This is a genomic window from Nostoc sp. PCC 9305 (assembly GCF_963920915.1).
Lineage (GTDB): Bacteria > Cyanobacteriota > Cyanobacteriia > Cyanobacteriales > Nostocaceae > Nostoc.
This window is the reverse complement of sequence record NZ_CAWUDN010000047.1, coordinates 1-57671: the sequence shown is the minus strand read 5'-3', so window position 1 is coordinate 57671 and position 57671 is coordinate 1. Positions and strand designations below refer to the sequence as shown.

The 57671-nt window shown below is 43.5% G+C and carries 42 protein-coding genes, 1 tRNA gene and 1 pseudogene (1 of these 44 running past the window's edge); 21 read left to right on the top strand and 23 right to left on the bottom strand.

Annotated elements, in window-relative coordinates:
* Together ACM0OX_RS18700 and ACM0OX_RS18695 are read right to left on the bottom strand one after the other, a co-directional pair.
* Window positions 1–3128: part of an AAA-like domain-containing protein coding region (locus tag ACM0OX_RS18700; protein WP_414516560.1), annotated on the bottom strand (this coding region is incomplete at its 3' end). Its footprint begins 65 nt before the window's first position; the window shows 3128 of its 3193 annotated nt.
* On the bottom strand, window positions 3121–4656 hold the full coding sequence (locus tag ACM0OX_RS18695; protein WP_414516559.1) for an AAA-like domain-containing protein: 1536 nt from the start codon (window positions 4654–4656) through the stop codon (window positions 3121–3123). The genes ACM0OX_RS18695 and ACM0OX_RS18700, both read right to left, overlap by 8 nt.
* 250 nt (window positions 4657–4906) lie before the next feature.
* On the opposite strand from ACM0OX_RS18695, the gene ACM0OX_RS18690 reads away from it, so the two are divergent.
* The gene (locus tag ACM0OX_RS18690; protein ID WP_414516558.1) at window positions 4907–5161 is read left to right on the top strand and encodes a hypothetical protein; all 255 of its coding nucleotides are present in this window, start codon (window positions 4907–4909) and stop codon (window positions 5159–5161) included.
* Window positions 5162–5459: 298 nt separating this feature from the next.
* Here the strand turns inward: ACM0OX_RS18690 and ACM0OX_RS18685 are convergent, their stop codons facing one another.
* Window positions 5460–6059 (bottom strand): hypothetical protein, encoded by a 600-nt coding sequence (locus tag ACM0OX_RS18685; RefSeq protein WP_414516557.1) that lies wholly within the window; start codon window positions 6057–6059, stop codon window positions 5460–5462.
* A gap of 333 nt (window positions 6060–6392) precedes the next feature.
* Here ACM0OX_RS18685 and ACM0OX_RS18680 point away from each other — a divergent pair, with 333 nt between their 5' ends.
* Window positions 6393–7310, top strand: coding sequence for a lysylphosphatidylglycerol synthase domain-containing protein (locus tag ACM0OX_RS18680; protein ID WP_414516556.1), 918 nt, complete (start codon window positions 6393–6395; stop codon window positions 7308–7310).
* A 15-nt stretch (window positions 7311–7325) separates the two neighbouring features.
* On the opposite strand, the gene ACM0OX_RS18675 is transcribed toward ACM0OX_RS18680, so the two are convergent.
* The 7 genes from ACM0OX_RS18675 to ACM0OX_RS18645 form a co-directional block, all read right to left on the bottom strand.
* On the bottom strand, window positions 7326–8648 hold the full coding sequence (locus ACM0OX_RS18675) for a hypothetical protein (RefSeq protein ID WP_414516555.1): 1323 nt from the start codon (window positions 8646–8648) through the stop codon (window positions 7326–7328).
* Between the two features lie 651 nt (window positions 8649–9299).
* Entirely contained in the window at window positions 9300–10478 is a 1179-nt protein-coding gene (devC, locus tag ACM0OX_RS18670; protein ID WP_414516554.1) for an ABC transporter permease DevC, read from the bottom strand.
* Between the two features lie 42 nt (window positions 10479–10520).
* A complete protein-coding gene (locus ACM0OX_RS18665; RefSeq protein WP_414516553.1) occupies window positions 10521–11717 on the bottom strand; it encodes an ABC exporter membrane fusion protein in 1197 nt (398 codons plus the stop codon).
* A 147-nt stretch (window positions 11718–11864) separates the two neighbouring features.
* Window positions 11865–12929: a TauD/TfdA family dioxygenase gene (locus ACM0OX_RS18660; RefSeq protein WP_414516552.1), complete on the bottom strand. Its 1065-nt coding sequence runs from the start codon at window positions 12927–12929 to the stop codon at window positions 11865–11867.
* Between the two features lie 517 nt (window positions 12930–13446).
* Entirely contained in the window at window positions 13447–14511 is a 1065-nt protein-coding gene (locus ACM0OX_RS18655; protein ID WP_414516551.1) for a TauD/TfdA family dioxygenase, read from the bottom strand.
* Between the two features lie 189 nt (window positions 14512–14700).
* Window positions 14701–23337 (bottom strand): SDR family NAD(P)-dependent oxidoreductase, encoded by an 8637-nt coding sequence (locus ACM0OX_RS18650; RefSeq protein WP_414516550.1) that lies wholly within the window; start codon window positions 23335–23337, stop codon window positions 14701–14703.
* Window positions 23338–23897: 560 nt separating this feature from the next.
* Complete coding sequence (locus ACM0OX_RS18645; RefSeq protein ID WP_414516549.1) at window positions 23898–24215, bottom strand: hypothetical protein; 318 nt, start codon at window positions 24213–24215, stop codon at window positions 23898–23900.
* Between the two features lie 4 nt (window positions 24216–24219).
* On the opposite strand from ACM0OX_RS18645, the gene ACM0OX_RS18640 reads away from it, so the two are divergent.
* The 5 genes from ACM0OX_RS18640 (at window position 24220) to ACM0OX_RS18620 (ending at window position 27919) form a co-directional block, all read left to right on the top strand.
* Entirely contained in the window at window positions 24220–24609 is a 390-nt protein-coding gene (locus ACM0OX_RS18640) for a hypothetical protein (RefSeq protein WP_414516548.1), read from the top strand.
* Between the two features lie 910 nt (window positions 24610–25519).
* The gene (ndhL, locus tag ACM0OX_RS18635) at window positions 25520–25732 is read left to right on the top strand and encodes an NAD(P)H-quinone oxidoreductase subunit L (protein ID WP_181930688.1); all 213 of its coding nucleotides are present in this window, start codon (window positions 25520–25522) and stop codon (window positions 25730–25732) included.
* Between the two features lie 24 nt (window positions 25733–25756).
* Complete coding sequence (locus tag ACM0OX_RS18630; RefSeq protein WP_094347180.1) at window positions 25757–26068, top strand: DUF3007 family protein; 312 nt, start codon at window positions 25757–25759, stop codon at window positions 26066–26068.
* Window positions 26069–26183: 115 nt separating this feature from the next.
* Window positions 26184–27011, top strand: coding sequence for a tryptophan synthase subunit alpha (trpA, locus tag ACM0OX_RS18625; protein ID WP_414516547.1), 828 nt, complete (start codon window positions 26184–26186; stop codon window positions 27009–27011).
* Window positions 27012–27247: 236 nt separating this feature from the next.
* On the top strand, window positions 27248–27919 hold the full coding sequence (locus ACM0OX_RS18620; RefSeq protein ID WP_414516546.1) for a heterocyst differentiation related protein: 672 nt from the start codon (window positions 27248–27250) through the stop codon (window positions 27917–27919).
* Between the two features lie 170 nt (window positions 27920–28089).
* On the opposite strand, the gene ACM0OX_RS18615 is transcribed toward ACM0OX_RS18620, so the two are convergent.
* A complete protein-coding gene (locus ACM0OX_RS18615) occupies window positions 28090–30018 on the bottom strand; it encodes a protein kinase domain-containing protein (protein ID WP_414516545.1) in 1929 nt (642 codons plus the stop codon).
* Window positions 30019–30181: 163 nt separating this feature from the next.
* Here ACM0OX_RS18615 and ACM0OX_RS18610 point away from each other — a divergent pair, with 163 nt between their 5' ends.
* On the top strand, window positions 30182–30670 hold the full coding sequence (locus ACM0OX_RS18610; protein ID WP_289797387.1) for a hypothetical protein: 489 nt from the start codon (window positions 30182–30184) through the stop codon (window positions 30668–30670).
* A 59-nt stretch (window positions 30671–30729) separates the two neighbouring features.
* Here ACM0OX_RS18610 and ACM0OX_RS18605 read toward each other — a convergent pair whose 3' ends face one another.
* The 3 genes and pseudogenes from ACM0OX_RS18605 to ACM0OX_RS18595 all read right to left on the bottom strand — a co-directional run bounded on the left by ACM0OX_RS18605 (window position 30730) and on the right by ACM0OX_RS18595 (window position 31618).
* Window positions 30730–30936, bottom strand: a complete 207-nt coding sequence (locus ACM0OX_RS18605; protein ID WP_414516544.1) for a hypothetical protein — start codon at window positions 30934–30936, stop codon at window positions 30730–30732.
* A gap of 15 nt (window positions 30937–30951) precedes the next feature.
* Window positions 30952–31020, bottom strand: a pseudogene (locus ACM0OX_RS18600) (HNH endonuclease); the annotation flags it as partial.
* Between the two features lie 238 nt (window positions 31021–31258).
* Complete coding sequence (locus ACM0OX_RS18595; RefSeq protein WP_414516543.1) at window positions 31259–31618, bottom strand: hypothetical protein; 360 nt, start codon at window positions 31616–31618, stop codon at window positions 31259–31261.
* Window positions 31619–31834: 216 nt separating this feature from the next.
* Here ACM0OX_RS18595 and ACM0OX_RS18590 point away from each other — a divergent pair, with 216 nt between their 5' ends.
* Window positions 31835–32830 (top strand): YgfZ/GcvT domain-containing protein, encoded by a 996-nt coding sequence (locus ACM0OX_RS18590; protein WP_414516542.1) that lies wholly within the window; start codon window positions 31835–31837, stop codon window positions 32828–32830.
* Between the two features lie 5 nt (window positions 32831–32835).
* Here the strand turns inward: ACM0OX_RS18590 and ACM0OX_RS18585 are convergent, their stop codons facing one another.
* The 4 genes from ACM0OX_RS18585 to ACM0OX_RS18570 form a co-directional block, all read right to left on the bottom strand.
* A complete protein-coding gene (locus tag ACM0OX_RS18585) occupies window positions 32836–33795 on the bottom strand; it encodes a DUF5331 domain-containing protein (protein ID WP_414516541.1) in 960 nt (319 codons plus the stop codon).
* Window positions 33796–33844: 49 nt separating this feature from the next.
* A complete protein-coding gene (locus ACM0OX_RS18580; RefSeq protein ID WP_414516562.1) occupies window positions 33845–34180 on the bottom strand; it encodes a (2Fe-2S) ferredoxin domain-containing protein in 336 nt (111 codons plus the stop codon).
* Between the two features lie 618 nt (window positions 34181–34798).
* A complete protein-coding gene (locus ACM0OX_RS18575) occupies window positions 34799–35773 on the bottom strand; it encodes a cysteine synthase A (protein WP_414516540.1) in 975 nt (324 codons plus the stop codon).
* Between the two features lie 148 nt (window positions 35774–35921).
* Window positions 35922–36842, bottom strand: a complete 921-nt coding sequence (locus ACM0OX_RS18570; RefSeq protein ID WP_414516539.1) for a hypothetical protein — start codon at window positions 36840–36842, stop codon at window positions 35922–35924.
* 485 nt (window positions 36843–37327) lie between these two features.
* Here ACM0OX_RS18570 and mnmA point away from each other — a divergent pair, with 485 nt between their 5' ends.
* From mnmA to ACM0OX_RS18555, 3 genes are all read left to right on the top strand, one after another.
* The gene (gene mnmA / locus ACM0OX_RS18565) at window positions 37328–38383 is read left to right on the top strand and encodes a tRNA 2-thiouridine(34) synthase MnmA (protein ID WP_414516561.1); all 1056 of its coding nucleotides are present in this window, start codon (window positions 37328–37330) and stop codon (window positions 38381–38383) included.
* A gap of 197 nt (window positions 38384–38580) precedes the next feature.
* On the top strand, window positions 38581–39726 hold the full coding sequence (locus tag ACM0OX_RS18560; protein ID WP_414516538.1) for an ImmA/IrrE family metallo-endopeptidase: 1146 nt from the start codon (window positions 38581–38583) through the stop codon (window positions 39724–39726).
* Window positions 39716–40309 (top strand): hypothetical protein, encoded by a 594-nt coding sequence (locus ACM0OX_RS18555; protein WP_414516537.1) that lies wholly within the window; start codon window positions 39716–39718, stop codon window positions 40307–40309. Before ACM0OX_RS18560 ends, ACM0OX_RS18555 begins: the two co-directional genes overlap by 11 nt.
* Before the next feature lie 2 nt (window positions 40310–40311).
* Here ACM0OX_RS18555 and ACM0OX_RS18550 read toward each other — a convergent pair whose 3' ends face one another.
* The gene (locus ACM0OX_RS18550; protein WP_414516536.1) at window positions 40312–40965 is read right to left on the bottom strand and encodes a Uma2 family endonuclease; all 654 of its coding nucleotides are present in this window, start codon (window positions 40963–40965) and stop codon (window positions 40312–40314) included.
* 193 nt (window positions 40966–41158) lie between these two features.
* On the opposite strand from ACM0OX_RS18550, the gene sat reads away from it, so the two are divergent.
* Complete coding sequence (sat, locus tag ACM0OX_RS18545) at window positions 41159–42337, top strand: sulfate adenylyltransferase (RefSeq protein WP_414516535.1); 1179 nt, start codon at window positions 41159–41161, stop codon at window positions 42335–42337.
* 253 nt (window positions 42338–42590) lie between these two features.
* Complete coding sequence (locus ACM0OX_RS18540) at window positions 42591–44747, top strand: caspase family protein (protein ID WP_414516534.1); 2157 nt, start codon at window positions 42591–42593, stop codon at window positions 44745–44747.
* 18 nt (window positions 44748–44765) lie between these two features.
* Here ACM0OX_RS18540 and hisC read toward each other — a convergent pair whose 3' ends face one another.
* Window positions 44766–45815: a histidinol-phosphate transaminase gene (gene hisC, locus ACM0OX_RS18535; RefSeq protein ID WP_414516533.1), complete on the bottom strand. Its 1050-nt coding sequence runs from the start codon at window positions 45813–45815 to the stop codon at window positions 44766–44768.
* A gap of 161 nt (window positions 45816–45976) precedes the next feature.
* Here hisC and ACM0OX_RS18530 point away from each other — a divergent pair, with 161 nt between their 5' ends.
* The gene (locus ACM0OX_RS18530; protein WP_414516532.1) at window positions 45977–46756 is read left to right on the top strand and encodes a methyltransferase domain-containing protein; all 780 of its coding nucleotides are present in this window, start codon (window positions 45977–45979) and stop codon (window positions 46754–46756) included.
* Between the two features lie 41 nt (window positions 46757–46797).
* On the opposite strand, the gene ACM0OX_RS18525 is transcribed toward ACM0OX_RS18530, so the two are convergent.
* Both ACM0OX_RS18525 and ACM0OX_RS18520 read right to left on the bottom strand, forming a co-directional pair.
* Window positions 46798–46869: transfer RNA gene (locus ACM0OX_RS18525), tRNA-Val, on the bottom strand.
* A 475-nt stretch (window positions 46870–47344) separates the two neighbouring features.
* Window positions 47345–47833, bottom strand: a complete 489-nt coding sequence (locus ACM0OX_RS18520; RefSeq protein ID WP_094347241.1) for a DUF1499 domain-containing protein — start codon at window positions 47831–47833, stop codon at window positions 47345–47347.
* Between the two features lie 450 nt (window positions 47834–48283).
* Here ACM0OX_RS18520 and ACM0OX_RS18515 point away from each other — a divergent pair, with 450 nt between their 5' ends.
* From ACM0OX_RS18515 to opcA, 5 genes are all read left to right on the top strand, one after another.
* Window positions 48284–48547 carry a hypothetical protein gene (locus ACM0OX_RS18515; RefSeq protein ID WP_322674816.1) on the top strand — a complete coding sequence of 88 codons (264 nt, stop codon included), beginning with the start codon at window positions 48284–48286 and terminating at the stop codon, window positions 48545–48547.
* Window positions 48548–49005: 458 nt separating this feature from the next.
* Window positions 49006–50055: a class 1 fructose-bisphosphatase gene (gene fbp, locus ACM0OX_RS18510; protein ID WP_094347243.1), complete on the top strand. Its 1050-nt coding sequence runs from the start codon at window positions 49006–49008 to the stop codon at window positions 50053–50055.
* A 313-nt stretch (window positions 50056–50368) separates the two neighbouring features.
* Window positions 50369–51514 (top strand): transaldolase, encoded by a 1146-nt coding sequence (gene tal, locus ACM0OX_RS18505; RefSeq protein WP_414516531.1) that lies wholly within the window; start codon window positions 50369–50371, stop codon window positions 51512–51514.
* Window positions 51515–51641: 127 nt separating this feature from the next.
* Window positions 51642–53171, top strand: coding sequence for a glucose-6-phosphate dehydrogenase (gene zwf, locus ACM0OX_RS18500; protein ID WP_414516530.1), 1530 nt, complete (start codon window positions 51642–51644; stop codon window positions 53169–53171).
* 166 nt (window positions 53172–53337) lie between these two features.
* The gene (gene opcA, locus ACM0OX_RS18495; protein WP_414516529.1) at window positions 53338–54714 is read left to right on the top strand and encodes a glucose-6-phosphate dehydrogenase assembly protein OpcA; all 1377 of its coding nucleotides are present in this window, start codon (window positions 53338–53340) and stop codon (window positions 54712–54714) included.
* 566 nt (window positions 54715–55280) lie between these two features.
* Here the strand turns inward: opcA and ACM0OX_RS18490 are convergent.
* Window positions 55281–55916: a glutathione S-transferase family protein gene (locus ACM0OX_RS18490; protein WP_414516528.1), complete on the bottom strand. Its 636-nt coding sequence runs from the start codon at window positions 55914–55916 to the stop codon at window positions 55281–55283.
* 237 nt (window positions 55917–56153) lie between these two features.
* Between ACM0OX_RS18490 and ACM0OX_RS18485 the strand changes: the two genes are divergently transcribed.
* Window positions 56154–57572, top strand: a complete 1419-nt coding sequence (locus tag ACM0OX_RS18485) for a cobyrinate a,c-diamide synthase (protein WP_414516527.1) — start codon at window positions 56154–56156, stop codon at window positions 57570–57572.
* The last annotated feature ends 99 nt before the right edge of the window (window positions 57573–57671 follow it).

Genomic DNA, 57671 nt, shown 5'->3' with positions numbered 1-57671 from the left:
GAGGCAATGGTTTCACCGTCGGGGCTAAATGCCACGCCCAAAATCGAACTGCTATGACCTTGGAGAGTTTGTAAGAGTTGCCCGTTGCGATTCCACAGCTTTACCGTCTTGTCAGCACTGGCAGAGGCAATGGTTTTACCGTCGAGGCTAAATGCCACGTCCCTAAGTGAATCGCCATGACCTTGGAGAGTTTGTAAGAGTTGCCCGTTGCGATTCCACAACTTCACCATGTTATCCCAACTGGCAGAGGCAATGGTTTCACCGTCGGGGCTAAATGCCACGCTATTAGCCGCATTGCTGCTCACTTGGAGAGTTTGTAAGAGTTGCCCGTTGCGATTCCACAACTTCACCGTCTTGTCAGCACTGGCAGAGGCAATGGTTTCACCGTCGGGGCTAAATGCCACGCCCAAAACCGAATCGCTATGACCTTGGAGAGTTTGTAAGAGTTGCCCGTTGCGATTCCACAGCTTAACCGTGTTGTCATCACTGGCAGAGGCAATGGTTTCACCGTCGGGGCTAAATGCCACGCTCCAAACCCAATCGCTATGACCTTGGAGAGTTTGTAAGAGTTGCCCGTTGCGATTCCACAACTTCACCGTCTTGTCAGCACTGGCAGAGGCAATGGTTTCACCGTCGGGGCTAAATGCCACGCCCAAAACCGAATCGCTATGACCTTGGAGAGTTTGTAAGAGTTGCCCGTTGCGATTCCACAGCTTAACCGTGTTGTCATCACTGGCAGAGGCAATGGTTTCACCGTCGGGGCTAAATGCCACGTCCCTAACTGAATAGGTAATAATTTGACCGTCGGAACCCACGTCCCTATCCGAATCGCTATTACCTTGGAGAGTTTGTAAGAGTTGCCCGTTGCGATTCCATAGTTTCACCGTGTTGTCATCACTGGCAGAGGCAATGGTTTTACCGTCGGGGCTAAATGCCACGTCCCTAAATGAATCGCTATCACCTTGGAGAGTTTGTAAGAGTTGCCCGTTGCGATTCCACAGTTTCACCGTCTTATCACCACTGGCAGAGGCAATAGTTTCACCGTCGGGGCTAAATGCCACGCCCAAAATCGAACTGCTATGACCTTGAAGAGTTTGTAAGAGTTGCCCGTTGAGATTCCACAACTTCACCGTCTTGTCATCACTGGCAGAGGCAATGGTTTCACCGTCGGGGCTAAATGCCACGCCCAAAACCGAACTGCTATGACCTTGGAGAGTTTGTAAGAATTGCCCGTTGCGGTTCCACAACTTCACCGTCTTGTCATCACTTGCAGAGGCAATGGTTTCACCGTCAGGGCTAAATGCCACGCTAGAAACCCTACTGCTATGATCTTCTAGTCTGTTACGTTCTTTGACTCCATAAATTACTTGCTGGAGTGTGGCTACGGCCAAAACGCGGGTATCTGGTTCTACATTTTTATTTAATGTTTTGAGTTGTTTACCTACCCTCAAGCCTTCTACCAAAGCATCAAGTTCTAAATTTGCTGCCATCAGGTTTTGTGATTTTAAGCTTTGGGCGAGAATTTCGGTATTTATCCGACTTTTATCCGCATCTGCTTTAGCGGCAGTTACTTCCTGTTCTTTTACCTTTGCAAAATCTCGTTGCTTTTCAGCCTCTACCTGTCTGTCCTTAGCTAATTGTTCAGCAGTTTTTGTTTTATCAAGCGCGTTTGCTAACTTTTTTCCCCTTTCTTCAGCTAATTGTTGTGCAGACTTTGCTTGCTTCTCTTCTCTTTTAGCTCTTTCACTTTGCTGATTAGCAATGCGCCTTTGCTTTTCTGCCTCCTGGCGCTGTTCCTCTGCTTTTTTCTGCTGTGTTCGCACTTTTTTAGCTTCTTGAGTTGCGTTATTGCGTTGAGTTTCTGCTTCTAGACGCTGTTGTTCTTCTCTATCGCGGGCATCTTGGACAATCAGACGTTGGTCATTCACATACACAGCCACTCCCGTCATTAAAAGTGAAAATACTAGCAGTACCGCCGCCACATAAGGTAGTGCAGGTTTAAACTGTTCCCACCTATCCCGCAAGTTAAAGGGCAAATGTTTATTAATCCATTTGTAATCAAACACTTGCCGATAGATTTCATTCCGCACCCGCAAAACATTATTTTCCCGCCGCACCACCCCCGATAGCTTCAAGTGAGATTTAGCTAAAGACTGTTCCTCATCCACAATCGCCCGCTTACCCCAGCGAATCTGGCGGTAAATCGTCAAAACCTCCGGGTCTGGTGAGCGTTTGGTGAGCATATCGCGGACAAACTGCAAGTTATTGTCTTGCTCACTCATTGCGCCAAAAAATGTGCTGTTAACTATTTTGTCTATATACCTATTCTCCAAAGACGCGATGAATCGCGTCTCTACAAATCCGTGGCTCTTTGCTAACAAGGCACCACAGAGACGCTGCGTTAAATATGGGTGTCCGCCTGTCCACTTCAACACCTGGCGTAATACCTGGTTGGCTTCATTGCTGGGTAATTGCAATCCGTCAGCTAGAGGTAAAGCTTCCTCAAAGGTAAAATCAGTTAAATCTACACGCTGTCCAATATTAAAAGGTGTGCGCTTGGCATCGCGGATTAAATCGCCGGGAGTCGCTACGCCCATTAAGACAAAAGAAAGCTGCTCAAATTCAGGATTAGTCGCACGAGCAACATAGAGATAACGAATGGCGATAAAAAAATCATCCGTAAAATCCAGGCTGAGGGTAGAGTCAATTTCATCGACAAAAATCACAACTTGCCCCTCAACCTCAGCCAGCAAAACCTTCTCAAAAAACTGTGTCAGCCGTTGCGATACTCCCAGATGTTTGTGTTCTTGCCACCAACTCACCACATTTGTATCAAACATAAGTTGGTCTTCCAGTTCGACCAAAAAGCCTAAATACCACTGTTCGGCTGTGACATTTTCCCCCAATTTTTGGAGGTCAACAATTACTGAGCTAATCCCCTCCTCTCTTAATGTTTCTGCCGTGCGTACCATCAGGCTAGACTTGCCCATTTGGCGCGGCGTTAGCACATAAGCGAAAGTTGCCGACCGACATAAACCGAGCAATTCCTTATCAGCTTGGCGGGGAATGTAAATGCCACCGCCAGCTTGCACAGTCCCGCCAACAGTGTAAATGTTTGGATTAGCCACGCAGATGCTCCCGGAAATAATCAGTGTAAAGTTGACAACGGGGAAACACTACACGCCCTTCCCGGCGCACTAAACCTGCACCCCGCAAGCGAAAAAACATGCGCTCATCTACACAGGTGTTCTGGTGAATTATTTGGAACATACCCTGAACCAACTCCTGTTTGTTATGCAACCGGAAGAGGTGGTTACGCAAATGATTGCCAAAGGGGCCATTATCTGCGATCGCATTGGCAAATAATTCGGTAGGATAGAGGCGATCGCTAGCAACTGAGTAAAGTGCAAGCCTTACTAAATAAGGATGTCCACCGAGCAACGCTATTAATTGCTTTTCTTCGCTGGCGTTGAAGGGTGAACCATGACGGCGGTTTAAATCAGCAACCTGTGCTGCTGTAAAATCTTCCAAATCAATTACTAGCCCAACATTAAAGGGGGATTGGTTGAGATTATCAATTAGCTGGTAGGGTTCGGTGGAAGTAACCAGCGCTAAATCCAATTGCTTCCAGATGGGAGTGGTGGCGCGGCTATTGTGCCAGCTTCGCAGCATTCCAAAGAAATCAGAGCGAAAATCTGTATCAAAGACCCTTTCAACTTCATCCATCGCTAAAACAATGGGGTTGCCAAACTCCTTCAGCAAATAGCGGCCGACATAGCGAGTGCAACGCTGACTATTGCCCAAAGGCATATTCCAATACTCATCAACTTTATCTGTCATTTCCAGTTCATCGGTTAACCAAGTACAGAACTGGCGAAAGAAAAGGTCAGCATTAGTTAAGGCGGCTTTATCAAACAATTGGAAATCCAGCAAAGCAACCCGCTTACCTGCATTCACAGCAGTATGAATTGTGCGGATTAACAGCGAACTTTTGCCCATTTGCCGGGGGCCTTTAATTGTAATTGTCACACCCTGCCGCTCAATAGTCTGCAAGGTAAGTGCATCAGATGAGCGTTCCACGTAAAAAGCAGATTGCGATTCCATTGTTCCTTCCGGCATTTCCAGCGAGACGGGCTGTGCTGAAGGAAAGGGATGGGGTAGGGGTGATGGCTGACTCTTCTGGAGTAAATCTGCTTTCGATTTTTCTTCACTGATAGCCAATGCACCGCCAGAGACAGCTTGCAACAACTCTGCAATCAGGCGTGGCGTATCTTCTGCATCTTTCCAGAACGCCCAATTAATCCCATTTAAGTAAGCACTCAAGGGATACAAGAACGGTTCTTGATACGCCAGACGCACCGGGAGAATTATCGGGCGTCCTGATTGTGATTTTGCCAAGTGGTGTGCTGTCTCTATTTCTGCCACCACCATCTCGCTGCTGGTTGACAAGGCTGAAAGAAAAGTAATCAGAAAATCAGCTTGGCGGATTTCTGCTTCAATACATTCAGCCCAGCGTGTGCCGACAGACATGGTTTGGTCGATAAAAACTTTGTGCTGCTGCGATAGCGCCTGGAAGACTTGTAGCGCTACCGGTTCATCGGGGCTAGCATTACGCTTGTAGCTGATGAAGATGCGTTTAGTCTGTGAGTTTAACATTACTATTTGTCTTCCTTCAGCTTTTTGAGTGGAAAAGCTTTTCTAGTTGCGAGTCAATCTTGTACAGAAGTTGGATAATTCTGTACTTCGTCATCCAAGGGCGATTTTTGCCTATTTTGAAGATTAGCTGAACAAATTAGGATTTTATTCACAGCGCTATCAATTAGTTACACTCTACTACAGCGCAGTTGCAGGCAATTACCGACTGCACAAAAAAATCGTTCACGCAGCTAAAAGACTCGTTAATGGAGTGCAAAGACTCGTTAATGGAGTGCAAAGACTCGTTAATGGAGTGCAAAGACTCATTAATGGAGTTCAAAGCCTCATTAATGGAGTGCAAAGACTCATTAATGGAGTTCAAAGCCTCATTAATGGAGTGCAAAGACTCATTAATGGAGTTCAAAGGCTCATTAATGGAGTTCAAAGGCTCATTAATGGAGTTCAAAGGCTCATTAATGAAGTTCAAAGACTTATTAGAGATAACGATAAGCTGTTCCACATTTAAATTGCATAATTACGGCGGGCAAGATGCCCACCCCACAAGAGTTATATAAATTTTAGATATGCAAGCTAGATGTGGTTGAGCTTATAAAAATAATGTAGAGACGTAGCACTGCTACGTCTCTACAAAGGTTCTGGATAACGCATATTTAATTTGTAGAGATATCTATGAATAGAATTCAAGGGAATTAAACCCCATCTCAAACGCAAACAAAGCCTGCGTAGACAGGCTTTGTTTGCTAGCGCCAGACTATAAATCTGTGGACGCTTTGATATTTTTGCAACAGATTAAAAGACTAATTTCAATCAACGTTTCTGACTGCTCCCTTCACTGCATCGCCTGCATCTTCAGCTGTGCGCTTGACATTTTTACCAGCATCTTCAGCCCCACGCTTCACATTTTTTGTCACGTCTTCGGTAGCATTCTGGGTATTACCCTTGATATTTTCAATTCCTCGCTGAGTCCCCTTTACAAGACCTTCGCGCAATTCATCAGCGGAACTGCCGATATCTTCACCCAGGTTTTTTACTCTTTCACCAAGGGGTGTCCCTTGCTGAAAATTCCTGCCATATTGCTCTCGACTGTCAACTCCCTTCTGATCGATATTTTTTTGAGCATTTTTTACTAGCGCCTTAGCTCTGTCATTAGCTGCCTTTTCATCTATCGCTCTAGGATCTACATCACTGAAGTTATTCATCCCACCAGCAGGAGAATTTAGAGGATAATCTTTAGTGGAATCAGAACGCTCGACATTAGGTGCTTGATAACCAGGCTGTGGTGGTTGTGCTGCTACTCCTGGAGCACCACAAGCCTGAGTCAAAAATAGGAATATCCCTGCTAAAAAAACAGTTAAAACTTTCAAAGGACGAATATTTTTCAGCCAAGTCATTGCTTTTTTCATAGTTCTAACTCCTTGCATTTTTGTGATTAGTTAAATTTCAACCAAGATGGCATTTGGAATTACTTTTGTATCCCAAGCATTCAGAAAAATAATAACTTCCATTAATCATATTAATAATTAAATAAGTTTTGCCTCTAGCGCAAGTCACATTTTAACTAGTACAAAAGGAATAATTTTATCTAACTCTAGGGAGATATAAACTAAAATAATATGGTTGTTGGAAAAGAGCTACATCAACCTGTTTGATACTTCAAAAGCTTTGGATATATAGCTGATGTCCCACAATATTTGAGTATTTAGCCTTTGTTGCTACACCATTAAATGACTAAATTCATGAAGCAATTTTTACGCTGGATAATTTTGGGAGGGACGCTGTTTTTTTTAGGAAAAGCTCTGAAGGATAATTGGATTGAAGTAACTGCTATCCATATTGATGGGGTAGGATGGGCAATTATGGCGATCGCTACAGGGGTAACTTTACTAGCTCATACTTGGGCAGGCTGGATCTGGACTTGGATTCTTCAAGAGTTAAATCAACCTGTATCATCTCCCCAATTCATCCAAGTTTACCTAAAAACGAACATCGCTAAATATTTACCAGGTAATATCTGGCATCACTATGGGCGAATTATCGCCGCCAAAAATGCCAATATTCCTACTGGTGCAGCCACCTTAAGCGTTTTACTAGAACCCCTACTTATGCTAGCGGCTGCTTTAATCATCATTGTCCTATGTAGTAGCCAGTTTGCAGCAGCGAATACCACCCTTATTATACAAGTACTACAATTTCTCAGTTTAGCTGTAGTCCTTGGTGCGATTCATCCCTGGTTTTTGAACCCGGTTATTCGTTTTTTGTATAAATTAAAAGCAAAAAAGTCTGCTGCTACCACTGAACCAATTGTTCCCTTCAGTGTTAAAAGTTACCCTTTACGCCCTTTGTTAGGAGAAGTGGGCTTTATGGGACTACGCGCCACTGGATTTATACTAACTATGTTTGCCTTGGGTTCGTTGAATGCGAATCAAATTCCTTTGTTATTAGGGGCTTTTAGTTGCGCTTGGTTGTTGGGATTCGTTATACCGGGTGCGCCTGGGGGATTAGGTGTGTTTGAAGCGACTGCGTATGAACTTTTACGACACCACTTTCCAGCTGCCTTAGTATTTAGTGCGATCGCTCTATATCGCCTCATTAGTATTCTAGCTGAAACTGTGGGTGCTGCTCTTGCTTGGTTAGATGAACGCCTTGCAAAATAATGAATCAGGAAAAACTCATTTTTGTCTATCTACTTTCATCTGTGAAAACACACGATAACTATCCAGATTTAATTGCTGATTACTGCTTGGCTCTTCTTCTTCCATCTTAATCAAGTTATATTCTACATTTTCTGCATAAATAGCGAACGTGATATTAAAAATCTCGATAAAATTTATTACCCCTTTGCATTCCTCTTCGGAATAGTTTTCGTAAAAACGAATCAGATGAGCAATCCGAGTTTCCAAATGTCTCCGGGAATTTCTACAAATCAAAATAATCTTTAATAACATAATTACCAAAGTTAGAGCATGACCTTGATTAATTAATAAGATAAATAATTGTGAAGGCTCTTTAGCATTTTCTGTTGTAAAGTAATCAATCACTCGATTACAGGTTCTCAAGAAAAATTCTTTAGTGATAATTTCTTGATTATGATCCGTCTTCCATAAGGATAAACTATGTGCAAACTGCTGCCGCCAAGTCTCGACTGATTTTTGGTTTTCTACAGAAAGAAATAGATATTTTTCTAGGTTTATTTTAAATTCTTTCAGAGTTTGATTTTCAGTCTGCTTAATAAATATATGGGCAATATTATCATGACTAAATACGCCTCTTTTTAACACAATTGCTTTTATTAAGCGCAGAGCTTGGTCTCCTAAAATACTAGGATTTTTATAGCGTGTTGTGCTTGAGACGGCAGATTGAGAACGAGCAATATACATTGCGAGTTCAAACTTAAATTTCTCTTTTATCTGTTTAGAAAGCCTCCTAGCAGCCTCTTGTTGCTCTTTAGGGTTTTTATTATTAACAGATTGATCGATCAATAAATAGGAAGTGTAGCGATTAGCCCAATGACCTTTAGATGATTCTTCGTACTTAGTAGCAAATAATTTCAGATCCTTGTAATCTTTGCTATTGGCAAAATTCTCTAACCAGATTTTACAAGTTTTTACTACTGGAGGATTATTATCCTTAATTTTCAGATTTTCATGAACAAATAAATTCACTAAGTTTTGGATATATTTGTCTTTTCGATTAGTTTTCCAATTATTAACTATGATGTAGCAGCACCGCTTAAGTGTATTATATAATTCTTGTTCATGGTCATCTAAAAAAACACTATATATTCCAGGTATGTAATCGGAATATTCGGAATCAAGACCGTCTATAAATAAACCTTTGAATTCACGTAAAACATCCTCTGGTGGCAATTTCTTGACAATTTCCACAAAGAAGCTATAAACCTCTTCTTGGGCAGTTTGCACATCTAGTTGACTAGAGTTAGACGTAGCACAATGGGGATTTTCCTGAGTAATCGATAAACGATTAGCGGTCATTTCAGTTATCAGGACAAAAAGGCTTCCTGTTCATATTATTACCAGCTTAACCTTGGTGAACAGGAGCATCAATCTATTCTTCAGAAATTCAGTCATCTTTTTACATAAATTTGATTAAATAGGACTATAAATAAAGTATTAAAGATAAATTGTTTAATACTTCATCAAATAGTTCAGTGAAATTACTTATTTATAACCAGAAAAGACCATACATAATATGAGTGGGTTTATCTATAGATTTAGATACAACCCGCCCATACCTTCTATCGATGTGACTTTACCCATAACTTTGCCGCACCTGGAAGCATAACTTTGCCGGTGAACAATAGCCTAAACTGGATTACCAGTCTAACCAAAGTACTGGCGATGACAGTGAGGACAATTTTGCACAAGAAGATGTTGATGTAGTAAACTACCCCAACTTACCGAGTACGGTTGAAGTTGGAGCTTCTGTAGTAGCCGATCTGGAGGGGTTAGGTGCATTTGATCCCATGCCATTTCAGATCATCGCTTGTGGTGTCGGTTCACTCCCCAGGATTATCGCCGCAGCTTCGAGCACTTGAGTGTTGTTCATCGCTTCGCTTAGGTTTTTCAATATCAGTATTTAAGAACTTCTACATTGAGAAAGATAGAGAACTAAATTTTCCTTAACTAAAAAATATCTGCTGGATCTGCCGAGCGTAGTTTATTCATAGCTAACAGTCCGGAAACTGTAGACATTAAAATTGTTGAGATTAAAATAATTAATATATTATTGAACCTCATTATCATTGGTAAATTGGTACTTTTTGCTATGAAGCTGTAGATACATGAAGAAATAATAAAACCTGGAATGTAACCCAATAATGCTAATATTAAAGCCTGTTTAAATACTACATTTAGTAAATATTTATTAGTATATCCAATAGCTTTTAAAGTAGCATAGGCAGTTATTTGAGTTGAAATATTACTATAAAGAATTTGATAGACAATGACTATACCAATAATAAAACACATTACGAGCATAATGTTAAATATAAAACCAATAGGTGTTCTTGTAGCCCAATACTTTTTCTCAAAGTTTTGAAACTCTTGTTTGGTAAATATTAAGACATCATTACCTAAATTGTTTCGTAGATTGGTCAAAACTTTTTGTGGCTCGACACCAGAATCCAGAATTATCACACCTACATCGATCATTTCTGAAGTTCGGTTATTTTGAAATATTCTGAGGAAAGTTGAGTCACTGACAATTAAATTACCATCTACTCCAAAAGAAGGCCCCAAGCTGAATAAACCACCGATTTTAACTCGATAACCTTTAACTGCGTTAAAAGCAAATATTTCGACTATTTGCTCAGTATTTTCTGATTGAAATTTTTCAGCAACTGGGCCAAATTCTGGTCGAGATTTTTGGTCAAATAGTACCACATCAGGAATTTTAATTTTATCTAAATTACTCTCAAGTTCTGGTAAATTAAGAGCTATTCTCCCTGGTTCAACACCAATCAGATAAATAGAGTATTTTTCCCCGTTTACTGGATTCTTAAATTTAGCAAAACCCAAATACATCGGACTGATTGACTTGACACCATTAAATCCTAAAGCTTGATATAAACGAGTACGAGAAAAGCTTTGATTGGAAGTCAAGGATTTATATTGAGAACTAACTAAAAATAAATCTCCTTGGAGACTATGATGTACACGGATAGCACTTGAATAAAGAGCATCTTGGAAACCAAGTTGTGTAAACATCAAAATTACAATAAAAGTAATGCCAGCCACAGCTGCTAAAAAGCGAACTTTGTTTTGGGCTAGTTGTAGCCAAGCTAAAGGAATTTTAAAATTCATAAATCCCGGTTGTAATTATTTTAACTAACCTGAGGATGGCAATTATATTTGAATGGCTACATCTACTTGTAAGTTGGTTAAACTTGCAACCTGTTGATTGTCCTCTGGATTATCTATGCGGATTTTCACCTCAATTACTCTCCGGTCTGTGTCTACCCCTGGATTAAGACTTAAAACACTCTGTTTGCTAACTTGTAAACCAATCTCGCTCACTACTCCCCGTAATTTTCCAGTAAATGTAGTACTGCTGATGCTGGCTTTTTGACCTACACGCACTTTTTTGATATCAGTTTGATAAACTTCCGCCACAACATACATGTGAGACGTTTCACCTATATCAACAATTCCTGAATTGCCAATCGTTTCTCCTGTTTTGGTATGAACTTTTAAAATTCTTCCATTTATAGGAGATTTAACATAAGTTAAATCTCGTTCTACTTTTGCTTGTGTAATTGCAGTCATGGCACTTTCGACTTCGGCTTGTGCCACCTGAACATCTACATCACGCACTTCGCTAAGACTTACCAATCTGGCTTTTGCTTCTTTTATCTGGTCGTTAAGAGTATTCATACTCTTGTTTAAGTTTTCTTTAGCTTCTGTTAGTTGTTGTTGTACTGTCTGAAGTTCTAAATGCTTGCTATCTGCAATAGAAGCTGAAATAGCACCTTCTGTATATAACTGCTGATAACGATTATTCTCGGTTTGAGCGTTGTTGAATTGAGCTTGTAAGCGGGCAATTGTTGCTTGTTGAGTGGTAACTTCTCCTTTTAATTGAGTTTCTAAACGGGTCACTACTGCTTTTTGAGCCTCAATGTCTGCCGATTTTGCTCCGGCTTTAACCTGCGCTAGTTTAGCTCTAGCAACTTTAACTTTGTCTTGTGCCTGTTGCAGTGCCGCTGTCGCTTTAGCATAATCTTGGAGGAATGCCACTATTTGCCCTGCCCGAACTCTGCTTCCTTCTTTTACCAGCAGTTTTTCTACTCTGTTACCTGAGAGTGAACTGGGGGCAGATAATTGAGTCACTTCGCCTTGAGGCTCTAGATGTCCCAGGGCAGTAATCGCAACTATGACAGGAGCTGCTTTATCGGATTTTAATGGGTGAGTCTGAATATTAGACCGATATTGTGAAAAAACGTAGACAGATGAGAGTCCTATGGCTAATGCGATAAAAGCTGCCGAAATTATTCGCCATCGACCTGAAGATTTTTCAAGTAATCGGCTTTCTTTGTCTGCTGCCATATTTTCATCCTAATCTTACTACGCTAATGTGGCTGCGATCGCCCTTATATATGTATCTATAAGCATTAATCCTCAAAATAACACCAACTAGTCCTAGTTTTTTTCAACACAACCTATTACTCCGAACATTACCCATTACCCCATGACTTAAGAACCGAAACTGACAAGAAGTTGCCGCTTACCTCGAAACGGCCAGCGTCCATGTCCAAATCGGAAGTTATCAAGAAACAAAACATCTCCTTGCTGCCAGTTGAACACAATAGTTTCAGCGATGACAGCATCCCATATTGCTTCAATATCCTTGCGTGTAAAAGGAGTACCATTGCCAAGGGTACAATCTATAGAAATCTTCCCAGCACTATATAACTTTTCCAAAAATAGAAGTACTGGGAGCATCTTGCTGCTTAATCTTAGTAGTAATGGGCTAGAAGCTCCAACTATAAGCTTAAGGATTGAAGATCCTCTCCTTTTCTCTGACTTAACAGATAATACTAAATCACCCAAAAATTCCAGTGGTGTAATGCGTATTATGTGTTCATTTCTTAAGGAGTGAAAGCTAGTAATTAGATTAAACCAAACCTCTTCCCGTGTGTGTGGATGGCGACGAATACCCTCTACGTTGCTAATCATCACCATGATATCGCCTTCCCAAGTACAGTTCCAACCCCCTGCCTTGCATCTTTCTTCGGCAATACTAGGATTTTCAGTTTCAAAAGTTTCAATCCAACCTCTTAAGTAATCATTACTTTCTTTTGGTATGCGTCGGATATAGCGAACACCGTGAGTACGTATGGTATCCACAAGTTGATTTGGGAGGCGTTGCAAAACACGCCGACAGTCGCAGATTAGTGTTTGTCCCCCTACCTCTGCTTTTTCTAAACAGAAAAAAAGTATTCGTTCAGGAGACTTATGAGAGGACGCAGCTTCATTGTGAATAGGAAGGCTGACTGCTGGAGGGTATTCACTTGCAGTGTATACTAAGTCTTTCACTGGCTTGCGAACTACAAAGCTACCTATATGATCCCTTGGGGTAGTGATTAAATGTGCTGCGACATCTGCAAAATCTTCAGCAGTTTTCAACGGAAAACCCCGCAGTAAAACCGCTCCATGCTCTGCAAATCTTGAGTTGATTTGATTGACAGCATCTTTGTTTAAGAAATCCTCGCCAATCTCTTCAAAATTTAGTTGAAATGGAATATTAGTGGTTGTCATGTCTATATTGGTGGTTTTTACAAGGTAATCTTTTATTCCAAAGATTTAAGAGGTTGTTTGAAAAGTCCTCTTCTCGGTAAAAAAACGTTCTAAATCCCCCTAAATCCACGCCAGTTGCTCATGGGGGAAACCCCCAAGACCGCACTGGCTCCCCTTAAGAAGGGGGACTTTAATTCCAGTTCCCCCCTTTTTAAGCTACGGTGTATACACAAGTCTTTGAGAGTTGCCTCACAGCGTTTAGATCCCCCCTAACCCCCCTTAAAAAAGGGGGGAACCAGAGTCAAAGTCCCCCTTTTTAAGGGGGATTTAGGGGGATCTTCAACGATTTTGGTTTTACACAAAGATGTGTGTACACCGTAGCCTTTTTAAGGGGGGTTAGGGGGGATCAATAAGTGCCTAAAATCACAGCTAACTACTTTTCAAACAACCTCTAAGAAAAGGAATTAACCCAGTCTGGCAGAAATTTTCTACCAGTTCCAAAAACCATTATTGCTAATACTACCCATTACCCCATGACTTAAGAACCTAAACTGACAAGAACTTTCCGCTTACCTCGAAACGGCTTGCGTCCATGTCCAAATCGGAAGTTATCAAGAAACAAAACATCTCCTTGCTGCCAGTTGAACACAATAGTTTCAGCGATGACAGCATCCCATATTGCTTCAATATCCTTGCGTGTAAAAGGAGTACCATTGCCAAGAGTACAATTCCAATGGATATTACCGGGAGTGTACCACTTTTGGAAAAATAAAAGTAATGGAAGTATCTTGTTCCCTAATTTTATTACTAATGGACTAGAAGTTCTCGCTATAAACCTAAGAATTGGAGATGCTTCCATTTTATCTGAATTGACAGATGCTACTATATCACCAAGAAATTCCTGTGGTGTAATCCGCAGTGAGTGTTCATGTCTTGAAGAGTGATAGCTAGAAATTTGATTAACCCAAAGTTCTTCCCCTGTGTGTGGATGGCGACGAATACCTTCTACAGTGTTAGTAATCACCATGATATCGCCTTCCCAAGTACAGTTAAAATTCATTGCCTTGCACCTTTCTTCGGCAATACGGGTATCTTCAGTTTTGAAAGCTTGACTCCAACCTTTTAAGTAACTTCCACTTTCTTTTGGTAAGCGTCGGATATAGCGAACGCCGTGAGTACGTATGGCATCCACAAGTTGATTTGGTAGCCGTTTCAAAACACCCCGACAGTCACAGATTGGTGTCTGTCCCCCTACCTCTGCTTTTTCTAAACAGAAAAAAAGTATGCGCTCAGGAGGGTTATCGGTATATCCCATTTCGTTGTGAATAGGAAAGGTGATTGCTGGAGGAAATTCACTTGAATTGTATACTAAGCCTTTTATTGGTTCGCGAGCTATAGTACCACCCATGTAATCCGTTGGCGTAGTGACCAGCTGTGCTGCAACATCTGCAAAATCTTCAGCAGTTTTTAATGGAAAACCTCGCAGTAAAACGGCTCCATGCTCTGCAAATCTTGAGTTGATTTTACTGACAGCATCTTTATTTAAGAAATCCTTGCCAATCTCTTCAAAATCTAGTTGGAATGGAACAGTAATGCTTGTCATGTGTATATTTGTGGTTTTTACAAGGTAATCTTTTATTACTACAAACCTTGAATTATTCACGCCGCTCTACTTAGTTGGAAAGTTGAAAAAAGGTAAAAAGCTGATTTTAAAACCAATATTTTTTCTACCACCTGCCTTTTTTTACTAGTGTAATGTTCTCCTATAACTCTTTTTAGAAAGAGTCTTGTGTCAACTAATTGACAAAGAAAGAAGTGATGATATCTCCTCAGATATTGCTTGTAAAAGCAGCTGTTGAGATCTGTGCAAAAATAAATGATTGCCGCTTAACATTTGCAGCTGAAACTTGCTGCGAGTTTGTTCGTGCCAAGCCGAAAGTAAATCTTCAGTTATCACGTTGTCTTGCATTCCTCCAAACACAGAAATAGGACAATTTAGTGGCTCTTCCTCTATATAGCTGTATTTTTCAGCCAACAAAGTTACTTCTTTTAAAATCAGTGGTAACAATTCCAACAGTTCTGTATTGTCACGATACAGTTGGGGTAAATCGTTGATAGATACTCCTTTGACTGACTCAAATTCAGGGAGCTTCTCAACAGAAGGATGTAAATAGGGTATCTGAGGAGCTTGTGAAGCACCAACGAACAAGTGAGCAGGAGTTTTACTATTTTCGCGGCGCAACTGACGGGCGAGTTCAAAGCTGACCAATGCTCCTAGACTGTGACCATAGAAAGCGAATGGTTTGTCTAGATAAGGAACCAGAACTTCTACCAAGATTTTGACAACAGAGGTTAGCTCGTCGAATGACTGTTTGCCCAAAAAGTCTTTACTTCCGGGAAGCTTAACGGCACAAACTTCTACACTTGAGGGTAAGCAATCTGACCAAGGAAGAAATTCTGAGGTACTCCCCCCAAGGTATGGGAAGCAGAACAGACGCAAGCGGGCATCTGGATTTGGTTCGGGGAAAACGAGCCAATCACTTGAAACTGCGGTAACTGAAGAAGGTAATTCTGTCTGGGAAGTTCCCATCAGTTGGTCAACTAGCTCTGCTGCTAGTTGCGAAATACTAGGGCCCTGCACTAGTTTCATTGTGGGTACACTCACACCCAAAACGCTCTCAATTCGGTTACTCAGTTCTACTCCCATTAAGGAGTCAAGTCCCAGATTTGTCAGCGGTTTTTGACTATCCAATTTAGCAGGAGAAGTTCCCAATACCAGAGCTACGAGTTCTCGCAGGTGAGATTCCAAAATTTGCAAGCGCTCTGTTGGTTGGGCTGTCATCAGGTCGTCTAAGAGCAAATCTCCTTTGCTGTTGCGCCTGTCCGCCTTTGGTAGAAGAGCTGCTTCGTTGACTAGCTGAGAAAATCGCGCTGATGCGCCGGCTGGGTAAATCTCGCTCAACCGCTGCCAGTTAAAAGGTGTTATTCCTGTCTGCACTGCCTCAACACGGAGTAATTGTCCTAATATCTGTAGTGCTTGGTGCGATCGCAAACCTTTCATTCCCATCTGGTCTAAATACTGACCGATTACAGTGTTATCAGCGACATAACCAACATCAGCAATCGCACCCCAGTTGACGGTCAAGGCTGGCAGTCCTAAAGCGCGGCGGTGATGTGCCAGGGTATCAAGAAAAGTATTAGCGGCTACATAATTCCCCTGTCCGGCATTTCCAATAATGGAACTAAAGGAGGAAAATGACACGAAGAAATCTAAGGTTGCGTTCAAGGTATGGGTGTGCAAGTTCCAAGCTCCCATAGCCTTGGGTGCGATCGCTTTTGCTAAACGTTCCTGGTTGAGATCGAGCAGGAGAGCATCGTCCAGAACCATTGCTGCATGAATAATTCCTCGCAACGGCGGCATAGACTGGCTAATGTTTGCCAGAACACTCTTCACTTCCTCTTCGTGTGACACGTCTGCTTTCGCTACTACCACACGAACATCTGCTGACTCCAATGTTTTTACCGCTTCCTTTGCTGCTGAGGAGTCAGCACCACTACGACCCATCAGCACTAAGTGCCGCGCCCCCCCTTTCACCAACCACTGAGCCACTGCTAAACCAAACCCACCTAGTCCACCAGTAATTAAGTAAGTTGCGTCTGGGTGAAAAGTGACTGTTGCTTGAGATGAGGGAGCTACCGTTACATCTGGCTCTTGCAACGATATGACAATCTTGCCGATGTGCTTGGCTTGCGCCATGTAGCGGAAGGCGCTTACTACCCTGGATATTGGGAAGACTCTGTGGGGAAGCGGATGAAAGGTTTTTGCCTCAAAATATTCTATGACTTCACGGAATAAGGAGCCAGCAAAATCAGGGCGATCGCGTAACAGTTTGTCCAAATCTACCGCAAAGAAGGACAAATTATTTTGAAAAGGTCGCAGACCCAGTTTATTGTTCTGCTCGATATCGCGCTTGCCGATTTCTATAAAACGTCCATAAGCTCCCAGCACAGAGAGGCTCTTAGGGATAGCCTCTCCTGCCAAAGAGTTGAGGACAATATCTACACCTTTACCGCCAGTGATTTCCATCACCTGGGAGGCAAAGGCGGTGGAGCGAGAATCCATTACATGTTCTACGCCAAGCGATCGCAAAAATTCCCGTTTTTCTGGACTACCTGCCGTCGCAAAAATCTCTGCACCCACTGTCTGGGCAATTTGGATGGCAGCAAGACCCACACCACCTGCTGCTGCATGGATGAGAACCCGTTCGCCCTTACAGAGCCGCCCCAAATAGTGCAAGGCGTAGTAAGCAGTCAGAAAAGTCACAGGGATTGTGGCGGCTTCTTCAAAACTAAGATGCGTCGGCTTATGCACTACAGCACGGGCATCTGTCGTTGTATGCGTACTAAAGCTGTGAGGCGCACAAGCAATAACTTCATCACCGATCTTAAACCCTTCAACGTCAGAGCCAATGGCGGTAATGATTCCGGTACATTCTATACCAAGCGATCGCCCGGAGAAAGTCCCCTCCAAACTAGCATCATTTAACAAATTTATTGTCTTGGCAACATCCTTGAAGTTCAAACCTGTGGCGCAAACCTGAATTTCCACCTCTCCCGTCCCCGGTTTTGAGAGCGCCATCGCCCGCAGTTGCAAGTTATCTAAGACTCCTGGTGCAGAGATTTCCAAACGGAAGGGTTCTCGATTTTGTGCCAGAGATTTTGATTTTTGAATCAAATCTGCTGGCGATAACCGGATTAACCGATTTACATAGCGCTGCTTACCCCGCAAGGCGATTTCATCTTCTTTATCGTCTGCCAGCAACTCTTCTATGAGAGACTGAATCTCCTCTGGGGCAATAACAGGACTCAAATCCACGCGAGTGCAGCGAAGATTGGGATGTTCATTGTTAATGACTCGACCCAAACCCCACAAAGGAGATTGGGCAACCGAGAGGGATTTTAAACCTCCTACTGTCTGGGTAGAGTTCGTCACCAAAAATAGACGGAGAGAATCCGGCCAATTGACTTTAGCCAACGCCCCAAGCAAATGCAGTCCGCCCAAACAGCTGTTTGTTAAAGTTGATTCTAGGGTAGCTGCTGTCATTTTCTCACTTGGAGGTGTGTCTAGACTCCACAGATAAACTACGCCACGACAGGCAGGCTGATTTGCATCAACAGCTTCTAGGAGTAGCTGCATATCTTCTGCGTATTCCGGGCGAATTTGGAAGCTATCTGCATCAAGGCGCTTGAAGTCACTTCCAGGCTCTATCAGAATCGGGATTTGTTGGTGTTGTTTGAGTTGTTCTGCTAGCTGTTGCCCGACTCCAGAATTGTCAGCAAAAATTAACCAAGTTCCTGAATTTTCAGGCTTTAGAGGAATCACTGATGAGGGCTGAACTTCTTGTTTAAGCTTTGGACTAGTAGCCAGAATAACGGTTTGGAGAGACTTATCTGTATCTGCAATGCTAGCAACTTCCGCAAACCCGACATCTTTTAGCAAATCTTGCCACTGAGCCTCAGAAAGCAAAGGATGCGATCGCCGCAGTTGGACATCAGTAAATGACCACCAGCTGTTGAGCAATCCAAATACTAAATCCTGCCAATAGTCATCGGCTGTCAGTTCGAGTAAAACCAGCAACCCTCCAGAAGCGAGAAGCTGTTTGACATTTTCCAGGGTTTGACGAAGGTCACGAGTCGCGTGCAGTGCGTCTGATACTAGAATCAGATCGAATGAATGCGGCTGGAATCCTTGGGCGATTATATCCGCCTCAATATCCAAAACTTGGTACTTAACGAAGGGATAATCGTGAAACTTCTGCTCGGCAGAGATTGTCAACTGTGGGGTAATGTCAGTAAATACATATTCTGTTCGATGTCGTGAAAGCTTTGGAAGAACATAGGATGTCAGCGAACCTGTACCTGCGCCAATTTCTAAAATCCGCACTGTTCGTCCTTCTGGTAAACGTTCCAGCGCCATAGCGATCGCTTTCTCAACCAGCAGGTTATAGATCCGATAACTAGGTGAATCTTGGTACAGATGCTCAGATGTTGTCACAGAACTTTCAGGGAAAATCAATTGTAGCGGTTCGACTTCCCCAATCAATACCGAAGCTAACTTTTGACCGCACCGCCCTAACAACGTCAGTTCCGCTTGATAAGCAGGAAATTTCGCTAAAAGTGCTTTCCAAACCTCAATAGGTTGCTTCATTTCTGGTAGACGGCAAACCTCCCACTGGTCATCTACTCGACGCAGCACGCCTTCTTCAGCCAGTATTTCTAATAATCGACCCAAAAGTTGCCGATGCTGGGACACCACACCTAAATGTTCTGCAAGAGTTTCCGCGCTTATACAAGTATGGAATTTCGGCTTCCACCCAAGTTGCTCGAAAGCTTTGAGAATGTAAACAGCACATAAACCATCCATTTGTGGCTTTACCTGCTCGTAGTACTGCTTCCTTCCTAATTGCACGCTCAATTGAGCTGCTTGAGATTGGAGTTTCTGAGCGATTTGCATTGGCTCTAGCAGATAATCAGGGGTGGGGCGAACTAACTCTTGATTAGGACGTGCCTTCATCTCCCATTGGTATTCGTAGAAGTAATCTGCTTTTTCTAAACTTTCCTGCTTACTCTCCACAGACTGGCAGACTAATCCGATAAATTCTACTAGTACATTTCCTGCATCATCGATTAGTAGGATATCTCCTTTGAGACGGGTGGCGCTTTGCTCAACTAGGCGGGCATAGCTCCACATTTGCAGCCCTGGACGACCATAAACTTTCACTTGGTCTATCTGTACTGGTAGGTAAGTCACTTGAATACAAACAGTGGCGAAGGACACCTGAAAACAAGCATCAAGCATAGCCGGGTGTAACTGGTATTCCTCGACTTCTGTCTGCAAAGCATTACTCACCTGAATTCGAGCCAACGCTTCACCTTCGCCATTCCAAAGCTGCTCAATTCCTTGAAAACAAGGGCCATATTCGAGTTTTATTTCCTGGAATTGTCGGTATAGATCGCTTTTGAAAATTTCGTTGGGACAACGACTCTTAATTTCATCCAACACAACCTGCTTAGAGACAAAGCCATTTTCAACGCGAGTTAGCTTACCTGTGGCGTGTCGAACCCACTCTGATTGGCTACCTTTGACATTGCTGTTAATCTCGAAGGATGTTTGGTTTGACTCCAGACTTAACTGAAGTCTTGACACCCCACTTTTTGGTAGGAAGAGAGCTTTTTGAAATTCAATTTCCTCTACAATATAAGCTCCCTCTGGGAAGATTTCTTTCCCAGCAGCCAAAGCCATTTCGACATAAGCTGCGGCAGGATAAACCACAGTTCCTTGAACACGATGGTCATCAAGATAACTGAGGCGATGCTTGTCAATCTCTGTATCCCATATCGGTTGACTTGATTTGAGACGGCTTCCTAAAAGGGGGTGGACTTGTTGTCCCAACATTAAGCGGTCAGGAATTGTTCCAATCCGTACTCCCATCGTTTCTTCAGACTCGTTCCAATAGCGCTCTCGCTGCCAGGGATAAGAAGGCAGGCGCACGAAACGGCCTTGCGGATATAGCTTGTACCAATCAACTGGGTATCCGAGAGTGTAGAGTTTGCCAAATGACGAGAGCATTGTGGGGCGTTCTGGTTCAAAGCGCCGCAGACTTTGCAGCACTTTTCCAGATATCCCAGCTAAATCTTGACATTCAGAGATGGAATTAGCGAGAACTGGATGAGCGCTGATTTCGACAAAGGTATTGTAACCTGCTTGAATCAGGGAAGCGATCGCCCCTGCAAAAAGCACTGGCCCCCTCATGTTTAGACCCCAGTAGATGCCATCCAACTCTGAACCGTCTACCTGCTTGCTCGTAACGGTAGAGAACAAGGGAATTGTGGCTGTTTGGGGCTTGATTTCTTGCAATGATTGTGCTAACTCTGGCTTTAATGGCTCCATGAGGGGACTGTGATAAGGCACCTCAACTTGCAGGAATCGGCAGAAAATTTGTTTTTGCTCCAAAGATTTGGCAATTTCTGACAAAGCGGCGCTATCCCCAGCCAAGGTGACGGCACTGGGACTGTTAACCACTGCAATACAAACACAACTCTGGTATCCTAATTCTGCTAATACCCGCTCGGCTTTCTCTTGAGACAGCCCAACAGCTAGCATTGTCCCTTTCCCAGATGCCTTGGCTTGAGTGCGGCTGCGGTGGAAAATCACCCGCACGGCATCTTCTAGACTTAGAACTCCAGCAACGTGGGCGGCTGCAACTTCGCCAACACTGTGACCTACGATCGCTTGGGGCGTAATGCCCCAGGAACGCCACAAAGCAGCTAAAGCAATTTGTATGGCAAAGATGGAACACTGAGCGATTTGGGTAGAGTTGATGCGGCTCGTCTCTTCTGATGCTAAGAGTTCTGACAACAATGACCAATCAGTATATTGCTGCAACAATTCATCGCACTGTTCTATGACCTCTCGGAATACCGGTTCTGACTCCAACAACTCACGTCCCATTGCCCACCACTGGGCTCCCATACCGGAAAAAACAAAAGCCAGTTTGGGTTCAAATCTTGGAGCTAGATAACCAGAAGAGAGACCTGGACGGTTTTCTCCCGCCAGAAATGCTTCCAGATTTTCTACCAGTCCTTCCAAGGAATTCGCAACCAAGGCCAACCGATGATCGTGATGATCTCGGCGATTACTGGCAGTGTAGCAGATGTCCCATAATGAAATATCAGAACTCGAATCGACAGTTGTTAAAAAGTCATGGGTTACTTGTGCAACAGCCACAAGAGCTTCTGGACTTTTTGCCGATAGGGGCAATAGCAGACCAAGATAACCCCACTCTGAATTGGGTATATCTGTTACACCCGGATTTCTCACCACATCTCTCAAAGTCTTTTGCTCTTGAGCAGGAGAGCAGGGGAGCAGGGGAGCAGGGGAGCAGGGGAGCAGGGGAGCAGAGGAGAGTTCAATGTGCCTTGTTCTTTCCCCTCTGCCCCTCTGCCCCTCTGCCCCTCTGCCCCTCTGCCCCTCAATGTGAGAAATGCGGGTTACAGCATCCGTTGCTAATCCTGATAAAAGAACGTGGGCATTCGTTCCCCCAAATCCAAAGGAATTCACGCCGGCGATGCGCGGCCCATTTTCGTTTGGCCAAGGCTCAAGGGTGGTAGGCATCCGTAACCCCAATTTCTCAAAAGGGATTTTAGGATTCGGTGTCTGAAAATGCAGATGTGGCGGAATCTGGCAATGCTTAATTGCTAGGGCTGTTTTAATTAAACCTGCAATTCCCGATGCTATTTCCAAATGTCCAATGTTGGTTTTAACTGAACCAACAGTACAATAGTCTCCCGGAGTCCGATTTTTACCCAGTACGTTTCCTAAAGCGATCGCTTCTATCGGATCGCCTACTGGTGTGCCTGTGCCGTGAGCTTCAACATACTGTATCTGTTCTGGCGATATCCCCGCTAGACGGCAAGCTTCTTGGAGTGCTGCTTCTTGGGACTGTCCGTTAGGAACTGCGATCCCCTTGGTTTGACCGTCTTGGTTAACTACACTGCTGAGAATCACCGCATAAATTGGGTCTTGATCTGCTTGCGCTTGAGATAAAGGCTTCAAGACAACAATACCAGCTCCTTCGGCGCGGACATAACCATTAGCTCGCGCATCAAAGGTAAAGCAACGCCCATCAGGAGAAAGCATTGATGCCTTAGAAAATCCTATGCTTACTGCTGGTCCGAGTATCGCATTCACGCCTCCTGCTATTCCTAGCACAGACTCTCCATTCCAGATACTTTGACAGGCAAGATGAACTGCAACCAGCGACGAAGAGCAGGCTGTGTCAACAGTCATACTTGGCCCTTTGAGGTTCAATATGTAGGAAATGCGGTTAGCCGTGATACAGTGAACGTTGCCTAAGCTTGTGTAAGCGTTAATGGAGTCGCGATCGCACCCTTGGATGTTCAGATAATCGCTAGTTGATATTCCAATAAACACCCCTGTCTTCGAGTCACTAAGGCGATCGCCGATCAGCCCTGCGTCTTCCAGCGCCTCCCAGGCTACCTCCAGCGTCAATCGTTGCTGCGGGTCCATGCGTGAGGCTTCTCGCCGAAAAATCCCGAAAAATTGGGCATCAAACTCGTCTATATTATCTACAAAGCCGCCCCAGCGGGTTCGCATTTTGCCTGGTTTTGTTATATCTGGGTCATAAAATTTATTTACATTCCAGCGTGACTCTGGCACTTCGGTAATAGCATCCACGCCCGAAGCCAGCAGTTTCCAGAAAGCTTCTGGACTATTAGCACTGCCTGGAAAACGGCAGCCTATACCGATAATGGCTATAGGTTCTGTTATCTTACCACTGTCTGCACTTTCAAAGTCGGTAGTTTCTTTTGAAGTTTGCGGCTTAAAAGATTGCACATTCTGAGTCATAATAGATTTATTCTTAAAATAATAATTTCATTCTGGCGTTGCATAATTAAGTGATGAACTGTCCTCATTGTGCATCTCACCCATATTCGTAAGAACGGGCATCGATGTGATAAACAAATTTATATTTGCGTGTTATGCGAACGCCAATTTACAAAATCACATTCAAAACGAAGTTATTCAGATAAAATTAAGAAACAATGTTTGACAATGTACTTTATTAATAGATATCATCGTTGCTATTTCGACTAAATTAATGCTGTGATTTGTTTTAAAAATATGCAATGACAGTTAATAAAATTACTTAATTATTTTGTTGAGCAGCCCACTATATATTTTCTAAATTAAGTTGCTTTATAGTTTACATCTGCAATTGCGAATTAGAAAGAAGCAAATTGGAGATGACTTGTATAATTGGATATTCATTATCTAATAAGCATCAACTTACAGCTTATCAACAAGATAGTCAAGGGTTAGTACAAAAGATCCTACTAAACCTACTTTTCCCACTTTTCCTACTTTACCTAATAAGCGATACTGTAGCTAAATATACAATTATTCACTTATTGCGACTCCTCCCAATCAACTAACACCCCATCCACAATCGCAATCCCCCACTGCGGAAACTTCGCCAATAGTTTTTTAATCACAATTTGCAAAGCCGGATCGTCATTCCAAGACGAGAGCAAGTACTCGAATCCTGGGTTTTCTCTTAAAATACCTGCCATTTTGAGCCTTTCGAGTTTTCCAGTACGTGCTTTTGACCGAGCAGCAATTAATTCACTTGACCATTTTTCCGAATTCGGGGCGAGAGCGGCGGAACCTTCACCTTCATAAACTGCTTTGATTTCTACACCCGAAACTGAATTTTCAACTAACAACGAAGTGGAATTACCCTATTCTACCCCTGTGTTTGATAGCGATCGCACTCAACAATTACTTGAAAATGTGCTTCAAGCGAATGAACAACCGCTACCGATGACAGCAGTGGCGAAACGCCTTGGATATCCTAAGCGAGTTCTTTATAGGCATTTCCCAGAGCTATGTCGAGCGATTTCAGGCAAGTACATTAAGTATATGAAAGAATCTCGCGTCAAACGAATCGAACACTGTTGCGAGGAGGTAAAACAAGCTGTTGGGCAAGTTCACACTGAAGCTATTTATCTTAGTGAGGCAGCAATTTCAAGGCTGTTGGCTAAACCAGGATGTTTTCGCGACAAAAAAGTTCGCGCTGCTTTAAGGGCAGCGCGAAAAGAAATTTCTTTGGAACCATAACATTGCCACCCTTTATTGGAAGCATAAGCTTGCCGCAACGGCAAAGTTATGGTTAAAGTCACACGAAGCTTTTCGGTATTTTAAATTTTTAGTGGGGGTGGAGGGACTTGAACCCACACGACCTTTTACGGTCAACGGATTTTCATTCTCCCGCAGTTTTCACTGCTACCTGATGACAATAGCCAACTCAGATTTTGAGAATTGGACTCTCCCTTTACCCTCGACTTAACGTTAGGGTAGCTCCCGTCGGGTCTCTGCACCTTCCGAACAGTTATGAGTTAAGAGTTAGGAGTTAAGAGTTTTAAATTTACTCAGCACTCAACACTCATGACTCAGGACTTTCTTCGGCTTGGCTCAGGATTGCCATGTCTGTCACCAGATTTAGGTTTCCCTGAGTTTGAGAGCTTCCACTTGAGGGATTTCTCCTTCAAGGCTCAATTATTTAAGTCCGTAGCGTCTACCATTCCGCCACACCCCCAAAAGGTGTTTGGCAACTAGTGTAACTAGTTATTTTTTAGAGGTAGCAAATACCTCCTTATCTATTCCACCATCAATTGTGTCTTTTGTCCAACTAGATTGAAAATATTTTTTCCAGATTTTGCGATCGCTTCAGAGATTTGGAAGTCTTCTTAGTTTTTTCGTAATAATCTGGATAAGTTTTCGATCTTGTTTGACTAGAGCATTTGTTTGCTAGTGGATTCACATAATAGCATGATATTAGCTTTTGTCACGCAATCCGTTGAATCGCCCATTATAAAATTACTCCAGCCTGCCAAAGCTGTGCTTTCGCCTCCCTATTAGCGATTTCGAGGAATTCTGGCGCAGTTATGTTGAAAGCATTATGACTATACTTCTCTGAGTCCGTCTCTTCAGCCTATGATGGAAAACAGATGCTTAAGACTTGAAAGTTATGATTGTCGCCCTGCTATATCTGATTCTGGCTGGAGCTTACCTTCTGGTAATCCCCATTGCTGTTTTGCTGTACCTGAAGCAGCGTTGGTATGTAGCTAGCTCCATTGAGCGTGTCTTTATGTACTTTTTGGTGTTTTTCTTCTTTCCGGGTCTGTTGGTTCTATCGCCGTTTGTAAATTTCCGACCCCAACGGCGACAAGTTCAAGTTTAACGAGATTGGTAGGTCATAACTCTCATGCGACGGATTGACGCGATTGGAATTGGCTTGGGTGTTTTTATTGCCGGTGGCTTGGCATACTTAGGATTGCAGCTAGTCGGTTTGGATAATCAAAAAGCTGGTATATGGAGCCAAGTCTTGCTAGTCAGTGCCTTAGTTGGCTGGTTAGCCACCTATTTTTTCCGTGCGGTGGGACAAAAAATGACCTACCACCAACAGCGGGAACAGTATGAGCAAGACTTTTTGCAAAAGCGGCTAGACGAGCTTACTCCCGAAGAACTAGCACGAATTCAAGCCGAAATAGAACAAGAAGAGCAATCTCAGGTGTAAAGTTATCATTGGTCAGTTGTTATTTGTCCTTTGTCATTAGTCATTTGTCTTTTACTAATGACCAATTACCAATTACCACTGACCAATGACCACTGACTATTGACAACTTTACTAAATGACTGCGATTTCTGATTGCTTTAAAACCCTTGGGCACAATCGTGAGTGCGCTCTGATTCCGTTTATCACTGCTGGCGATCCAGATTTAGAAACAACAGCAAAAGCCTTGCAGGTTCTAGATCGTAATGGAGCCGACATTATTGAAGTGGGTATACCATACTCCGATCCTCTGGCTGATGGGCCAGTCATTCAAGCTGCTGCTACTCGTGCCTTGCAAAAGGGTACGAAATTGGAGCAGGTGCTAGAAATGCTGCAAGGGATTACTCCCAAATTGCGATCGCCCATTATTCTATTAATCTATTACAACTCAATTTTGCACCGGGGAATTGAAAAATTTCTTCAGCAAATTGCTGCGGCTGGGGTTGCAGGATTGGTAATACCTGATTTGCCCTTAGAGGAAGCAGCAGGATTGCTCCAAGCATCTAGTGAGATGGGAATTGACGTAATCTTATTGGTTGCTCCCACCAGTTCTGCTGAACGGATCGAAGCGATCGCTCGTTCTTCCCAAGGATTTATTTATTTAGTCAGCGTTACTGGGGTTACAGGGGTGCGATCGCAACTGGAAAACCGCGTGTCCGATTTACTCAAACAAATTCGTAGTGTTACTGATAAACCCATTGCAGTCGGCTTTGGAATATCTGAAGCTGCACAAGCCCGACAGGTAAGGGAATGGGGCGCAGATGGTGCGATCGTGGGTAGTGCTGTTGTCAAACGGTTAGCAGAAGGGACACCAGAGCAGGGACTAAATGCGATCGCCCAATTTTGTCAAAGTCTTAAGGCAGCCATCAAGACGACCAACACCAGCACAAATACTCCTCTTGATTAGACGGAGAAAGTAGATTAAAAAAGTATAACAGTGTAGTTTTTCTATCCTTGTTTGGTAGACAATTTGACCATTATGGTCTTGAATATTAACATCAGATATGATGATGTAAAAAAACTAGCTGATAGAGTCGCTTATAGTTTGAGTATTATGTGAAATTAAGTAGGCATAATTTATGAGTGTGAGAGTGAGTCAGTCACAAATGATTATAGTTACGTCGCAATCGAGGAGCAAAGGCGATGAGTGAGAGTATGGCGTTTATCGGCGGGGTTGCCGTAGCTGGGCTGGCGGCTCTCGTATTGCTCAAAGGCACAAATACCCCTCTGCAATCTAACTTCGCTGTTGCTCCGCAAATCCCAGGTGCTGTAGCACCGGGAATGCCAGCACAAATGTATTCTCCTTACAACCCTTATGCGCCGCAACCAGTGTATCCCGGTCAGGTTCAGCCACCGACTGGTACTAATAATGACCAGCGCCTAGAGATGGAGAAGCTGAACACGCAGATGCAACTGGAGCGTTTAAAAAACGACAATGAACAGCTAAAGTTGCAAAATCAACAACTCCAGGGCCAAGTCCAAAATTTCAATACTCAGCAGCAGTGGCAATTAGCCCAGCAGAATAACCAACCAAAAACAGCAGCAACATTCCAACCGCAAAATAATTGGTGGTCTTCACCCGTGCTTTGGGCCGTTGGAGGCGCAACTCTGACTATTGGTGGTGGTGTTGTTGTCGCTGGGGTATTGGCTTTGTTCTCACCACGGCAGCGTCCAGCCCGTACTGTACAAGTTATTCACCCTTACCAAGGAAATACGCCGCCCTTGGTTCCAGTCCGTCGTGCTGAGTTTCTACCTGCTTCGCGGATGGAAGCAAGACGAGTTGAAGCCCAAGAATACGACGAAATGCACGGATAGGGAAAATAAAACCACAGATAAATACCTATTTAAAATCTCGTTTCCAAGTTATACCTGGAAACGAGATTTATTGAGCGAATGTTGCGAATCCGAGAGGCGACAGCCCTCCTTTAGTCATTCCCAGTCAGAAGAAGCTGGAAACAAGGAATAACTGTGTTTACTGATAACTGTTAAAAGCTGCTTTTAGGAGTTTCTGTGGTGTTGGGACTCTGTGTGGTTTCAGGTTGGTTCGTATCGGGAAGTTTCTGTTGGGTATTTTTCTGCTTACCTTGATTTTCTAGCTGAGTTAGTGTCTGTTTTGCGAGATTTTCGGCTGCTTTTTTAAATAATGGTTCTATTCTATTTCGCCAATATTGAGTATTAGGCAACTTTTCTGGATGGTTTCTATAATCTAAAACTTTATCCCATTTCCCATCATCTATTGCTTTATTTATCTCATTAGATAACGCCTCTGCCTTTGCCCAATCTTCTTGCCACTGGGCAATCATTTTGCCCGTCTCTTGGATACCAGAAGCAGCATTTGCCGGAACCGATCTTAAAAGTGCGATCGCACCAATTATATCTCCTGAATCGTACTTCTTTTTTGCTTGCTCTACAATATTGGCACTGTTATCATTAGGCTGCGATCTTTGTGATTTCTCAGCGTCGGAAGTTGACCCCTTCGGCTTTTCTGATAATGGAGTGACTACATCCTTAGATTTTGGTTTTGGCTGAGAAATTGTTCGAGTCGCAATCAAGCTACTATCATCTACAATCCTAGTTGCAACACCTTTGTCACGTAGGCAAGAAGCCCATTCTTGATTATTGGTTATCACGGTCGGGTGTGCCCAAGCCAAACGACCAGATTTAAGTTTAACTTCTATCCAACCTGCTTTTGTCCGTTTGCCAGTCACCTCGAAACTAGTATTATCACCAACTGTTTGCACAATATTATTAGAATTTATCGAACTAGGTTCAGAACGGATATTAGAATTTCCGACGACAACAGCCGAGCATTTATTTGCTAAGGCGGTATCCTTACCTGTAAGATTTAAAGCTAAATTTTTCACATTTGGATATACATTTGCTACCAAGGCAGCCGCACCACCCGCCAGTAATATGCCAATTAATATCGGCCAGGGGTCGGATTTACTAGAGTCTTTACGCGCAGGTTTAGCAGGGATAGGATTTGCTGGTGCAAATGCAATAGTTTGCAGCCGAGATACTTGAGGCTGGGATTTGGCTGCTTGGTAACTGGAATTGTTGGCGACTTCTTGAGGAATGGAAAGTGCAGGTACTGGATTAATCGCGTCTTTACATGCTTGCAGTGCTTCCGTGGCGTTTTGGTAGCGGTCTTTGAAGTGATAACGCACCATTTTGGACAACACTGCCGCCAGTCGATGGTTCACGGTTACTGAATGCCGCCAAATAACTTCCCCCGTTTCTGGATCTTCTTGCAATTCTGTTGGCTGTAATCCTGTTAATGCCTGAATGGCGATGATGCCAAGGGAATAGATATCGCTATTGGGACGGGGTTTACCTTGCCCTTGTTCTGTGGGCATATAGCCAGGAGTGCCGATAACCACTGTGGCAGAGGCTTGTCCGCCCACTGTTATCAGTTGTGTACGCAGTTGCTTCACTGCCCCAAAATCAACTAAAACTAACTTATTATCTGAGGCACGACGGATGATATTATCCGGTTTGATATCGCGGTGAATCACGCCTTGGCGATGGACAAATTCCAGAATCTCCAGAACTTCCTGCAACAGTTGAACTACTTGACTTTCACTCCAGCGCTTACCAGGTATAAGTTCCTCAGCTAGCGTATGTCCTTCAATATATTCTTGTACTAAATAAAATTCTTGGTTTTCGTCAAAATACGCTAGCAGCCTCGGTATTTGGTCATGGTTGCCCAATTTTTCTAAAGTTTCGGCTTCGCTGCTGAACAGGCGTTTAGCAGTATCAAAAACTCTGGAGTCAGTTCCGGGTTTAAGGTGCTTGACAACGCAAATGGGATTGCCGGGCCGCCTAGTATCTTGGGCAATGTAGGTTTGACCAAATCCTCCCATCGCGAGGACTCGAATTACTTGGTAACGATGGTCTAGTAGCTTGCCTATCATATTCCCTCCCCAGAGTTATTACCTAATTTTCCAGCTGGTAATAAATATCTCCAAATTTTCTTCAATGAAATCCGCTATCTTGAGAAAAGATTTAGATTAAAAACGCAGCTTTTTAATAAACGCAGACTGTTTATTTTTCTTTTAGTGCCCCTGTTTATTACCAATGCCACCTAAAATAACAAATCCAGTTGCATGGCAGCAGGCTGAAATCCTCATGCAACCTGCTTTCATTCGCGTTATCGACAATATCCGCAAGCAGCTTGATGAATCTTCCTGGACAGGAACTTACCACGATGTCTTGATTTGGCCGCCTAGCACCACTGATGAAATCAAAGCATTGGTGACTGAACTGTTGCAAGCAATGGAAACTGCAACACCCCAAGAAGCAGATGAAATCAGAGGAACTCTGGCTCGTCTGCCGATGCCCCATCCAGGATATCATCTACGTTTGCAGCGTCAACAGCAAGAAGCGAGTATCGATTTGTGGGAACTGTGTTATGAAGTGTGTTTTCTTGCATACACACCACAGAAGGAAGTTGCTGATATTGATACTAGTTTAATCGATGAATTCGGTGAAGTGGATTGGCTGCGTTTGGATGCTAAGTCAAAGGAGTTGGTTGAGCAGGCGTTTGCTAAATTACCAGAGAGTTGAGAGAATTACGTGCGATCGCATCTGCGACTTTATTACAGGCGATCGCACTCTTAGTAAACTTAAGAATACTGACCTGCTAAAATCAACCTGTCCCGTTCTTCTAAGCGCTCTGATTGATTGAATTGGAGAATTGCAACAGTTACTCGCCCTTCTGCTGTCAATGATGCAATCTCTGCTCCATTCATCTGAAAGTGATCGCTCCATTTTTGAGTCCTTGGATTGAAAAAGGGTGTTAGTTTCCCTGTTTCAGGATCGATTGACCCCAAATCAGTACCCTTTGCACGATTACAGTATGGACAGGCGAGAGCTAGATTCTCTGCTTCAGTAGTGCCACGATGTTTTTCAGCAATAATAGACCTCTTGCAAAAATATATTTTTGCACTCTTAGGGAAAAGGGAAAAGGTTAAAGGGAAAGGATTTTGAGTTTTTTTCCCCTTTTCCCCTTCCCCTTTACCCCGACTTTTGCAAGAAGTCTAATATGTTCCATCTCAAAACTAAATAGTGCAGCACTCTGAGGAAATAAGCAGTACTCACACCTTTGGTTCGCTCGTTCAATTACGAGTTTCCGCAACTGGGCTGATACATAAGTCATGGATTTTGGCGTAATTGCTCGAAGACATGAGCTTTTGCCATACGCACAAGATGTTCTATAGTCAGATAGCGTTCTAGTTCAGCTTCACCCTTCGCTGAAAGTGTTCCTGCTTTACTTTGTGCTAGTAAATCACTTACACGACTTTGGAATTCGGGTGAGGGTCGGATTGCCAGAATTTGTTCTGATGTAGGCTGACTAGCTAACAATCCAATAATCTCTTTCTCGTCGATAAAATTGCCAGACTGTTCGTTCAATAACTCTTGGAAACCGCGTTCTACTATCTCTTGTAAACGGTCTTGGAACTGCTGTAATTGCTGTCCTAGCTCCTCAGATACCTCAACAGTGATTTGCATCATCTAGCTCTGTTGTTTTTTAAATCAATCTATTAGCTATAAGTCTAGCTACAAATCAATCTATTGGTTTAATTTTATAAGTATCGTGTATAACTAGTTACTGCAAGCATATTTCCTAGTTTACTATACAAGAAAACCAGAGATGCATTGAAGCCACAAACGCTTATTTGCTAAGATTTCCAGTGCGACAACATTGAAACAGGGCAACTTCTCATCACCATGCCAACATCTACACTTGACGATAAAGACGCAGCAGCTATCGAAGCTGCCAGAGTTGGGGTTGCAATATGCGATCGCACCGCCTGGGGGCGCATCAAAGTAGCTGGCGACGATCGCCTCAATTTTTTACACAACCAAAGTACTAACAATTTCCAAATACTCAAACCAGGACAAGGCTGCGATACGGTTTTTGTCACTTCCACAGCTAGAACAATTGATTTAGTAACCGCCTACGTTAGAGAAGATGCGGTAATCTTGCTAGTTTCACCCAACCGCCGCCAATATCTCATGGAATGGCTGGATAAATATATTTTCTATGCCGACAAGGTGGAATTATCTGATATTACCCAATACACCAACACCTTCAGCCTGATTGGCCCAGGAAGTGACGCTGTTTTAGAAAAGTTGGGTATTGGCGAACTCATCGGGCAACCTTACGCTAGTCATAAAGTATACACGATCGCTCCGGCTGAGGGCGTGCGAATTGCTGTGGGTAGCGGGTTAGCCGCGCCCGGATACACCTTCACTTTCCCCTATACTGACAAAGAAACGGTGTGGAACAAATTGTTAGAAGTTGGGGCAGTAGAGATGAGCGATCGCGCCTGGGATGCTTTGCGAATTTTACAAGGTCGTCCTGCGCCAGATGCGGAACTCACAGATGATTACAATCCTCTGGAAGTTGGTTTGTGGCAAACAATTTCTTTTACTAAAGGTTGCTATATTGGGCAAGAAACTATTGCTCGGTTAAACACATATAAAGGTGTAAAACAACACCTTTTGGGTATCCGCCTCAGTGCCCCTGTGGAAGTTGGAAGTGCGATCGCAGTTGGAGATGAAAAGGTCGGCAAACTTACTAGTTACACCCAAACCGCTGATGGTTACTTTGGACTAGGTTACATTCGCACCAAAGCTGGTGGCGTAGGCTTAAAAGTCAAAGTGGGAGAAACTGAGGGTGAAGTCATAGAAATCCCGTTTGTTTCTCACGAATATCCGTAAGTAATTCAAATCAAAATATCTTTCTCTTTCTCCCTAGCGCCGTAACAAAATTCATCTACCCAAGAAGCTATACTACGCGCATTTGTAGTTGGTAAATTCACTTTGCTCTTAACTTCTTGTGGTTGAATATTCGGATCTTTGACGTTACTTTTAACCTCAGTAGTAATTGCTAGCGATGCTCCTGAAGGGAGCCGCCCAAGGGGCGATCGCACTGGTTTGCCGTTACTAGAAATCTCACTGGTAACTGCCAACGATGCACCCACAGGGATTCGGCTAGATGGCGCGTTGCTCTTAACTTCGGTAGCTAATGCTACAGATGGCATAGTTTTGGCTTTGTTGTTAACCTGACTGGTCATTGTCGCCGATGCTCCTGAAGGTAACTGACCAGAGTGCCAACGTACTAGTTGATATTCCCTTAGCAAACCGGAGGATGGTGTTTTTACCGGAGTATCAGGAGCAATTTTAGTTGCTGCTACTACCAACTCAGGTTCGCGTGTGCGACTTACCTCAGCAGTAGCTGTAAATGATCGGACAACTCGATCGGCGCGTGGCAAGTTGTAGTCTAGAGTTTTGGCGAGAGAATTAGGCGCAATCTTGGTAGCAGTTTCAACCGATGACAGATGTTTATCCTCAGAATACTTCTCATCTGGCAACTCGTTTTCAACTTGACTGGTAGTTATAGAATGGTCTGATTTGATTAAACGTAACTCTTCATCAGGATTGAAGTTAAGACCTAATGCAGCGACTATTTTATCTGGATCGTTATTCAGATCCACCATAAAAGAAAGTATTTCATCAAACTGGGGTTCTAAAACAGACAGTGTTGCCAAAATAAAACCGGATAAAGGACGGCGCAGACCATCGTAAGTGGCCCAAATTCGCATTTTGACCAGCCAGGAAATATTTTGCTTGTAGTAAATAAGCCACTTTTGTTTTAAGGATTGACGCAGCTGCTGGATATTCATTGGATGCCTCACTTCAGTCAACAAGATTGCAGACCTTGATATTAAAAATTTAGCTTGATTTCTGGGGATGAAACCGATAATAGAGCATCTGTTTGACTCTTTCACCACCTAGCAAATGATTTTCTATCAGTAGAGATACTTCATCCGGTTGAACCCCGCTATACCAAACCATATCCGGTAATATCAGCACCATCGGCCCATTGCCACATTGTCCTAAACAGCTGCTAGCCGTTACAGTTACACCAGGGATTGGCAAAGCTGTAAAAGCTGCTAAAACCTTGACTGCACCTTGCTTTTTACAAGTACGATTTTGACAGACTCGCACACATTTAGAAGAGTGTTGCTCTATTATCGGGAAGTCTGATGGTTGAGTAATGTTGGTCATTTGTTCTTTGTCATTTGTCATTTGTCATTTGTCAAAAGTCGGAAGCTAATGACCAATCTGACTTTTCACGGCATCTGGAAAACCTCACTTCTATTTCTCTCTCCTAAAAGGAGCTACGGTGTACACACAAGTCTTTGAGAGTTGCCTCACAGCGTTTAGATCCCCCCTAACCCCCCTTAAAAAAGGGGGAACTAGAGCAATACGGTTCAGTTAAGGCTAAAACTCTTTATTAAAGTCAATTTTTTTAACGAACCGCAGAGGCACAGAGGGAACAGAGAGAGGAAAAAAATGCTTAACTGAACCGTATTGGGAACTAGAGTCAAAGTCCCCCTTTTAAGGGGGATTTAGGGGGATCTTCAACGATTTTGGTTTTATACAAAGATGTGTGTACACCGTAGCTCCTTTTAGGAGAGAGACTTTGAATTTTCCCCCTTCCTGCGTCGGGAAGGGGGTTAGGGGGTTAGGTTTTTGGTGGACTTTTCCACATAATGCGAAAAGTCAGAATGACCAATAAACTCTTGGAGAGGCTGCGCCCGAAGCGTAGCTATGCCGCAGGCTTTACGACTACGTTAAGTACAAGTGAATAATAACTAATGACTAATGACCAATGACCAATGACTAATCTATTGAAAGTCCTTTTGAGGCTAGCCATTCCGGGTTGAATATCCGCGACTGATACCGGGAACCACTATCACACAAGATGGTGACGATGGTATGTCCTGGCCCCAATTGCTTCGCTAAGGCAACAGCTGCCCCAACATTAATACCTGTTGAGCCGCCCATTAATAACCCATCTTTCCTCAGCAGTTGGTAAACTACTCGCAAAGCTTCTTGGTCATCGATTTGGATGGCATCATCAGCAGGTGCGCCTTCCATATTGGCTGTGACACGACCATTCCCAATGCCTTCAGTGATGGAATTTCCTTCTATCTTGATTTCGCCAGTTTTGACATAGCTATAAAGTCCACTACCCAGCGGATCGGCTACAACACATTTAATTGCTGGATTTTGTTCTTTTAAGTACAATGCTACACCAGCATAAGTACCACCAGTACCAGTTGCAGTTGTCCATGCATCTATTTTACCATCTGTCTGCGTCCAAATTTCCGGCCCTGTGGTTTCGTAGTGGGCGAGGCGGTTGGCTAAATTATCAAACTGATTTGCCCAAATGGCATTTTCCAACTCAGCAGCGACTCTACCAGATAGCTTGACGTAGTTGTTCGGGTCTTTGTAGGGGACGGCGGGGATGGGACGAACTTCTGCTCCTAGTGCTGTCAGTGCATCTATCTTTTCTTGTGACTGGGTATCGGGAATAATAATTAGACATTTGTAGCCTTTGGCGTTACAAATATGTGCTAGTCCAATGCCAGTATTACCAGCAGTTCCTTCTACAACCGTGCCACCAGGTTTGAGTAGACCTTTCCTTTCCGCATCTTCGATAATGTAAAGTGCGGCGCGGTCTTTAACGGAACCCCCAGGATTGAGAAATTCTGCTTTCGCAAGAATTTCACACCCTGTTTCTTCGCTAAAACTGTTTAAGCGAATTAAAGGGGTATTGCCAACAGCGCCAACGAAGCCATTCTTTATATCCATTTTGACTGTACTTGTGTGAGTCTCTATAAAAATTTTGGCCTATAGCTGTAGCATGATTTACAACTGATTTGCCTAAAATTCTATGATACTTACATTGGAGCGATCGCCGTTGGTGTGCTTCCTATCTCACTCCTAACTCCCCACTTATTCACTTTCCGTAGTAAACTCTAGCATTACCGTATCCGAGCTTTCGCATATACCTGTTCCATTCTTCAGCTTGGAATCGATTGGGGAAAGGCCCTACCGCTACGTGTGGGCCCCGTGGTTGCGTCCTTTCGAGGACTCCGCCAGATCGTCCTAAATCTTGTGTCAATCCGCCTAAATTCTGCCTAACTTGTGCTGCGATCGCAGGTAACTGTTCGGAAGTGGTGGGAATGGCGACATAATATCTAGAAGAGCGCCTATTAGCATTTATATTATTGCGATCGTCTCTATAGTTATAGTTGCCATTGTCTGCATTTATTTCCTGTCCGTTACCAAAGCTGATAATTCGGGCGTTATATATGCCTCGTGATTGTAGCTCATTCACCCGTTGTTGGGCGTTGGCGACTCTGTTAAAAACTCCTGACTGAATTACAGTTCGGCCTTGGAACTGGCGAATGTAAGCACTGGGTTCAATCTGACGTATGGCTTGTAGTGTCTGGAAATCACTACCATCAACGTAAACTAAATAGCGCTCAAAGTTCTGGTTATATTGACTAAACTGTGAAGGCTGAGAGGGCTGAAAATTTTGCTCAAATCGATTATTCGGTAATGGTTGAGAAGGCTGAAAGTTCTGCTCAAATTGATTGTTCTGTAATGGTTGGGAAGGCTGAAAATTCTGCTCCAATTGATTCTCTTGTACTGGTTGGGTAGGCTGAAAGTTCACTTCCGGTTGATTGAAATCCTCTGCTTGAATTGGTTGTAACTGCGGTGATGGCTGTTGACCAAAGGGAATTGGCGGTGGCGGTAAAATCTCACCAGTTTCTTGAGCTAGTAATACGTTGCTGTTGGAAATTTGTGCTTGCGCTGGGGTAGAGTCGGGAATCAGTACTAACCATCCTCCCACTAACAAAAAGAGAAGTCTCATAGTAGGCTTCCAACCCTTAGAACTTCGGCGCAGCATTTGAAATTGGATAAATTGACTTGATATTCCTCTCGACATAATAGTTAGAAAGTAGTCACAGTATTTTTAGGTAATTTCCTTCAGGAACTTATTAGTTCACCGTTGTAGCAACTATATAGCGTTAACGTAAAGTTAGCTCATCTGCGTGGCAAAAAATACATCTGTAATTAATCTTAGATGAAAGCTGTTTACGGACGCACTTGCTTCCGTTATGGATGGAATAAATAAGTCAAACCCTCTTCCCTTCTGCTTGGTTGTTGAGCGTAGTCGAAACACTGCCTCACTTCTACTGTCAAAGACGCTGCGCGAACGACTACGCTCAGTGACCACCTGCCTTCTGCCTCCTGCCTCCTGCCTTCTGCCTTTAAAACTGAAGCGCTTTAGTAGCAAGGCTTTGAAGAGTGTATGCTACAATTGGACAACCACGCAGCTATCGTGTCGTGCTTTGTATGAAAAAAGTCGTCGTTGGTCTTTCTGGTGGCGTTGACAGTTCCACCGCCGCAGCTATCCTGCACCATCAGGGCTATGAAGTGATTGGTTTGACTCTTTGGCTAATGAAAGGCAAAGGTCAATGTTGCTCTGAAGGTATGATCGACGCGGCTGAACTCTGCGAACAACTGGGCGTTCCCCATCAGGTTGTAGATATTCGGGATGTCTTTCAGACGCATATTGTCGATTACCTAGTAACTGGTTACAGTGCTGGGATTACACCTTTGCCTTGCTCCCAGTGCAATAAAACGGTGAAGTTTGGGCCAATGGTGCAGTATGCTCGTGAAGAATTGGGATGCGATCGCATTGCCACTGGTCATTATGCCCGAATTAGCTATGACGAAGCAACTGGACGTTACCAATTATTAAGGGCTGTTGACCGCAACAAAGACCAGTCATACTTTCTTTATGATTTGTCTCAAGATTTACTTGCAGCAACTATATTTCCTTTGGGCGAACTAGAAAAAACTGACACGCGCCGGATTGCAACTGAATACGGACTGAAAACTGCTGATAAACCAGAAAGTCAAGACTTATGCTTAGTGGAAAGTAATGGTTCCATGCGGGCATTTTTGGATAAATATTTAGCTCCCAAAACAGGCGATATTGTCGATGCGACGGGTAAAGTTTTGGGACAGCATGATGGTGTCCATCACTACACCATTGGCCAGCGCAAAGGCTTGGGGATTGCGGCTGCCGAACCGTTGTATGTGATTGAATTAGATGCGGAAAATAATAAAGTAGTAGTAGGCGATCGCACTAAGGTAACTCAGCCAGAATGCACTGTAAATCGGGTAAATTGGGTTTCCATTGCCGAACCATCCACCCCAATTCATGCCGAAGTGCAAATTCGCTATCGTTCAACGCCTACACCTGTGACAGTGATTCCGTTGGAAAACTCCCGTGTGCGTTTGGTATTTGATGAACCCCAAATCAGCATCACTCCCGGACAAGCGGCGGTGTGGTACGACGGGGAAAAAGTGTTAGGTGGCGGAATAATTGAGCAGTTTAGTTGAATCTTACCCTCCTTTTAGCAGAAAGCCAAAACTGCCCCTTCTCATAACGAGGAGGGGTATTTTATTGCTAATACTGCGTAGAAATTGACCTTTGACTTTGTATCTCTTACGATAGTCGTGCTATGATTTACCGCACTATTCCGTGCAGAAATCCAGTAAAGAATGTTACAACTTAAAGATCAAAGGCTGTCTGTGCTATGTCTTTTGACCTTGTATTGTTTAGCTCCAAACTCAGAAGATGCCGGGAGCAATTTGAAAAGTCTCTTGTAGATGTCACAACAGCCACAGGCATCCCTGAATACATTCTGTCTGCTCTGGAAAATGGTGAAAGGCAACCAACAGGTGATGAAGTTTTGATATTTGCTGACTATTACCTGTGTGATTACCAGTTTTTTATTTCTAACGAGCGAGTAGCTTCGTTTGATCAAACAGAAACTTTGTTCCGAAGATATGGAGAAGAATTTTCAAAAGAAGACCGATGGGCAGTACAAGAATTCTTATTCTTATGTGAGTGCGAAGAGTTTTTGTTGAAACTGATTCCAACCAATACTTGTAGTCCTTTTAGCTTTATTAAGAGAGGCAACAATTACAGAGAACAAGGAAAAGAAGCGGCAAATGCACTCAGAAAACATTTAGGGTATGCCTCGAATGAAGTCCCCATGAATATTTATGAAGATTTTCGATCTTTGGGGTTTCATATATTTCGTCGCCAGTTGGGTAACTCAAACATCTCTGGTTTATTCATCAAACATCCTATAGCAGGCAAGTGTATATTAGTTAACTATAGTGAAGATGTTTATCGGCAGAGATTTACTGCTGCTCATGAATCGGCTCATGGGATTTTGGATGACGATCAGGAATTTGTCATTTCTTTAAAAACAGACAAAAAGAATTTAGTTGAAGTCAGAGCTAACAAATTTGCAGCCGATTATTTAATGCCACCAGAATTTCTCCAGAAAATTCCAGATTTTCGAGCTTGGACTTCTGAAAAAGCTATCAAATGGGCAAGTGAACTTAAGGTCAGTACAGAAGCGTTAGCTAATGCCTTAAAAAGCGCCAATTTTATATCTGAAGATGTTGAAAAACAAATAAAAGCCGTGAGAGTTCCAAGATATTTGAAAGTTGATCCAGAACTGCCTGAAAGTCTCTCATTAGGTTCTCGTCAACGTCGGCAAGAGCTACTAAAAATAGGTTTGTCAAATTTCTATGTTGGGCTTTGCTTTGACGTATATGAACAGGGTTTTATTTCAGCAGGTCGAGTGGCGGAAATGCTTCTAGTTAGCAAATATGAATTAACAGAAATAGCAAGTATCTACGGGAGAACTATTAGGTATGGGGATTGATCCATCAAATTTTCATAAATATAACGTTATAGATACTTGTGCTATTTGGAATATTCTTTCCTCTAAACTTCTGTATACAACGGCTAACAATGCTGGATGCCAATTCTGTTGTACATATTTTGTTTATTATGAGTGCCTATACAAGCCACGTAAAAATCCGAAGCAGACAGAGATAGAATTGCAAAATCGTTTTCGTCATGAATACGAAAATGGAAAATTCAAATATTATCATTTAACTATTGAAGACCTTCAAGATGTAGAAGTTCTTCAGGTAAGAAAGAAAAAAGATAAAGGGGAACTTGCATCTATTGCTTTTGCAAAGAAGACCCGTCAAGCTTTTATCACAGACGATAGAGGAGCTAGAATAGAAGCTGCTAAGAGCATGGATAGTAAAATGGTACAGACCACACCTCATTTACTAGCTTGGCTGATATTTATCAACTATTTGAGCGATAGTGACTTGCAAACAATAATCGGCGAGCATAAAAAATCTGATAGACCACTTGAAAAACACTTCTTAGATGCATACAAAATAGTTTTGGAATATAGATTAATAGCTTTAAGCCCTAAAATTACCGAATGAAATCAAAAATTATTTCTATCAATGGCCTCTTCAAACTCTTTTAAAGCTTGTACAGTTCCTACTTGCCAAGCTCGTTCAACTGTAGCGGCAATAATTTGAGTTAGAGGAATATTTGGAAAGTTAGGACTGCGCTCGGATTCGATGTAATGTCCATCGCTGAGTAAATAAATCCTCAGCTTTTTACTATCGTAAATCCATAGTTCTGGAACTGCGATCGCTTCATAAGCATCAAGAGTTGTTTTTGATGTCACATCTGTTTCAATTGCTAAATCAGGAGGCGGATCGTTTGGTTCTAGTTTGCGACGACCAATCATTCTTTGGTAATTCTGGATGTAGAAACAAGCATCTGGTTCTACCCCTGCTATATTTTCCCGCTTGAAGGTGGTTGAACCGAAGGGTTCATAACTTTTTCCGGCGATCTTCAACAAGATTTTTACAATATCCGAAATTAAGTCCTTTGATTTTTCGTGTTCGGGTAGAGGAACCAGAATTTCTAACGTAGACTTGCTATAAGCAACTCGTAGCGATCGCTTTTCGCCCAGTTCTTGCAAAATAGACTCAAATTCCTCCCAACTCATATCCTGGATACTGACTGTACTACCAGGCGCTAACCGCATTTGGCTAACAGGTTTAATAACAAGGGATACAGCAGTCATAAGCATTTTCCTTATAAAGGAACTATTCTGAAACTTGAGGCTGGATTAGCTTTAGCGTAACCTAATCAGATCGCTTGCAGGCTAGTTGCAAAATTTTCCTCCATTCCCTAAACTCTTTTTCTCTACGTACCAGCATTTGATAAGTTAGTACATAATCTGAAACAATAACAGTTAATACAAAGAGGGGATTACGTTGAGTCAAAATCCAGATGCCATAGCCCCCCACGGCGGACAGTTGGTTAACCGTATCGCCACACCAGAACAAAGAGCAGAGTTTCTCTCAAAAGCAGACTTTTTGCCGCGAGTGGAACTAGACGATCGCGCCGTTTCGGATGTTGAAATGATTGCGATCGGTGCTTTTAGTCCGCTGACGGGTTTTATGAACCAAGAAGACTACGATCGCACTGTGACAGAAATGCGATTAGCTAACGGTCTTGTGTGGTCAATCCCGATTACACTATCGGTAAGCGAAGAAGTAGCTTCCCCGTTACAAGAAGGCAGCTTAATCCGTCTGGATAACTCCAGAGGCGAATTTATCGGAGTTTTGCAACTCACGCAAAAGTATAACTACGACAAAACCCGCGAAGCAATCAAAGTCTACCGCACTGATGATGTCAAACATCCCGGCGTGCAGGTACTCTATAACCAAGGTACTGTACATCTGGCGGGTGATATTTGGTTGTTGCAACGCGAACCTCATCCCCAGTTTCCCACTTACCAAATCGATCCAGCTGCCTCACGGCAACTATTTCAAGACAAGGGTTGGAAAACTATCGTCGGCTTTCAAACTCGCAACCCCATCCATCGCGCTCATGAATATATTCAAAAGTGCGCTTTAGAAATTGTTGATGGTTTATTTTTGCACCCATTAGTCGGAGCGACAAAAGAAGATGATATCGCCGCTGACGTGCGAATGCGCTGTTATGAAATTTTGCTGGAACATTATTACCCATTAGATCGGGTAGCTCTGGCAATCAATCCCGCCGCAATGCGTTATGCTGGGCCTCGTGAGGCCATATTCCATGCTTTAGTCCGCAAAAACTACGGCTGTACTCACTTTATCGTCGGACGAGATCATGCTGGTGTCGGTGACTATTACGGCACTTACGACGCTCAATATATCTTTGATGAATTTGAACCAAGTGAATTAGGCATTGTGCCGATGAAATTTGAACACGCTTTTTACTGCACGCGCACTAAGCAAATGGCAACATCTAAAACCAGTCCCAGCAGGCCAGAAGAACGTATTCACCTATCAGGGACAAAAGTTAGAGAAATGCTGCGGCGCGGTGAGTTACCTCCACCAGAATTTTCTCGTCCAGAGGTAGCAGCAGAGTTGGCGCGGGCAATGCGGATAGAAGTATCGGCATAATTCGTAATTCGTAATTCGTAATTCGTAATTCGTAATTCGTAATTCAGACTCCACTGATGAATCCGCTTTCCTTGAGTCAGGAATGTGTTTTTATCTTTTTACTAACTCAAGTTAGTGACTCTGTTACCAGAAATTATGAATTATGAATGAACAATTATTTGGTCAACAAGCAAGCAGCATAAACTGTAACTTTACAATACAGAGTTCAGCCCTGTAAGCTGCTAACTGAATAGCTGAGGGCTGATAGCTAATTATGAAACGTCGCACGTTTTTAGAGAGAATTGGCTCAATACTCGCGGTATTGGGGATAACTGAAGCTGAGTGGTTGTCTTTGGGAAATCGCTATTACCAGGCTTTGGCGCAACCCAGTCCGCGTAAATTGGCATTGTTCATAGGTATTAACCAATACCCAAAAATTCCAGCCCTCAGTGGTTGTCTGACGGATGTGGAACTACAAAGAGAACTTTTGATTCATCGCTTTGGTTTTCAAGGGTCAGATATCCTAACTTTAACTGAGGAACAAGCTAGTAGGGATTTCATTGAGGCGGCTTTTTTGGATCATCTGGGTAAGCAAGCTAAACCCGATGATGTGGTCGTCTTTCACTTTAGCGGTTATGGCAGTCGTGTCAAATTGGAGACATCACCAGAGACAATGCAAAATGCTCTGGTGCCAGCTAATGCCAGTTCCAAATCACAAGATGAAAAAATAGTCAACTATATATTAGAAGAAACTCTACTGCTATTATTGCGATCGCTCCCTACAAATCGAGTCACAGCAGTATTAGATACTAGCTATTATGCGCCAACCCCAGTATTAGGATTAAAAGTTCGTGCCCTTCCAGAATCATTAGAGGCAAAGCTAGCAGCAGAAGAAGTCGACTTTCTCCAACAACTTAAAACTCAAAAGTTACCCAGCACGCCGATTGTCTTAGCAGCTACCTCAAATCCCAAGCAGTCGGCGAGGGAAGAACTCTTTTCTGGTTTTAGTGCCGGGTTATTTACTTACGCCTTGACGCAGTATTTGTGGGAATTCACCCCAACTACCAGAATTCAAGTCGCTCTCTCCTATGTAGAAAATTCTCTATCCAAATTGGGTAGCAGACAACAACCAGGGAATCTGGAAAACCTCTCTCCTGTTAGGAGAGAGGCTTTGAATTCTCCCCCTTCCCTTGTAGGGAAGGGGGCTGGGGGGTTAGGTTTGCCAGACAATATTATTGGTGCAGAAGGCGCGGTGACAGCCATTGAAGAAGACGGCAAAACAGTCCAGCTGTGGTTAGCAGGATTACCGCCACAAGTGCTGCTATACTACGGAGTTAATTCTCGATTTACCTTAGCAACAACAACAGACGAATTAGTATTGCGATCGCGGACTGGGTTAACAGCAAAAGCGCAAATTACCCAAATAGAAGGTGCAAATCCCCTACAAATCGGGCAACTTGTTCAAGAAGCAGTCCGGGTTTTACCCCGAAATATTAATTTAATAATTGCTTTGGATACTGGATTGGAAAGAATTGAGCGGGTAGACGCTACAAGTGCCTTTGCTGCATTTCCCCATGTCTCCACTGTAGTCGCAGGGGAAAAACCAGCTGATTATTTATTTGCCAAACTACAGCAAACACCAAGTCGCTATGGTTTATTTTCTCTTGGTGGCGAACTAATTTCTAATGCCACAGGGGAAGCAGGAGAAGCTGTAAAATTAACAGTGCAAAAGTTAGCGCCAAAATTATCAACCTTGTTAGCAGCCAAGTTATGGCGGCTGACAGAAAATCAAGGTTCTTCCCGCTTGGCTCTCAAGGCAACCTTAGAAATAATTAATAACATATCGCCTCGCGTCATCATGCAGCGCGAAACAGTACGAACTTTCAAAACAGAAACTTCGATTCAAAAATCACTCCCTATTCCGATTGTCCCTATCGGTAGTCGAATGCAGTATCGGGTAGAAAACCAGAGCGATCGCCCAGTATATTTAATCTTGCTAGGATTAAATAATAATCATACAGCGATCGCCTTCTATTCTTGGGACACTCCCCAAGAACCCAACACCGCGGACACTAAACCTCTGGTTAAAGAAGTCGTCATCGCTCCAGGTGAAACCCTCACCCTACCCCAAACGAATACTGCTTCCGAATGGATGATTTCAGGGCCAACTTCTGAGTGCGAACACCAACTGATTTTTAGTACAGCCCCCTTTAACGGAACTCTTGCCGCCTTGAACACTACCAAGTATTCCACAGACCAACAAGGGCCAATTGGCCCATTGTTGAATTCCTTAGAAGTTGTACAAGCCTTGCTACAAGACTTACATAACGCTAGTGCCCTCAAAACGGAGATGAACGTCACAACAGCCGATTCACATAGCTTGGATGTGAATCATTGGGCAAGTCTTAGCTTTAGTTTTCAAGTGTTGTAAGTCAGTGGGTATGAATAATTAAAGATTTGTAGCTAGTGCCTCTACTAAAGCCTGATTTTGCTCATCTGTCCCAACAGTGATGCGTAATTTATCATCTAGTCCAGGCTGCTTGAAGTAGCGGATTAAAATTCCCTGTTCCTTGAGTTTTTGATAGAGATATTCTGCGTTTCCTTCTCTTGGCTGTGCCAGCAAAAAGTTAGCTTCGGAATCCCAGATATGAAAACCTAATTGTTTCAAGTCTGTTGCTAACTTAGCCCGTGATGCTTTAATCTTGGCTACACAAGCATTTTTATAAGCTTGGTCAGTGATAGCAGCCGTACCAATTGCACAAGCGATCGCATCAATGTTATAGCTATCTTTAACCTTAAACAATCCCTGCAACAGTTTGGGATTCGCCACCCCAAAGCCCAATCGCAATCCTGCCAACGAGTACCCTTTAGATAGTGTCCGAAGCACAATGACGTTTTCGTATTCCTTAACCAAAGCCAATGCATTCTCTTCGGTAAAATCTATGTATGCTTCATCGATCGCTAAAACTCCAGGTAACTGGCTGGCTAATTTTCGCAAATCATTTGTTGCCACCACATGCCCCGATGGACTATTGGGCGACGCAATAAATGTTACTGCCCCATTAGCAGCAACTAGTTCATCCTTTGGTAAACTGTAGTCTTTGCTGTAGGGAATCTCAATAATTTCCGCCGCTTGCATTTCTGTTAATGTGCGATATAGCACGTAAGTAGGCATCGGATAAACTACCTTCTTCCCAGGTTCAGCACAGGCTCGAATTACCACACTCAACAATTCGTCACTGCCATTTCCGACAATTATCCAATCACTAGGAACTCCTAAAACTTTACTTACAGCTTCCCGGAACTCCCCCCCGAAAGGTTCTGGATACCGCCGCAACCACTCACCATCAATATTTCGTAGCACAGCTAATGCCGCAGGAGAAGGAGGATAGGGGTTCTCATTGCTGTTAAGTTTAATAATTTGTGTACCGCGTCGAGGCTGCTCACCAGGAATATAGCTAGCCATTGCATCAATATTAGAGCGAAAGTAGTTGGTCATAGGGCATGGTAAATTGGGTGGAATGTCTCCGATGGGGGTAGCTGCGACACCTCATCGCATATCTTAAGCAAATTTCAACCCGCAATTTCTGACGATATCGTTTTTTGTCATTTACATCAGAAAATACGGCTTTATAAATTACGAATTACGAATTACGAATTATGAATTATAAAAATATGCCAGATAAATGGAATCCAGAACTATACGAACGATTTCAAGCTGAAAGAAGTCGTCCATTCTATGACTTGGTAGACATGGTACATCGGCAAGAAAACTTACGAGTTCTTGATTTAGGGTGTGGAACCGGAAAGTTAACGAAATATCTGCATGAAACCTTAGCAGCACAGGAGACTTTAGGGATAGATGCTTCTGAGAAAATGCTGGAAAAGGCGCGTCAGTTTGAAGGCAATGGACTACGGTTTGAGCAAAGACGGATTGAGGAAAACCCAGGAGATGGGGAGTTTGATGTGATTTTTTCTAATGCGGCATTGCAGTGGTTGACGGGACATGAGGTTTTATTTGAGAAATTGCGGGCAAAACTGCGGCCTGGTGGACAGCTTGCCGTACAAATACCAACTATGGATAGCGAGCCAGTGCATCAGATAGCAGTTGAGACTGCACAGGAATTCAGTCAAGAATTAAGAGGATATGTGCGGCGTTTAGAGGTACTTCCCCCAGAAACATACGCCAGAATCTTTTATAAGTTGGGATTTGTCAAGCAGGAAGTCAAGCTTCAAATTTATGGACATGTTTTGCCCTCACGAGAAGCCGTGGTGGAGTGGTATCGTGGGACATTGCTAACAGCTTATGAGTCCCAACTGGATGCCCAAACCCATGAGCGATTTGTGGAACGCTATCAGCAAAAGCTATTCGAGTTGCTAGAGGATGAGCGCCCGTTCTTTTTCCCCTACAAGCGCATCTTAATGTGGGGGCGTATTTAACAAACTGAAGCTAGTTAGCTGAAAACTTTTCTGTGTATAAGTGGGCGATACTGGATTTGAACCAGTGACCCCATCCGTGTGAAGGATGTGCGCTACCCCTGTGCTAATCGCCCAAGACTTCTTATATTACCATACAGCAGTTTTCTTTTGCATGAGGCACAAAGTCACTGGTTTTGAGGCAGAAGGCAGGAGGCAGAAGGCAGGAGGCAGAAGAATAATTTGATTTGTGAATCCTTGGTTCTGTACCTCATTTAGTTGCAAAGCGCTGTAACTTATTAAATAGCAACGTAAGTTGAAATGCTAAAGGCTTAGTTGTTGCGCCTACACTTTTAACGTTATTTTTCATCGTTCCCGTATGTCACGCAAGGACTGTCAATTATGAGTGCTGGCTCAAATGAATTGCAGAAAACGACGATAGAACAATTAACCCCAAATTCGTCAGGGTGAATGCACTTTATCGCTTCTTCTACTAAAGTATGGAAAGCACAATCATTGCAGATAGTCTGAGATTTCTCCACTAAGTATAAATTTTTAAATGGTATTGCGATCGCACCTCTATCAGTTAAATGAGAATAAGTAGCGACAAAATCAAATGTTTAAATCGCGTAGAGCTAGACGAATTTGCTCGGCTCGTCTGCGGTTGACACCAAGATCGGATTCTCCCACGCGAGAAGCCGAGCGCAGATGAATGACTGACTCATTAGGAGGTAAATAAAATTCTACATCATCAACAAATTGGAAGATGCGGCTTTTAGAAAGAGCGTGGATGTAATTATCTGTTTGTTCTACAATTTCTGTACGCGGAACAACACCGATAACTTTTAGTAAGATTTCTCTAGCTGCATTGCGGTCTACATGGTAAGGAATCGGGTCGATGGCGTGTTTTTCATCTGCGTTTTGACTGACAACACAGTTGTCTGAAGCCGGACAAGAACTAAGATGACCATTATCAACTCCCAAGCTAGAGGCAGCCCAAGTAGCCCCAGGAAGTATTAAACTACTAATCAAAGTTAAGAGTATTGCAAAAGCGATACTCCGTAAGAATCGCTGCCGGAATGCTGTTAGCAGACGGGACATGATAAATTTACTCCTTTTGTTCGGTTATTTTGAGTGAGTACTGCGAATTGCTGGTTCGCTCTACAGATTATCATCTATCCAGCCACACTCTGAGTTTGGGCAATCACAATGTGGCCGCGCCGACCAGTCCCTTAGACTTCTTGCAGAAGTCGGGGAAAGGGTAAGGGGGAAAGATAAAGGTTTTGTATTTTCCCCTTCCCCTTTAACCTTTTCCCTGTTCCGACGAGAGTACAAAAAGCACTTTTGCAAGAGGTGCCTTGTGCTATTGTTGCTGCCAATAAGGGAATCAAGCCTAAAAAGTGACCAACAATTCAGATTTCCATTGACTACGAACCCAAAATCATTAACAGGGGTTGCGACTGCATTCCCTGGTGATTCCAGCTTTGACTCGGAAGAATTGGCTGGTATCGGCTTTGTTGTGGCCAATATTAGAAAGTTTGATGGTTGTAGATGAATATAGGAATAATCCAGCCTTACAGTAACGGGTTTTTAGAAGTTGTACCAGAGAGCGATTATTGGCAGATTGCAGCTATACACATCAATGGCCAAGCCTACTGCCCTACTCCTCAGCTTTATCGTTCAGAAAAAGTGGCATTAGCAAAAGCAACACAAATTTATGATTGGATAGCTGACCACGAACACCAAATCAGTGATGAGGCTTACTATTGCTCTGAATTGAAACTCATCCTCTGGCAGCAACCAAAAGTATCTTAGTTAACCAGAGAGATTGCTTGCCTTGGGCAAATCTGATAGTAGTTTTGTATTAATGTTTCAGAGTAAAGCTATAGTCCCTACCGCAAATGTGGGGATTTTAGTTTGCTGATAGGATGTGTAGGCATACCCGCCCGCTTCAGAAAGTCGTGTTAAGTCGAAGTAGCTAGGTTCTCAATACTGCTCAGGTTTTGGCTTTTTAACTCGGCATTGGGTTTTGGGTAAAGGTTAAAGGGTAAAGGTTAAAGGTTTTTTTTCCCCTTTCCCCTTCCCCTTTTCCCTTTAACCGACAAGTATTGGCTAGGCTCTGGATGCAGGGGTAACTGAAGATTCATTTCTTTAGTTTATCTAAAGTCGCATCTAAGTTATCAAATTACCTTTCTAAGATAGAAGCAGCAACTATAAGTTGCTATAGATGACTAAAACCCAATTAACAGCTAGTGGCTGCGGAGAACATAAAAATGACTAAAGCGCCGGAATCTTTAGATTTATCTGCCTACGATGCTACAGACAGAGCTTTAGATCGTGACTGTACAACCTTATCCCGTCACGTCCTGCAACAACTTCAGAGTTTTTCGCCAGATGCACAGGATTTAAGTGCGCTGATGAATCGCATCGCCCTGGCCGGGAAACTGGTTGCTCGTCGCATGAGTCGCGCTGGTTTAATGGAAGGTGTTCTGGGATTTACTGGAGAAGTTAATGTCCAAGGCGAATCCGTCAAAAAGATGGATGTCTACGCCAATGATGTATTTATCTCAGTGTTTAAGCAAAGCGGCTTAGTCTGTCGCCTCGCGTCTGAGGAAATGGAAAATCCTTATTACATCCCGGAAAATTGCCCCATTGGCCGCTATACCCTGCTGTATGACCCAATTGATGGCTCATCCAATACTGATAATAATCTCAGCTTGGGTTCCATTTTCGCCATTCGCCAACAAGAAGGAACTGATAGCGATGGCAAGGCAACTGACCTGCTCACCAACGGACGTAAGCAACTTGCTGCCGGATACATCCTGTATGGGCCCTGCACGATGCTGGTTTATACTATAGGTAAGGGCGTTCATTCCTTTGTTCTCGATCCCAGCTTAGGAGAGTTTATTCTCACAGAAGAAAATATCCGCATTCCTAACCACGGGTCTGTTTACAGTGTGAACGAAGGTAACTTCTGGCAGTGGGAAGAATCGATTCGAGAATACATTCGCTACGTTCATCGCACAGAAGGTTACAGCGCTCGTTATAGCGGCGCAATGGTGAGCGACATCCATAGAATTTTGGTTCAAGGCGGCGTGTTTCTCTACCCAGGCACAATTCAAAACCCAGAAGGAAAATTACGCTTGCTTTATGAAACGGCTCCTCTCGCCTTTTTGATTGAGCAAGCAGGCGGCCGTGCTACTACAGGACTGGTAAATATTTTGGATGTGGTGCCAAAAAAACTGCATCAACGCACGCCTTTAATTATTGGTAGCAAAGAGGATGTCGCAAAGGTGGAGTCTTTTATTCAAAACGGGCACTAGAAGACAATTCGTAATTCGTAATTCGTAATTCGTAATTCGTAGTTAGTGCTACGTAAGGGTTTTAGAGGTTTTATAAGGGTGATTTATTTACGCTGTGCTGTACTCTCATCTGCCATTAATTAAACGTTAATCATGGTGATTTAGGATTGGGAATGCAAAATAGCGCTTTTTGAAGATCAATTAAGGATTATCTCAGCTGGCCGATGCAATAAGTAATTGGCAACGCCACAATTCAAAAGTAACCATCAATATTTGATGCGTTTTGCCAAATTTACTTAGAAGCATCACTATACAGGAGTGAAATAAACTAGCTATGTCTACCAATCATCTACTAGAAATTAACCAATACGGTCAAAGTATCTGGATGGATAATTTGAGCCGTGACATTATTCAATCAGGTGAACTCAAAAACCTGGTTGAAAATCAAGGAATTTCTGGGATTACCTCTAACCCAGCGATCTTTGAAAAAGCGATCGCTGGTAACGTTATTTATGATGCCGATATCGAAGCCGGAGTTCGGGCTGGCTTACCGACATACAAAATTTACGAATCCCTAGTTTTTGCAGATATCCGTAATGCCTGTGATATATTACGCCCTGTTTATGAAGCCTCGAATAGACTAGATGGTTATGTGAGTATTGAAGTCCCGCCAACCATTGCCCATGATACTGAAGCAACCATAACCGAAGCCCGCCGCTATTTCCAAGAAATTGGTCGGGAAAATCTGATGATTAAAATTCCTGGTACAGAACCCGGATTGCCAGCAGTAGAACAGGTAATATCCGAAGGGATGAATGTTAATATTACGCTGCTGTTTTCTGTAGAAAGCTATATAAACACAGCAATGGCTTATATTCGGGGCTTAGAAAAACGGGTGGCTGAAGGTAAGGACATCAGTAAAATTGCTTCAGTCGCTAGTTTCTTCCTCAGCCGGATCGATAGCAACATTGACGGCAAGATTGATGCTAAGTTGAAAAAAGGCGTTGATGATATTTCCGTGGAAGCAAAGCTAAGAGCTGTGAAAGGAAAAGTAGCGATCGCTAACGCTAAGATTGCGTATCAAGAATACAAGAAAATCATTAGAAGCGAGCGTTGGCAAGATTTGGCAGCAAAAGGGGCTACAGTACAACGGCTACTTTGGGCTAGCACCAGTACCAAAGACCCCAACTACAGAGACGTGATGTATATCGAAGAGTTGGTCGGCCATGATACCGTCAACACCGTACCACCAGCGACGATTAAAGCTTGTGCCGATCATTGTAACGTAGGCGATCGCTTAGAAACAGATTTAGATAATGCTTACACGCTGATCGAAAACCTCAAAGATCCCGACATCAACATCGATCTCGATAACGTCATGGATGAACTGTTAGTCGATGGTATTGACAAGTTTATCCAGCCCTTCCAGTCCTTGATGAACTCTTTAGAAGACAAGATCAAGGTATTGTCACCAGTGTAGGGACTGGGGATTGAAGAAGGGAATAGGGTACAGGTTACAGGGTACAGATTATCACCTGTCACCTGTCACCTGTTACCTCTCCCCCAATCCAAAATCCAAAATCCAAAACCCAAAATCCAAAATTGTTATGGTTAGTCTGCTAGAAAATCCCTTGCGCGTTGGTCTGCAACAACAAGGGATGCCCGAACCCCAGATTATAGTCATTTTTGGCGCTTCTGGCGATCTCACCTGGCGCAAACTAGTGCCAGCACTTTACAAATTGCGGCGAGAACGGCGTATTCCCCCAGAAACGACCATTGTCGGTGTGGCACGTCGAGAATGGAGCCATGAGTACTTCCGCGAACAAATGCAAAAGGGCATGGAAGAGGCGCATCCTGATGTCGATTTAGGGGAACTCTGGCAAGATTTCTCTCAAGGTCTGTTCTATAGCCCTGGGGATATAGACAACCCCGAAGGCTACCAGAAACTAAAAAACTTATTGAGTGAATTAGACGAAAAACGGGGCACGCGAGGGAATCGCATGTTCTACCTCTCGGTTGCCCCCTCATTCTTTCCGGAAGCTATTAAGCAGCTAGGAAGCGCCGGGATGCTAGAAGATCCCTACAAACATCGTCTAGTAGTTGAAAAACCCTTTGGTCGAGACTTGGCTTCTGCCCAGAGTCTTAACCAAGTGGTACAGAAATATTGTAAAGAAAACCAAGTATACCGCATTGACCACTACTTGGGTAAAGAAACAGTCCAGAATTTGCTGGTGTTTCGCTTTGCCAATGCGATTTTTGAACCGTTGTGGAATCGTCAATTTGTTGACCACGTACAAATTACCGTGGCAGAAACCGTGGGAGTGGAAGACCGGGCTGGTTACTATGAAAGCGCCGGCGCACTACGGGATATGTTGCAAAACCATTTAATGCAACTTTACTGTCTAACGGCAATGGAAGCACCCAATGCAATGGATGCCGACAGCATCCGCACAGAAAAAGTGAAGGTACTCCAAGCTACTCGTTTAGCTGATGTTCACAATCTGTCGCGGTCAGCAGTCCGCGGTCAGTATAGTGCTGGCTGGATGAAGGGACAAGAAGTGCCAGGGTATCGGACAGAACCAGGCGTTGCTCCCAACTCCACCACACCGACCTACGTCGCCATGAAGTTTTTGGTAGATAACTGGCGCTGGAAAGGTGTTCCTTTCTACTTGCGTACTGGCAAGCGGATGCCGAAAAAAGTCAGCGAGATTGCCATTCACTTCCGCGAAGTTCCATCTCGGATGTTCCAATCTGCTGCCCAACAGACAAACGCCAATATTTTGACGATGCGGATTCAACCGAATGAAGGTATTTCCCTGCGTTTTGATGTGAAAATGCCGGGGGCAGAATTCCGTACTCGTTCCGTTGACATGGACTTTAGTTATGGTTCCTTTGGCATCCAAGCCACATCTGATGCCTACGATCGCTTATTCCTTGATTGTATGATGGGCGATCAAACATTGTTCACCCGCGCGGATGAAGTAGAAGCCGCTTGGCAGGTAGTAACGCCAGCCCTTTCCGTTTGGGATGCACCCGCCGACGCCAATACTATTCCCCAATATGAAGCTGGAACCTGGGAACCAACAGAAGCAGAATTCTTAATTAACCAGGATGGCCGTCGCTGGCGCAGACTGTAAAAAGTTAGGAGTGATGAGTTAATAGTTAGGAGTAATAAATTATGAGTTTTTGAGTTAATAATTTTAGTTATTCTAACTCCTAACTCCTAACTCCTAACTCCTAACTCCTAACTCCTAACTTACGCCTAACTGATTCACCAAACAAAGCTGACAACTCAAAACTACTATGGCTCCCCAAGCTTCTACAATTTATTCACTTCAGGCGCCAAAAGATATTTCGCTTAACGAAATAGAAGCGGAACTTAATCAAATTTGGCAAAGTTACGGCATTACTGGCGAAGACGGTGGGCTTCCTGCTGCTACTCGCGCCACAACATTTACCTTAGTGGTTTACGAACCCGAAGAAACCCAGTATCTTTTGGCTACTTTGGGATTTTACAACGGCCCGCTTGATGGAATTTTAGGGCCTCAGATGGTAGCTGCCTTGCGGCAAGTGCAGACAAAATATGCCCTGCCCGATACTGGAACAGCAACACCTGAAACTCTGGCTATCTTGAGAGAAGAATTCATCAAACGTCAAGGAAACGGCGCTGCGGGAGACAATGCTTCTATTGAACTTCCCAGCTTAAATGCCCCCAGCCCCAGAATTGCTGATGAAATTGCCCTCCGCAACCCTTGCCGCATCATCGCGCTATTTCCGATTACTGGCGAAGATGAAGGAGTTAAGGCTCAGGTTTCTGCCTATTGCCCCATCCAAAAGCAATCGTCAAGCACACTAATTTGCTGCGAATACATCACTCTCAGTGGAACTGCTGCGGCTTTAGAACGCATCGGTGGTATGATTCCAGCATTGTTAATTGGCGGCTTACCAAAGTTTCTCTGGTGGAAAGCAACACCAGACCCCAACAACACTCTATTCAAACGGCTGTCAGCTGTCTGCAATAATGTGATTGTGGATTCTTGCCGCTTTAACGAGCCAGAAAGTGACTTACTCCGCCTGCAAGAATTGGTGGACAGTGGTGTTCCCCTAGCTGACCTTAACTGGCGTCGTCTCTCAGCATGGCAGGAATTGACAGCTGAAGCTTACGACTCACCTCATCGTCGGGCTGCCCTGCGGGAAGTTGACCGAGTAACTATTGATTACGAAAAAGGCAACCCCGCACAAGCATTGCTGTTTTTGGGTTGGTTGGCAAGTCGTTTAGCATGGCAGCCAGTTTCGTATAAAAAGGAAACCGGAGATTATGACATCACTCGCATTCACTTTATTGCCCAAGACCAACGGGAAATAGAAACCGAATTAGCGGGCGTTCCCCTTGCTGATGTGGGCGATATTGCTGGCGACTTGATTGCTTTGCGCCTCAGTTCGACCAATCCGAAGGCAGACTGTGGTACAGTAATTTGCTCGGAAACTGGTGGTTGTATGCGGATGGAAACCCACGGTGGCGCTCAATCTGCCGGTCTGTTTCAACAGGTGACTTCACTTTCTGAACAAAAGGCGGAAGCATTGCTGAGTCAGCAGGTACAACGCTGGGGTCGTGAGTCACTTTTTGAAGAAAGTCTGGGAGTGACAGCGAATATTTTCAAATTAGATACAAATAGTTAGTTTCGCTTGGAAACAATAAAAGTTACCAAAATTGCGAAAATCAAACATGAACTCTTCAGATTTTTGGATATTTCAATAATCTGGAGGGTTTTTCTATTTTCTTTGGAGGCAAGAGACGCGATGAATCGCCGTCTCTACAAGAATCAATTTTTTGTATATACGGGGATTTATCGCGTTTTTGGCGATCAATAATTTTCATCAAAAAATCTTAACCGAACCGTATTGCATTAACATAGCAGGTCAATACATTGGCATAACAGGTTGATGTATTGGCATAACAGGTCGATGTATTGGCATAACAGGTCGATGTATTGGCATAACAGGTCGATGTATTGGCATAACAGATCGATGTATTAACATAGCAAGTCGATGCATTGGCATAACAAGTCGATGCATTGGCATAACAAGTCGATGTATTAACATAGCAAGTCGATGCATTGGCATAGCAGGTCGATGCATTAGCATTACAGGTCAAGACGTGGGACAGCTTTAGAAGACTTTTGTATATACCGTAGCCTTGCTTGAGAGAGGGATTTAGGGTGAGGGTTTCGATTCATGCAAGAAATCTATTGAAAGGATATGTCGTATTTACCTCCACGCTCCAAGGCGCGTTTGTAAGCAGGTCGCGTATGAATGCGCTCGACAAATTCTTTCAGCTTTGGTCGGCTCTCGACCTCTTCGGGGAGACCAGTGATTACTTCCAAGGGAAAGCTCATTTGGATATCGGCGGCGGTAAATTCATTGCCCACAAACCACGTATTTTTACGGAGTTCGTCTTCTATGTAGTCAAAGTGAAGTTTGATTTGGGGGGCGACGAATCCGCTAACCGCGCTACTGTCGCCTGCCCCGAAATTGTTCAATATCACCCACATTACTAGTGGTGGCATTGCCGAGCCTTCGGCGTAATGTAGCCAATACTTGTAGCGCAGATACTCTGGCGTACCGGATGCTGGGACTAGCCGACCATTACCATAGCGCTCGATTAGGTATTCGATAATTGCACCCGACTCAGCGATCGTCAAGTCTGCATCTGTAATTACTGGTGACTTGCCGAGGGGATGAACTTGGCGTAGCGACTCTGGTGCCATCATCGTCTTGGCATCGCGTTCATAGAACTCGATCTCGTATTCGATACCTAATTCTTCAAGCAACCACAGCACACGCTGCGATCGCGAGTTGTTAAGATGATGCACTGTTATCATAAAACGTTCCTCTTGTGGTAGCTGATTATTATCCGATCTCACCTAATCTCCAACTGTATTATTAAACAGACGTTTTTAGCCGAACTCCCCTAATTGGGTGGTTTTCTTGTTTCTAATTGGTATAAGTTTGAGTTAGTTGGTTGGAAAAACTGGTACATCTGCTTTTGCAAAAGCGACGATGGACGCACAGCCAATAGTCAAAATAGTTGCTGCATAAAAACCTAGTTTGTTTCATTTATGGCTTTAGTTATTGCCGGGGAACGTAGTGGGGTGGGTAAGACAACAGTCACGCTCACCCTTTTAGCATCTTTACGCCGTCGCGATCGCTTGGTACAATCTTTTAAGGTAGGGCCAGACTACATCGATCCGATGTTTCATCAACACGTAACTGGTCGTGCTTGTCGCAATTTAGACCCTGTGCTGACTTCTGAAGCCTACGTTCAGCAATGTTTTGCCCGTCATAGTCAACTGAGTGAATATGCCCTCGTGGAAGGGGTGATGGGGTTGTTTGATGGAGTGAAGGAGGGAGCAGGGGAGCAGGGGAGCAGGGGAGCAGAGGAGAAGAACAATGCTCAATGCCTAACTGATTTTGCAAGTACGGCACATATTGCGCGGCTGTTAGATTTGCCTGTGGTGTTGGTGATTGATTGCAGTCGTTTATCTGGTTCTGTAGCTGCGATCGCTCACGGCTATCGATCTTTTGATCCCCGAATTAAAATAGCTGGAGTAGTATTAAATCGCGTCGGGAGCGATCGCCATCTCTCTCTCCTCAAAGATTCTCTAGAACCCTTGCAATTACCAATTCTGGGCGTACTGCGCCGTCAAGATAACATCACAATTCCCGATCGCCATCTGGGTTTAGTACCCACAGCCGAACTTCCCGAACTCAACGCTTTAATCGATCGCCTCGCCGATTTAGGAGATAGTTGCTTCGACTGGCAACGTTTATTACCTTTGTTAAAATCAGAACCCCTTTTTCCCTCTGCTTCAGCCTCCCTATCTCCCTCATCCCTAGTTAGGATTGCAGTAGCCCGCGATCGCGCTTTTAATTTTTATTACCAAGATAATCTCGATTTGCTGCAAGAACTTGGTGCAGAATTGGTTTTCTGGAGTCCTTTAGAAGATGCTGACATACCAAAAGATATTCAGGGAATGTATTTTGGCGGTGGTTTCCCGGAAGTTTTTGCCCAGCAACTAGCAGAAAATTCTAGCGTTCGTCATGCAGTGAAAACGGCAATACTTAAAGGAATGCCTACAGTTGCCGAATGCGGCGGATTGATGTATTTGTGCGAGCAAATTATCGATTTTGAGGGTAAATCTTGGTCAATGGCGGGAGTGCTACCAACATCTGCGGTGATGGGTGGACGTTTAACTTTGGGCTATCGTCGTGCTGTAGCTTTACAAGATAATTTGTTAGTTAAAGCAAATACAATTGTTTACGGACATGAGTTTCATCGTTCCCATTTAACCTTAACTCCCACTCAGCCCCTATTTGAAACCTCTCGCTACGATTGCGAAGAAAATATGGGATGCGAAGGATGGGGTTTACCTGCAAATATTCATGCTTCTTATGTTCATCAGCATTGGGGAGAAAGTAGAGAAATTCCCCAGCAGTTTCTTAAAGAATGTCTAAAAGTAGCATCTTCAAAAACGTGAATTTAAGAGGATGTTTTAAAAGTATTTATCTGTAACATTAGGCACTTTTGATCCCCCCTAACCCCCCTTAAAAAAGCTATCCATTACCCGCATCTTTCT

What these genes read in the sequence shown, in the direction of transcription:
- ACM0OX_RS18630 (WP_094347180.1), top strand. Translation starts at nt 25,757, where the DNA reads ATGCGACGGATTGACGCGATTGGAATTGGCTTGGGTGTTTTTATTGCC.
- opcA (WP_414516529.1), top strand. Translation starts at nt 53,338, where the DNA reads ATGGCTCCCCAAGCTTCTACAATTTATTCACTTCAGGCGCCAAAAGAT.
- ACM0OX_RS18570 (WP_414516539.1), bottom strand. Translation starts at nt 36,842, where the DNA reads ATGAGACTTCTCTTTTTGTTAGTGGGAGGATGGTTAGTACTGATTCCC.
- ACM0OX_RS18485 (WP_414516527.1), top strand. Translation starts at nt 56,154, where the DNA reads ATGGCTTTAGTTATTGCCGGGGAACGTAGTGGGGTGGGTAAGACAACA.
- ACM0OX_RS18610 (WP_289797387.1), top strand. Translation starts at nt 30,182, where the DNA reads ATGCCACCTAAAATAACAAATCCAGTTGCATGGCAGCAGGCTGAAATC.
- ACM0OX_RS18665 (WP_414516553.1), bottom strand. Translation starts at nt 11,717, where the DNA reads ATGGCAGCAGACAAAGAAAGCCGATTACTTGAAAAATCTTCAGGTCGA.
- ACM0OX_RS18550 (WP_414516536.1), bottom strand. Translation starts at nt 40,965, where the DNA reads ATGACTGCTGTATCCCTTGTTATTAAACCTGTTAGCCAAATGCGGTTA.
- ACM0OX_RS18520 (WP_094347241.1), bottom strand. Translation starts at nt 47,833, where the DNA reads ATGTCCCGTCTGCTAACAGCATTCCGGCAGCGATTCTTACGGAGTATC.
- devC (WP_414516554.1), bottom strand. Translation starts at nt 10,478, where the DNA reads ATGAATTTTAAAATTCCTTTAGCTTGGCTACAACTAGCCCAAAACAAA.
- ACM0OX_RS18590 (WP_414516542.1), top strand. Translation starts at nt 31,835, where the DNA reads ATGCCAACATCTACACTTGACGATAAAGACGCAGCAGCTATCGAAGCT.
- ACM0OX_RS18685 (WP_414516557.1), bottom strand. Translation starts at nt 6,059, where the DNA reads ATGAAAAAAGCAATGACTTGGCTGAAAAATATTCGTCCTTTGAAAGTT.
- tal (WP_414516531.1), top strand. Translation starts at nt 50,369, where the DNA reads ATGTCTACCAATCATCTACTAGAAATTAACCAATACGGTCAAAGTATC.
- fbp (WP_094347243.1), top strand. Translation starts at nt 49,006, where the DNA reads ATGACTAAAGCGCCGGAATCTTTAGATTTATCTGCCTACGATGCTACA.
- ACM0OX_RS18675 (WP_414516555.1), bottom strand. Translation starts at nt 8,648, where the DNA reads ATGACCGCTAATCGTTTATCGATTACTCAGGAAAATCCCCATTGTGCT.
- ACM0OX_RS18560 (WP_414516538.1), top strand. Translation starts at nt 38,581, where the DNA reads ATGTCTTTTGACCTTGTATTGTTTAGCTCCAAACTCAGAAGATGCCGG.
- hisC (WP_414516533.1), bottom strand. Translation starts at nt 45,815, where the DNA reads ATGACCAACTACTTTCGCTCTAATATTGATGCAATGGCTAGCTATATT.
- ACM0OX_RS18680 (WP_414516556.1), top strand. Translation starts at nt 6,393, where the DNA reads ATGAAGCAATTTTTACGCTGGATAATTTTGGGAGGGACGCTGTTTTTT.
- ACM0OX_RS18695 (WP_414516559.1), bottom strand. Translation starts at nt 4,656, where the DNA reads ATGTTAAACTCACAGACTAAACGCATCTTCATCAGCTACAAGCGTAAT.
- zwf (WP_414516530.1), top strand. Translation starts at nt 51,642, where the DNA reads ATGGTTAGTCTGCTAGAAAATCCCTTGCGCGTTGGTCTGCAACAACAA.
- ACM0OX_RS18615 (WP_414516545.1), bottom strand. Translation starts at nt 30,018, where the DNA reads ATGATAGGCAAGCTACTAGACCATCGTTACCAAGTAATTCGAGTCCTC.
- ACM0OX_RS18575 (WP_414516540.1), bottom strand. Translation starts at nt 35,773, where the DNA reads ATGGATATAAAGAATGGCTTCGTTGGCGCTGTTGGCAATACCCCTTTA.
- ACM0OX_RS18660 (WP_414516552.1), bottom strand. Translation starts at nt 12,929, where the DNA reads ATGACAACCACTAATATTCCATTTCAACTAAATTTTGAAGAGATTGGC.
- ACM0OX_RS18620 (WP_414516546.1), top strand. Translation starts at nt 27,248, where the DNA reads ATGAGTGAGAGTATGGCGTTTATCGGCGGGGTTGCCGTAGCTGGGCTG.
- ndhL (WP_181930688.1), top strand. Translation starts at nt 25,520, where the DNA reads ATGATTGTCGCCCTGCTATATCTGATTCTGGCTGGAGCTTACCTTCTG.
- ACM0OX_RS18585 (WP_414516541.1), bottom strand. Translation starts at nt 33,795, where the DNA reads ATGAATATCCAGCAGCTGCGTCAATCCTTAAAACAAAAGTGGCTTATT.
- ACM0OX_RS18515 (WP_322674816.1), top strand. Translation starts at nt 48,284, where the DNA reads ATGAATATAGGAATAATCCAGCCTTACAGTAACGGGTTTTTAGAAGTT.
- ACM0OX_RS18595 (WP_414516543.1), bottom strand. Translation starts at nt 31,618, where the DNA reads ATGATGCAAATCACTGTTGAGGTATCTGAGGAGCTAGGACAGCAATTA.
- trpA (WP_414516547.1), top strand. Translation starts at nt 26,184, where the DNA reads ATGACTGCGATTTCTGATTGCTTTAAAACCCTTGGGCACAATCGTGAG.
- ACM0OX_RS18530 (WP_414516532.1), top strand. Translation starts at nt 45,977, where the DNA reads ATGAATTATAAAAATATGCCAGATAAATGGAATCCAGAACTATACGAA.
- ACM0OX_RS18580 (WP_414516562.1), bottom strand. Translation starts at nt 34,180, where the DNA reads ATGACCAACATTACTCAACCATCAGACTTCCCGATAATAGAGCAACAC.
- mnmA (WP_414516561.1), top strand. Translation starts at nt 37,328, where the DNA reads ATGAAAAAAGTCGTCGTTGGTCTTTCTGGTGGCGTTGACAGTTCCACC.
- ACM0OX_RS18655 (WP_414516551.1), bottom strand. Translation starts at nt 14,511, where the DNA reads ATGACAAGCATTACTGTTCCATTCCAACTAGATTTTGAAGAGATTGGC.
- ACM0OX_RS18540 (WP_414516534.1), top strand. Translation starts at nt 42,591, where the DNA reads ATGAAACGTCGCACGTTTTTAGAGAGAATTGGCTCAATACTCGCGGTA.
- ACM0OX_RS18555 (WP_414516537.1), top strand. Translation starts at nt 39,716, where the DNA reads ATGGGGATTGATCCATCAAATTTTCATAAATATAACGTTATAGATACT.
- ACM0OX_RS18650 (WP_414516550.1), bottom strand. Translation starts at nt 23,337, where the DNA reads ATGACTCAGAATGTGCAATCTTTTAAGCCGCAAACTTCAAAAGAAACT.
- ACM0OX_RS18490 (WP_414516528.1), bottom strand. Translation starts at nt 55,916, where the DNA reads ATGATAACAGTGCATCATCTTAACAACTCGCGATCGCAGCGTGTGCTG.